A 57,671-nucleotide genomic window follows, 5' to 3' on the forward strand; every position below is an offset into this window, starting at 1 on the left:
TGGTGACAATCTATCACCTCACCTTGCTTGGAGTGGTGCACCCAAAGATACCAAAGCTTATGCTGTATTTGCATATGAGCCAGATGCCCCAACGGGAAGTGGCTGGTGGCACTGGCAACTTGTAAACCTACCAGCTAATACTGCTGAGTTAAAAACTGGTGTGGGAATATTAGATAATACGCTGTTGCCTCAAGGCGCGATACAGATCAATAACGATTTTGGCAGTAATGATTTTGGCGGTGCTTGCCCGCCAAAAGGACATGGCCCGCACCGCTATCAGTTCACAGTTTTCGCGTTAGCTAATCCGCTTAATGTGTCTGGAGATACCAAAAGTGCCGTTGTCGGCTATATGGTAAATACGAATGCGCTTGCCAAAGCAAGCATTGAAGTAACCTTTCAAAGAGATTAGGGCGTGTTGACCTTTGCTGTGTGTTTTGCAGCAGTGAGTTGGGTATTTAGGCCAGGCAGAGGCTGCGTGGCATAGTTATTCTATGTAAGTCAGCCGATAACGCCTAATAAATGGCCAACTCGCGCTGCTCTGAGAGTTCAACCAAAGGCTTCCACTACTTTGTCATTCGCCACTCACATAAACTATTAAGCTTCGTAGCTCATTTCGTGTATTGAAAGCCTTTGATTTGAACAAAATTCATACCTCAAAGATAAACACGCCCTAATTAAAGCCCATCACTTTAATTTAAATAACGACTCTAAAGGCATATCAAAAAACTTAGCTATTTTTAAAGCAATCACCACTGACGGTGTAAAACGACCAGTTTCAATGGTACTAATTGTTTTACGAGAGACTCCCACAGCATCAGCCAACTGCTGCTGTGAGAGTTTATTTAGCACCCTTACTGAATGAATATCATTCTCTAATTGTTCATTCATCTGATTTGTTTAGCCCATATAAAACAGGTAACGCATAGCATATAAACATCACCCCAACCACTAACGTCGCAAGTGCCTTAGCAGAAATGCTATCAGCAGGAAAACTCTCTGAAATTAAAGAGGATATATTTGAAAATAGAAAAGGTGAAAGAGTAAAAATCACACTATGGAAAGACCATTTAAACCCTAATAGATTCAGATGGTTTAGGTATTCATCTTCAAAGCTGGCGGTCCAAAAATTACGCTTCTTGATGCTAGACATCGTTGTAACCACTTTGCACATTAAATAGATGAAATACACTGACAAACCAAATTTTGCTACACCATAAACAAATGTTAACGCCTTAGATGATTGAAAATCTAAAAATGGCTCTAAGCTCGCTGAGCAAAAAAGTAGACCCATCACAAGCGCTAAGTAAGCGTGCCAAGTAATATATTGAAGTTCTCTTTCTGAGTTAGAAACTGCAACCTTTTCCATATTCAACTCCTTGTTGATATTTATAAAACACTCAAAATGTAACCCTAAGGTACACATTGATACCTTAAGGTGTCAAGAGTAAAGTATTAATCTACATCTTTTGCTGGCAACCGGGCACCAATAAACATGTCATTTCAATAAAAGATGACTTACTCATATACAAGATGCAGTTTTGCCATAAGTTTGAAAAATAAATTATTTACCATAACTTTTTTATAGTAATTTTTTAAAACTGATTAATACTTACAAGATAAGTAAGTTTGGATGTAAAAAGATGTTATTAAACCAACTTTCCGTCAAAGCAAGACTAATTTTACTTGTTGCGCTTCCTTGTATAGCCTTCCTCCTACTTGCTGCGGTAACGCTGGTGCTTACTGGTAACTTAGTTGCTGGCATTCAAAGTATAAATAACGATAGAGTGGTTCCGCTCAAACAAATTAAAGTTGTTTCTGATAACTATGCAGTAAGTATCGTTGATAACTTGCATAAATATAATGCAGGTTTAATGTCTAAAGCTGAACTGCTTAATTCTATAAACGATGCAGAAAACTTAGCTTCTTCGCAATGGACAGCATATCTTAAAACAGAGCTTACACCTGAAGAGTCGAGGCTTATAAGAAATAGTGAAGCTTTATTTGATAATGTAAAAACGAAAGTAGAAGAGTATAAGTCTCTACTTAGATCTGACAGAGCTTTAACAGAATCCCCCTCACAATTTGTTAAAGTACTTTACGCCACATTTGACCCTTTTAGTTCAAGCTTAAATGCGCTAATTGATCTTCAACTTGATACCTCGCAACAATTTGCAGACCAAGCTGCTGCAGACTATCAAAAAGAAAAAATGATATTAGTTACGGTCTGTATCATTCTTTTTGTAATCGTTATTTTCTTAGCGATTGCCATAAATCGCTCGATTACAATGCCACTCAATAACATAAACCAAATTATGGCAAACATTGCTGACAACACTGACTTAACCCTGCGTGTAGATGAAAATGGTGATGATGAATTTGCTCAAACTGCATCGAGTGTAAACACTATGCTTGCTCATTTTAATGCGCTAATTACTGATTTGCTGAATCTTGTGATTAATTTGCGTTCACAAACTGAGGGCCTATCTGACAACAGCATGTCGATTGCCAACAGTACTGAGCAACAAGAGCAGCAGACAACCATGTTAGCAACAGCCATTACTCAAATGAGTTCAGCGATTAAAGGCGTTGCAGATACCGCAGTAACCACATCACACAAAGCGAATGAATCAGACTCCCTTGCTCAAGCAGGATTACAAAGTGTTCAGGATAATATCCAAGCCATTAATCAATTACATGAATTGCTCAACCAAACTAAAAGCGATATCGACTTATTAAGTGGTAAAACTAACGAAATTAATAGCGTCGTGCAGATCATTCAAAGTGTTGCCGAACAAACAAATTTACTTGCGCTAAACGCCGCAATTGAGGCTGCTCGAGCGGGAGAGTCAGGTCGTGGCTTTGCCGTTGTGGCAGATGAGGTCAGACAGTTAGCGCACAATACGCAAAAAGCGACTGAGCAAATCAGTGAAATGATTGTATCACTGCAAGATGCGTCAAAGCGTACTGTAGAGAGTATGGAGCAAGCAGCCGATCAAACAGAAAAGAGCGTCTCTATTGCTGCTGGCTCTGCTGATTCAATACAAAGAATTACTTCAGCAATTTCTGAAATTGCAGATCTAAACATTGTTATATCGACCTCTACCGAGGAGCAAACGACCGTTGCGAATGAAGTTGCCGAAAACATTAATCAAATTACAACCAGTATCAAGAGCGTGGCGAATAGTGCCTCTGAAAATGCACAAACCAGTCAAAACCTAAAAAACATCTCAAATGAATTAGAAAAAGACATCAGTAAATTTAAGGTTTAGACACTGGTCTTTTTTAAGTGCTTGGCTTATAGGCAGCTATTTTCATTGCTGTTCATTCAGCATTGAAAATAGTCGGTTAGTCTCCAATTTATAGCCTATATTTGGCAATCATTTAAAATAGATCATTATCAGAATTATATTGGATAAATAACGTGATTAAAGCCATTCTTGTGTTTGTTTCAGTTATCGTATTTGTGTTGGGTGCGATTGTTTTAAGTAATAATTTTAGCAACTTACAACATGGCGATGCCTCTTTCGTATATGAAACTTCGAGTGTAGATAAGTCTATTGCAGAGCAAGTTCACCAATATTTGATTGCTCAGAAAGTCTATGACGGCTTACAAGGTGAAGTTTTGCTTTTGAAGAAAAACAAAGCAGGGGTATGGGTTGCTAAGTTTCCCGTTTATCAAGGTGGTGACGTTGCACCAGAAGTATTAAAAGACTTGCAAACACTGAGCTTGGGCATCAAGCAATCAGTTTTAAATAATGAGCCGCTAGAAATACACATCACCAACAGCGGATATCAATCCGTGCAATTTTTTAAGATCTAGCGCTTTATATTTAGCTCATTAAGAGTATTTAAGTCCTGTTATTTAAAGCCCTAAATCAACTCGCGTCCCAATGATTTCAAAGGGGCTAGAGTTGTTACTTCACAGAAATCAATTTAAGTTTTTTTTCTAACTTCGCAATGAGTGCAACGTCATTCTCTGCATCATCATTTAAACCAGCCAGCAAAGTCATAAAATACACGTCCATTAACACATCGGCATATGCCAATTTTTGCTCATCTCCAAACGCCAATTGATGTTTAAAAGCATTCAACTGTGGGTCAAGTGACTGACTTTGCCATAAAATTTCTTTGAATAAAACTTTACTAAACTCTCGTTGAGATAAGTAAAACGGATACAGTGCTGAGGCAAAATGCAGCAGCCTATCAATGGGTGTTGTTGAAGTGTCTGACTTAGCAGTTTCAGTTAATAAGTTATTTAATTGGGTTTCTAGACCTGATTTGAGTAAATCTAGTTTATTTGGAAAGTGACTAAAAACGGTACCCGTCGCAACGCCTGCCGCTGAAGAAATATCTCTAGTACTGGTTTTCTCATAGCCATTTTCAGTGAAAAGCTGCCATGCAGCCGATAAGATCCGCGATCTTGTTTTCTCTCGTTTTGACACCCTACCTCCTAAAATCACGCGACATTAAAACAAGTTTAAAAAAAAATGCCAAGATCTTATTGAAAAATGAGCGCGCTCAATACTATTATGAGCGCGCTCATTTTTTTTACTTGGAGATTACAATGGACTTATTTTTTCGCATTATTGGTGCCTGTATTTTTTTACCTTTCATTGGCTTTTATAGTTATGTACTAGGACCAATCCTGAAGCTTATCTTGTTACCCGGGGGGCTGTTGTTACTGCTACTGATTTTAGGTAAAGAGGATGGAGTTGAGCCTTTGATTGAAGCTTTAAAAACTAAAACGAAGGCAACAGAGAGTGTTGAAGTGTCATAACATTGAAACGCTTACATTTAACCTATGTCTTAATTATTTTTTGTTATCAAAGGAACCGAAAGAAAATGAAAATCACCTCATCAGGGTCATTTATGCTAGTAAGCGTCGCAGCACTTGCCCTTTTCACAGCCTTGTCTCATATGTCTTGTATTGTGTTAGGTCCAGAGTGTTATCGTGCACAAATGGCGCCTGAAGCTCTCATTGAACTCTCTAAATCTGCACCTTGGCGTGCAGCCTTAGAAACAACTTTGGTATCACTGCTGTTTGTTGCAACAGCCATTTTTTGTTTGTCTGGCGCAGGGGTGATCAGAAAAGTGCCAATGTTAAAACCAGCCATCATTACGATCTCAGTGATTTGCACGCTGAGAGGGTTCGCCACTTTGCCTTTGAGCGTACTCTTTCCTGAACAAGTGACAGCATTTTCTATTATTGCTGGTTTTCTATGGTTTTTAGCGGGCACATTTTGTATCACTGGCTATCGCTTAGTAAACCAAGAAAGTACAAAAGAGAAAGTTAGGTAAGGTATATTAATACGCTCTAAATATTTACTTTGTACAAAAAAAGCACTAGCTTGTACCTAAAAAGTAAAGGGAATTATCATGAAAAGAACTGTATTAAGCCTAATTTTTAGCTCTGTGTTATTTGGCTGTGGTGGGAGTGAAACACGAAACGCTCAAGAGAACGATGTACAAGAACCAGACAAACTCAAAGCGGTATCACCTTTTCCAAGCTCGCCACAGGCAAAGCCCACAATAGATTTTGACCAGCAATTAATGTCTGACATAGAAGACTTTGTTAAGGTCGCCTATTCCGTGAAATATTTTTACCCTTCAACCGAGAATCAAGATTCAAATTGGCCCTTGTTTATCGCGGAAAGTTTAGTCGATTTAAGTCAAACTGAACCAGCGCAAAGAACTGAACTGGGCATCGAACGGCTTCGCCAAATCGCACCTTATATCGCTTTTAATAGAGCACAATTACCTGAAATTAATGATCAGACCACCGTTTCTACTTGGAAACAAAATGCGCCAATAAATCAAAGTGTCTTCACTCGAACTTTGTTAACTGATGATTTCTCCTCTTTAAAAAATGATGAATACAGTGCGAGCGAACGGTTTGCAGAACTCAACTATGGAGCACAAACATTATACTTACCTTTGTATTTACCTACGGATAAGCAAATACAAGGTTATACCTATCAAGAGCCAGGTAAATGGCAAATAGACAACAACTTTGAACACCCTGAAATATGTATGACCACAGTCTCTGAAATGTGGGCAAGCATTGCACATTTTTGGCCTTACTTTCAGCAAATTGACGTTGACTGGGCACAAAGTTTAACGCCCCTTTTAACTGCCTGCACTGACGATGATGTACTAAGAAAGCAAAACAGCCTCTTTGCTGAGTTTTCAAAGTTAAACGATAATCATATTTCTATTGTCTTCCCAACACCTAAAGAATATAGATTCAAAAGTTACATCCCGTTTACCTACGAACTAGTAGAAGAAAAAGCCATTGTTACCCAGTTAGATTCAGCTCACCCAAACGGTATAGAAGTAGGTGATGAGGTGATTTCAGTCGATGGCATAGAAATAAACAATTACTTAGACAACAAATCGATTTATTCATTAAAGAATACATTGCACAGAAAAAACCTCAGTGCGAGGTTTGATGTTTATGCCAAGCACTTTAACCCTGTGAAATATGAAATTCGTAAACCGAACAATGATATACATAGCATTGAAGTGCTCCCCAAAGACTTAAATAAGCGCGAACCATTTGTTGGGATGCCCTATGTACCTAAGAGTGACCATATTTTTGAATATGTTGACGACAACATTTTAAAAATCAATGTCTATAACGTTCAAGAAGCTGATATTACTGAATTACGTAATGAGCTGAGTGGAGCCAAAGCAGTAATATTAGATATGAGAAGATACCCTACTAGCTGGCGGGGTTGGCAGGGCGTGTTAGCACTATTAATAAAAAACGACGCGACTAATGACACCATCGCTTATCACTGGCAAGGTAGTCCAAATCAACGAGACACTAAAAAGCAGGTGATCACGCAACGGATTTACCGTTCAGAAAATGCCTTTAATATACCTACTGTTGCGCTTTCATCGAGGCATAGTATCAGCCAAAACGAACACAGTTTTATCTTTGTTCAAAATGGTGGTTTGCCCATTTTAGGTGAAACAACTTCAGGAATTAATGGCAATATTTTAAGAATGAATATCTTTGAGGGAGCCGAGCAAGACAGCGGTACTTACTTTGTGTACACCAATATGGAAGCAAATCGCCGTGATGGTACGCCTTTAATTAACAGAGGAATAGAGCCCAATATTATCGTCCCAAGAAGCATTGACAGTGTATTAAATCAGGTTGATAACCAAGTGAATGCTGCCATTGATTATTTACAGCAGCAACTTGCAAACTAAAAGCATTGTTCATTATGAGGCTTAATTGACACACAATTAAGCCTCATTAAGCTTGTAAATCTATAAAAGTTAAAGCAAAAATTCTGACTCATACCGACCAGGTTTTACTCATTTAAAATGATGAACTACATTAAAATTGCTGATTTGCGCGTTCCTGTTTAATAAACGCTTAAAACAAGCCTCCTACCGAAACTAACTTGCAGCTAAATTTCGCCTTACATACTATCAAATAAGATATTCAGTTTTAGAAGAAGCCGTCAGTATGTTTAAAAAACTTGCTTTAATGCTCGCTCTTTCAGGAGTGAGTGCTCAATTAGTAGCAACAGAAGCCGCTCAAGGGCGCGAAATAGACACCTTACCCGACGTATTGTCTTTCAAAGAGCGTGTTGCACCAATCAATAACATGGTAAAAGATAGACTCGACAATTTGCTGCCAAAGCTGATGCAAGAAGCCGATCTTGATATGTGGCTGGTGATCAATCGCGAATACGGTGAAGACAAATTATTTTATACCTTGGTTCCACAACCCACTTTTGCTGCCCGACGCACCACACTGCTCGTTTTTTCAAAACAACCAGATGGCAGTGTCGAGCGGTTCAGTGTCAGTCGCTATCCAATCGGCGATTTATATCCAACGGTCTGGGAAGGCGGTAGCAAAGCGCAACAGTGGCAACGTTTAGCTGAAGTCATTGCTGAGCGAGATCCGAAACGTATCGGTATTAACATTAGTGAAGATTGGGCGCTTGCTGACGGCTTAAGCGTTGGTTTACATAATAAACTACTTGAGAATTTACCTAAGAAGTACCAAAAGCGTTTAGTCAGTGCAGAAGACTTAGTGATCCGTTGGCTTGAGACCCGCAGCGAAAAAGAACTACAAGTTTACCCTACTGCTGTTACTCTGGCTCGCGGCGTTATTGCTGAAGCTTTTTCTAATAAAGTCATTACGCCTGGGGTGACGACCACCGATGATGTCGCTTGGTATTTGAGAGAGAGTTTTGAAGCGCTTCAGCTCAGGCCGTGGTTCCAACCTTATGTGAATATTCAACGCCAAGGCGATAAAGTTGACAAAGACGCCCCGTTTTTAGGCGAATATAACCGTGTAATCTTACCGGGTGATATCATTCACACCGATGTAGGTATTTGCTATTTAAATCAATGTACCGACACGCAAGAGATGGGCTACGTCTTAAAATTAAATGAAACCGATGTGCCAGAAGGCTTAAAATCAGCCCTGAAGTTGGGCAATCATTGGCAAGATATTCTCACCCGTAATTTCAAAACAGGTTTAACGGGGAATCAGGTCTTAGCCAACACCATTAAGCAAAGTGAAGCTGAGAACATCATCAGCAGCACTTACACTCACCCGCTGGGTTTTGTCGGCCACGCACCGGGCCCAACCATTGGCATGTGGGATAATCAAGGCCCGACCCCAGTTCAAGGTGATTGGAAATTATATCCAAATACGGTGTATGCCATTGAAGGTAATGTGAAAATGCAGCTACCTGAATGGGATAATCAATGGATCCAAATCAAGCTAGAACAAGATGCGGTATTTGATGGTAAGGCTGTCTGGTACTTGGCTGGCCGCCAAACTAAGTGGCATTTGATTAGGTAACTGTAAATTCTAACTGACTGAGTTTGAGTCCATTTAATTAAATAGGGGGCATCCTGCCCCCTGGTTGTGTTAGCTAATTTTTTGCTTATGTTTATCAGAATAAATATCGAACCTTAAACGTCACACTGTCTTCAATAGGGTTTGTCCAAAGCGTGCTGGTGCGATTGCCGTAACTATTTTGTCCGATTGAATCGCGGTCATAACTGGCGCTATCAACACTGCCTCTTCGGTAAACGAAAAAAACATCTGAGAAGGGTCCCATACGATAACGCAATTTAAACTGAGCGGTTAAACGATTGTCTTCAAAACTTGTATCAAGTTCTTGTTTAAGCAGTTCGCCTTGCTCTTGTACTGCAAAAACTTGCTGAGTTTTGGCGTCTAAGAATGCGACTTGTATTGAACTAGACCACTCTAACTTCTCAGTGATAAGACCATTTACGATGATATTTGAAACAAAGTAATCTCTATCGTATTCGCTGATCACATTTTGCTGATTTGCCACCAGCCAACCTTCACCGGTTCTTAAATAGTTATTCCAATTTATGCTCCAATTCGCATGGGGCATCCAAGTTAAGTCAACCGCATATTGGGTTGATGTTGAGTCGAAGCCTTCTTTGTCATATTCAAAGCTAGCTGCCCAACTGAAGTCTCCTACATATGGGCTTTGGTAAAATAGCCTGACACCTTGTGACGAGGGCTGGGTAAATGCGGTCGTGTTAAAGCCGAGATTATCTTGCTCGCCTTGGGTTAAGTAATCAAAAGTTAAATTAAACTGCGCCCCTGTCGTTAACATAAATTGGCTAGAGTATGTTTGCCAAGCGGGTAAACTTTGTGACGCGCCATTACTTTCATGGCTGAGTTTTACCACATGCTTCACACGTGTGACCCAATCATTCGTGTAATTCACCGAATGTTCAAACTCAGACTGAGCATACTGCCAATCGTTTCTAACCAAATAACCCATATCACGGTTGTCGAACTGGTCGTTTAGTTTTAAGTAACGATTCGAGATTTTAGTATTGGGTGAAAACTGATAGCCTAAGTTTAAGCTCAGGCCGTTACCTGTTTGTGTGGTATTTATTTCAGCGTCTGTATCAATTTGGCTAAGTAGTAACGACCCTTGTAATGACCAAGTTGCACTTTGATACTGGCTATCCCAAGCCAATGTGCTAGCGCTTCTATCTAGGTATGGGCGCTTAACATGGGTGGTTAACAAGCCTGTTTGCCAATTATTTTGGCGATATTTCGCCCTTGCCACATAAAATGATTTGCCCGCATCACTGTCTAAATTCGATTCTTCAACAGCAAATGCACCTAGTTGCAATTGCTCTCCTTGATGAACAAATCGTACGGCTGCATCAATTGGGGTGATATTTTCACTGCCATCATCACTGCCAGCACCTATTCGGCGGGTATGTATCAGCTTGGTATTTTGCTCTGCCTGAACATTAAAAACGCTGATATCTTGAGTGAAAAACGGGCGTTTGTCAGTTCTTAGGGTTTCAACTGCACTGTAGTTAATATTTACGTCGTCACTGTCAACTTGACCGAAATCTGGATTCACTGACACGCTCAGCTTCTGATGGTGCGCAGGTTTATAAATTAAATCAAAGCCCACATCAGTTTGCCCCTTATCTCCTTGTCGGTCTGATAAATCATTTTGCTGGGTAATATAAGGGATAAACGCCAGTTGCTGCTGGTTTGGGATCTCAGCAGATACTTTTGGCATTGCTAAATAAAAGTCACTATTACTAATTGTTTGTTTTTGACTCGCGTAAATAAAATTATTAGCAATATCATAGAGCTGAATAGAGACTCCAACTTTTGATTGACCATTTTCATCCGCTGAATGGTGGAAGGATACAGTGTGCCAAGGAATAAACACCTCGGTTGACCAGTAATCGTCATGCTCAAAGTACTGGCTTTGCCAGTCTCCGTCCCAATCGTAGTCAGTTGTTAGTTGCGGCGTAAGTACCGCATCTTGCGTGCCGCCACCTAGGGTTGTTGCAAATAAATAACCACTACTACCATCACCGCCAAAGTCGAGATAAATACGATTGAACTCGCCTTGCATAAAGTTATCTTTGATATTGAATTGTTTTTTTCGCGTCTCAGCACTTTGATAATTAATAATGCCAACGTAAATACCTTTTTCATTACTGTAGACTTTGGCATTAACTTGCTTTTTTGTTTGCTCGAGCGTGGCAGGCACGACTTTGTAAAAAGTATTAAATGCTGTTGCTTGCTGCCATTGCGGTTCATCTAATTTGCCATCAAGTACGATTGCTTCAGCCATAACCGATGGCGCTATTGAGAATGAGGCCAATGCTATCGCTTTTGCTATGTGTGAAATTTTCATAACGACTTCCAACTGAATTTCAATGCACTCATTGCAACAAAACTTGCAATGAAAAAACCTGAAATTTTTCTGAATAACTCTCATGGAAGCCTTATAAACATTGACTTTTATCTTAATAAAGATAACTTTCGGTTATGAGAGTGATTTAAATAACTGCAGTAAGAGTTTTATGCCAGCTTCGTCACAGGGATATCAATTTGACACTTGGATGTTTTATCCAGAAACAGATGAACTTGTGTGTAGTGAAACCCAACACACACAAAAGTTAGAGCCTCAAGTCGCTCGATTACTTGAACTGTTCATTACCCAAGAAGGTACAACCTTATCGCAAGGCCTGTTAAATGATGAACTTTGGCCAGACACCATAGTTGAAGCGAATAGCCTTTATCAACTGCTCGCGAAGCTACGTAAGGTATTAAAAGACACACCAAGAACGCCTAAATATATAAAAACCATTCCAAAAAAAGGCTATGTGTTTATCGCTGAAGTAAGACTCAAATCAGTTGATACTTTGCCGAATACCCATAATTTTGAATTGGCTTCGCCTAGCCTCAACTCGGCTTCTTTTGTACGCGCTGACACACCGAAAAGAAAACCGCTCTATTTAACCTTGTTTATTGTATTTTTCATCGCATGCTTTAGTGCTATTGCTTTTTTTAACCAGACTCCTCAACCACTTACACCACCTGAGTACAAGGTTGAAGACATTAGTTATGAGCTGGGGTTAGAGTTTGATATTGCCGCGCATATAGAGCAAGACCTTATTGCGTATGTCAGTAAGTTTAATCAACTCGTTATTGCCAATAAGTTAGGAAATCACCTCTACGAGCATACTTTCAATACCAGAGTCGCACACCCAAGTTGGCACCCAGAAAAAGACCTTGTGGCATTTTGGCAGTACCTTGAAGATAAGTGTGTTTTAAAAATTATTAGCAGTAATGGCAAGCAGTTACACGAATCTGAAGCGATTTCATGTGACCGTATTGAAGCGCCAATCTGGCAGTCAGATGACGAGCTCACACTCGTTGTTCACCACTGGGGTAACAGCGATGGTTTTTTGTATCGTTTGAGCACACAACAATTCGTAAAGATACCCGTGCCACTGAACAAAGGTGAAAAGTTAATAAAAGCACTCAAGGCATGGGAAAACCAAACTTATTTTCTTGTAAAACAGGTAAATTACCATACAAAGCTGATTACTCTAGACGGAAATATACATCTGTCATGGCCCTACCCAATTTGGCTGGCAGCCTTTGATGTTAAGCAGCAAACAGTAATCACAAATGATGAAAGTAAGTACCATAACCTCATTGCGACACATTTGAACAATCAGCAATATAGTGTGATGCGCTCTACCCAAGGCATATTTTCTACTCTTTCTGTTGATAAACATGGAGATATTTTTGCAGCAGCTGAGAGCTGGCAGGTTAATATCAAAGATAATGATGACCTGCCGATTTTCTCAAGCTCAAGCATTGATTATTTGCCCGTCAGTAATTTGCTTGGAGAAACAGCGTTCATGTCCCGTCGCACTGGGGTGTGTGAAGTTTATTTACATGCTAATGATAAAATTCGGCAGCTCTCTTTTCACCAAGGTCATGAATATGTCGGCATATTAAATTGGTCACCCGATAATAGTCTGTTGTTGTCTAACCGTGATAACGACATTGTTTTATATGATAGAAACCGTACTACGAAACAGTTTGCATCAAACCTACCACTCACTTTGCAAAACGCGGGCTGGATAAATAACGAGCAAGTGTGGGGCTCTGATGGTGAGCAGGTTTATATCTTTGATCTAACCGGCCGCATTCTTAGACAAACCCAGTTAAAAAATGATTTTATTGGTTTTCATCACCAAACGCAGCAATGGTTGCTACTAAAAAATCAACAGCTAATAACATCGAATACTTTAGACAGCTTTAATAACTTTAAAGTATTAACAACACTTTCTAAGCAACAAGCGAATAACTTCCGAGATGCAAGATTTCAAAACCAATCTTTATACTGGCTAAGTCAGTGGTCGAAGCAGGATTATATCTGGCGATTTGATATGTTGGAGCCGAATACACCTAATTTAAAAAAATCAGGGTCTCTTATTTGGCATTATGATATAAAACCAGATGGGAGTTTACTCATTGCGAAGATGGAAAGTGTTGAAGGCGATATTAAAAAGTTCGCAATAGTAGAGTAATAAAAGCACAACGGAATCAGACTCAAATGATGTTATAAGATCATTGCATCTATCATGTTTAAACAGCTCATTGCTTTTGCGCTCTTTGTAGCAAGTACTTGCACTTTGAGTTGTGAACATGTTTTGCATGTTGAGAGTTAAGCGCCACAATCACTTCGCAACAAAAACCTGCAATAGCAAGGTGTCGATATCGAGCTTACTAAAGCTTTGTTGAATCAAGCTGGCTGCACCTGTAAATTGTACTAATTTCCTAAATAAGAGTATTAAAAATGCTCGAAATAGGTAATTTAGATATGATGATTAGTGAGATTAAAACCGCAGAGGGTCTGAATACATTCACTTTACTGGCCCACAGCGAATTGAACAGATTCTCATTGTAAGCGAAGCCAGTCCAACGGTCATATTGGGCTGCTTTGAGGATATTAAAAGTAAGCCATGAGTATTTGGTGTTCAAGAAGATGCTCTTTGTGACAATGTCTTTACTAAACTTTCATCTGCACTGAACAATCCCGATAAATATTTTTTCAAAATGCCAAATAATGACCTTAAAACCTTTCTATTGATGAAAGATAGAACCTTTCGATTTTTAGAAGAAAAGCTGAATATTGACCATGAGATTAGGCACTCACTCGCGCTTAATGATGTCTATATACAACCTCCTTTAATTACCAATAAAGTAACCGGCTACTTTGCGTTAAATATAGAATCTCTGAGTCATCAAACTATTAATAAACATAGAAAAGGCTTTTATTCAGTTAGAGTACTCTGGTGAATTTCAACAAATCTTAAGCAGCTATAAAAAACTGTAAAAACACGCTGTAATCATATTTATTCTTTCAGAAATAACAGACCACACCAAATGATAAAATTTACTGTTTTTTTCTTTTTATCTGATGAAAAAGAACTAAGATTTAAGTTATGAATTTTAGATTTTCATCGAACTGAAGGAGCGAAGTAGTTATGAGTATTTACGATACATTAGAGTATGCAGACTCAGATAGTTCAGTGAAAGAAATATATGACGATATATTTGAACACTTAGGTAATGCTGGGCTTGTCGATTATTTTAAAGTGCTTGGTAAATACAACCCGCACATTCTCTCTACAACTTGGACACTATTCAAAAATGTATTACTTATAGGTGAATTGCCTCGCGCACTCAAAGAATTAGTGTTTATAGCTATTTCGAACGAGCGTGAATGTGTCTATTGCACTTCTATCCACTGCGCTATGTGCAAATATTTAAATATTGACGACGAAACCATTAATCAAGTGCTACAAAAATCATCAGACTTAAGTCCTAAGCGAGTCAAAGTGGCCATAGATTTTGCTGTTAAAATGTCGAGTGATAATACTTCTGTTACTGAGCAAGATCATCTTTGTTTATTAGAGAACGGCTTAACCAAAAACCAAGTGTTTGAACTCATGTCTCTTGCAAGTGTTGTAAATTACTCTAATACATTAGCTCAGGGTATGATGCTAGTCGTTGACGAAGAGTTCGCTAACTTACTTAAAGATAACATAGTAATGTAATTATGAATGGCAGTGTAATTGACTCTTACCAACTATCTTCTCTAATTGAGCTTACAAGTAATCTAGCCGATGACAGTATGCATGCTGAACTCTCGTCTCAAAAGATCTTGCTCAACGCCGTTAACAAGCTGCTTTGGACATTAAACTTTGATTATTGTCTTATGATAGACAATGAAAAACACATAGACTGCCTGCATGGAGAAGAAAATAGGCATCTAAAAGAGACCATTGAGTCACTATCAATCAAAGAGCTTAAAAACAACACTGTAGTGCTCATAAACCAAGTTCAATATTACCTTATTTATCAAGTGCTACCGCTCGAACAAAACAAATCTAATACTTTGGTGTTTCTGCAGCAAGATCAAGCATTTAACTCTTCCTCTCTTATTATCATTGAGTTGTTTAGTGCCGCAGTCAAACGTTTACTCATTACAAAAGCTGAGGAACATAAGAGACTAAAACTAAAAAACGAAGCACAGGTGCTATTACGTTCAAATCAGCTTAAATCCGAGTTTTTAGCCAATATGTCACATGAGCTAAAAACACCGATGAATGGTATTTTGAATCTTGTGCAATTGCTACAAAACACACAGTTAGAGTCTCATCAACTTGAGATGCTTAATACCATATATGAAAGCACAGAAAATTTGCTCGGAGTTGTTACAGACGTCCTTGAATATAGCAAGCTAGAAACAAACAATATCAAGCTAATTTCCAGCCCATTTGTACTATCCAAGCTGATTGAAAGCATCACTATTGAGATTAAACCTGAGGTTAACCGAAAAGGTCTCACATTCACTGAGCAGTTAGACGTACAGTTACCAACACAGTTGATTGGTGACGCGTTGAGAATTAAGCAGCTCTTGCATAACTTATTGAATAATGCAGTTAAATTTACCAAAAGAGGCAGTGTGTCTATTACTCTATCAGGTAAAGCGTTAGAAAAGAACGACTATGAATTAACGATTGAAGTTGAAGATACTGGTATTGGCATGACTAAAGATGCACAAACCTGGCTGTTCGAGCCTTTTGTTCAAGGTGACGGGTCAACAACTCGAGAATATGGTGGCACCGGGCTGGGTCTCGCTATTTCTGCTAAATTAGCAAAAGCAATGAATGGTAAAATTCAAGTACATAGCGAGTTGGATAAAGGCACTAAGTTTACTGTCAGCTTACCTTTAAAAAAGGTCGCTCAAAAACAGCTTCCTCAATCGCCTGAAAAGACCTCCCATAACATCTTATCGGCCTCAGAGTTACAGCCTCATACCATCTTAATTGTTGAAGACAACTTAATTAATCAAAAGGTTGCAGGCCTATTACTTGAAAAGCTTGGTTATAAATATGATATTGCAGAAAACGGTCAAGTCGCACTAGGTAAGCTAGAGCAGAAACATTACAGCTTTATTTTTATGGATATACAAATGCCTGTAATGAACGGCCATGATGCAACGAAAGAAATTATAGCGAGATATAAAAATCAACGACCAAACATAGTTGCAATGACAGCAAACACATTTGATGAAGACAAAGAAAAATGTTTTGCCAGTGGTATGGATGACTTCATCGCAAAACCTATTTCAGAGCTGGAAATGGTTAGAGTTTTAAGTAAGTTTCCTGTTAAATAACGCTCTTCCATAGTTTGGTTGACAGTAATTAAATTCGTTCTATCAGTAATTATGTCATTGAAGACCTAGCCTCTTACGAATAAAAAAGCGCCCCCCATAATTCCATATGCAAGGCGCTTTAAAGCTTAGATTAGATTAAATTAAATTATTTAACTTCAGTTATTACAGTATCAATCAGGTGAACTACACCGTTTGAAGTGTAAATATCTGTGGTTGTCACATTCGCCCCTTCAATTTGTAGGCCTGATGTTGGCAATTTCACTGCCCACCATACGTTATTCAATGCATTACCCTTCATGTCTCCGGCCGCTTCATCTTGAATAAATGTGTATAAAGGACGACCTAAATAAGCAACTTGCATTGAGCCATCACCTCGTTCAACCAGCGATAAACCCGGTATATTTTTGATACCATCAGCTGTTGCAGTTACTGGCGGCCAGTTTGTTGCGCATGTATCGACGCACTGGCTCGACGCACTTTCTAAATCATTGTCGAATACATACAGTGTCATGTCAGGAGTTGTTGAACCAGCCCCTGTCACCAATGTACCTGTTGCTTTGCTGTATGTGACTACGTCACTGTCTGTGTTTGACACGCCAGCAAAATTAACCAAGTTAACTGATAACTTATTGCCTTGCAGGGTTTCTACCTCAGCGCCATTAGCAGCGAAAGCATTTAAGCTGTCGACAGAAGAAGCTAAAACATGCTGCTTAAGCACAGCACCTAGTGCATCTTTATCAGCAAGTAAAGCATTTAGCGTATCAGCTGGTATTTTTTTAAACGCATCATTCGTCGGTGCGAACACTGTAAAGTTAGCTTCAGGGTTACTGAGCGCATCGACCAAATTAGCAGCGCTTAATGCAGTAACAAGCGTTGATAAACTATCAGTATCGGAGGCTGTTTGCACCACATTTTTGCTTGGCTCATCCGCTGTTTTAGGCGGCATGATCACCTTGTCTAAAACATGAATAATACCGTTATCAGCCATCACGTTTGCTGCTGATATCGCTGAGTCGTTTATGAACAATGTTGAACCAGTTGTCGATAGAGCTGAATTGGCATCATTACCCATTTTAACTAAGCTTTCTTCACTATTCGCAATAGATACTGCCGCATCAGACATAACTTTTTGGTCTACTATTAAATGGTAGAGTAAAATACCTTTAAGCGTTTCGGTGTCAGATTGCAATGCGGTTAATGTATCTTGACCTAATGCAGCAAACGCAGCATCAGTAGGTGCAAAAACAGTAAAAGTTTTAGTTGGATCTGACACTTCACTGTCTAGTCCTGTAGCAACAAGTAAAGACAACAAGGTATCAAAACTACCATTTTCAGTCGCCACATCTGCAATTGTGCCATAGCTCTGAGGAAGTGTAATATCACCAACAATTACACTGTCAATGACGTGTATAGTGCCGTTTGTTGTTACTATATCTTTAGTAATGATTTTGGCACCGCCAAACATTAATGTGTTAGTTTCTTTGTTGATAGAAATGCCTAACTCGTTTCCTAGCACAGTCTTCACAGATTTGCCATTAAGTGACATGGCCGTGACCGAATCTGCGTTTATCGGTAAAACATGTTGTTTTAAAATATCTGAAAGTACATCAGGGTTAGCCAATAAAGTGTTTATTAATTTATCACCGATAGCTGCGAATGCCGTATCAGTTGGTGCAAATACAGTAAACGACCCTGACTCATCAGATAACACACTGTCTAAACCAGTACGCTCTAAAGCAGTTATTAAAGTAGTAAATTCACCATTAGCCTTTGCAGTATCAACAATATTTGCACCGGATTCAGTTGGCGCAGGAGGCATTAATACAGCGTCAATCACATGTATTACACCGTTGTCGGCCATTACATCTGTATCAGTTACTGTACTTGTGTTAATTAAAAGATCATCACCTGAAAGTGAAAGTGCTATATTCGCGCCGTTTACTGTTAATACGGTGCTACCCGCTGCAGATAGCGCATCTTCGGCCACAACTTTACTTCCCAGCACATGGTAAGTAAGAATGCTACTGAGCTTGTCTGGGTCCTGTGCTAATGCATCTAACGTTTCTTGACCTAGTGCAGCGAAAGCAGCATCAGTCGGTGCAAACACGGTATACATACTATCAGCGTTGTCTAGCGTGTCGTCTAGGTTTGTTGCCTCAAGTAATGAAACCAATGTGTTGAAATCACCGCTCGCTGCGGCTACGTCATAAACTGTGTTTGGCTCTTGTACTGGGGGCTGTATTTCTATTTTATTGTCATCGTCATTACAGCCTGCTAGCAACAATGAAATACTCAATGCTGCTCCAAGTTTGATTGATTTAACCACCTCTACATTCCTCTTGTGTTTAAAGTTCATACAGAGTTACGGAGAGTAATTTCTAAACGATCAAAATATTATTAAAAAAAATTTAATAAAAATAATACAAGTTTAATTTGAGTAGATTTAGTGATTTTAAAGGAATATAAAAGAAGATAAGCGCCATTAGTGAAATTTAGACGCTTTTCTATACCAAAATAAATTGGGTGTTAAAATTAATAAAGCTTGTTATCACCTAGTGGTACTTCGAGTTCGTTGTTAATTTTACTCGGCCCACCAACCATTTCATCGTACGCACTCAGCTGGCGCATAACCTGTAACTCAGCTTTAACATTTTTTAATTTCTTTTGTAAAGCGACGAAGTTATGACTTTTCAAACGCTGTCCTTTTTCGTCGGTCACCATGTATTCTTTACCATCAATGACTACACTTACGTTATATAAAGCCAAATCTAATGAATGATAAATAATTTTATCGACATAGAAATACTTTTCTAATTTACTAAGCTTCAAAGTAATAACCTCAATTCGCTCAAACTGTGGATTAATCAAAAAGTGATTACGCTCTGAACAACCACAAGGTTCACTATTAATTCTCAAAAGACAAAGAATGGACTTTTAACGTATTTATATGCTCACTTGTCTATTGTTTTGGTACTTTGTGTCAATGCGTTGTTACTATGTAACGTAGTAATATAATCGATAAAAAAGACAAAATGAAAAGGACAACAACAATGCCATCAGCCAAGTATACGCTTTGTGCATTAGCTGTTTTAACTGCTCAAGCACATGCCTCTAAAAGTGAAGAGTGGTTCTTACACAGCAGCATTTCACCAAACGGTAAGCAAATTGCTTTTTCTTATAAGGGTGACATTTATACTGTACCAGCTAAAGGCGGTACTGCTCGTCCCCTGACTTTGCACAGTGATTGGGATGGTCACCCTGTTTGGTCTAATGATGGCAAGCATATCGCATTTGCGAGCGATAGAAACGGTAACTTAGATGTGTATCTTATGCCATCATCGGGTGGCAAGGCTAAACGACTTACATATCATTCAGCCAATGATGTGCCTCAAGATTTCGCAAAAAATGATAAAGCAGTGCTTTTCACATCAGCACGCCAAGATTCTAAAGACTCTACGATTTTTCCTACTGCCCGCTTAACTGAAAGCTATACGGTGTCATTAAACGGCGGCACCCCTAAGATGCTATCAACCATTCCAGCATCTGAATTAAAGTTTTCACCTGATGGCAAGAAAGTACTTTATCGTGATGAAAAGGCTTACGAAAACGAATTTAGAAAGCATGATGTTTCTGCGTTTGCCCGTGATGTTTGGTTACAAGATTTAGTTTCAGGTGAGCATACCCAACTGACAACTTTTGCGGGCGGCGACCACAACCCGGTCTGGGCTGATAATAATACTTACTATTATACGTCTGAAGAAAAGTCGGGCGCATTTAACGTATGGCGCGCCGATTTAGATGGCGACAACAAAAAGCAAATCACTGATTTTGAGCAATTTCCTGTTCGCAGCTTATCTATCAGTGACAATGGTACATTAGCATTTGCACACCATGGCAGTATTTACACGTCAAAAGGTGACAAGCCTAAGCATGTAAAGATCAATATCGCCAATGACGTCCAAGAAGACGATATGATGCCAACCATGCTAGGTGGCAAAATCACAGAATACTCTGTTTCGCCAGATGGAAAAGAAGTGGCGTTTGTGGCGCGTGGAGAAGTGTTTGTTGCAAGCACAGAATTCGGTACGACTCGCGCAATCACCAATACGCCACAACAAGAGCGTTCTGTGTCATTTCATAAAGATGGCAGAACGCTTTTATATACTGCTGAGCGAGGCAACAGCTGGGGGTTATATGAAACATCGATTGCCGATGAGTCAGAGCCTTATTTCTTTGCCGCGACAAAATTAAAAGAAGAAGTAGTTCATCAAGTAGATACGGATAGCTTCCAACCTATTTACTCACCAGATGGTAAAAAAATTGCGTTTTTATCTGCTCGCGATGAAATTCAAGTTATCGATCGCGAATCTAAAAAAGTAAACGTTGCACTGGGTAAAGAGCATAACTACTCGTATGCAGATGGCGATATCACCTTTGCATGGGCACCAGATAGTTATTGGATGACTGCGGATTTCGCACCAAGAAGTCGACTGTTTGTGACAAATATCGGCGTTTTCCCATCAGATGGTTCACAGCAACCTCGCGATATCAGCTTATCCGGTTATAACGATACCTCACCTTCTTGGCATACCGATGGTGAAGCAGTGCTTTGGGCTAGTGCCCGTTATGGCCAACGTGATCATGGTAGTTGGGGCAGAGAATTCGACGTTATGGCCGCTTTCTTAACGCAAGACAGCTATGACCGTTTTAGATTCTCTAAAGAAGAGTATGCACTGCATAAAGAGCTTGAGAAAAACGCCTCAAAAGCAGAGAAGCAAGACGATAAGAACACTGAAGATAAAGCTGAAAAGCTTGAGATTGAGTGGGATAACATCGAACAACGCACAGCGCGTCTGACTGTTCATGCATCAGATCTTGGTCAAGCATATTTAACAAAAGACACCAAGGCACTTTACTACTTTGCGCGTTTTGAGAAAGGCTATGATCTATGGCGTCATTCAATTCGCGATAGAAAAACAGAGTTGGTTGCAAAACTAAATGCACGCAGAGCAAGCATGACGTTTAGCGAAGATGAAAAGAACATTGTTATTCTTGCCGATGGCACGCTACGTCAAGGTAAAGTAGGCAACAAAATTGCGCTTAAACCAATTTCGACCAAGCCTGTGATGCAACTACAAGCCGCCAAAGAACGTGAATTTATGTTCGATCACAGCTGGCGCATCATTGATGATAAATTCTATCGCGATGATTATCACGGTATCGATTGGGATCAAGTTGGCCAATCTTACCGTGCAAAAGTGGCATCGATAGGCCATGGCCGTGATTTTGCGAACCTATTTGCTGAAATGACAGGCGAATTAAATGCATCACATATTGGTTCATCTTACCGTCCTGCACGTAAGCCAACGGATGATGCAACTGGCCGCTTAGGCTTGTTTTTCAATGATGTAAACCCATTCATGGTTGAAGAAGTAATGGCTAAAGGTCCATTTGATAAAGCCAGCAGCAAAGTAAAACCGGGGGTAACGCTTAAAGCTGTAAACGGTATTGAATTGAGCGATTCACAAAACTTATTCAAATTGTTAAACCACACTGCAGGTCAGCGTGTACGTTTCACTTTTGCAGATTCTAATGGTGCGCTTTTTGATGAGGTCATCAAGCCAACAAATAGCCGTACTATTAATAACTTACTTTACGAACGCTGGGTGTTATCAAGAGAAGCTCTGGTAGAAGAGTTATCAGGCGGTCAACTTGGCTATGTGCATGTGCGTGGCATGAACGATCCTAGCTTCAGAGCCGTGTACTCTCGTCTTTTAGGTAAACATTTTGATAAGAAAGCCATTGTTGTTGACACTCGCTTTAATGGCGGCGGCTGGTTACACAATGATCTTGCAAAACTACTGAGTGGCGAAGAATACTTCACCATGCATGTTCGTGGCCGTCAGTACCATGGTGATCCCCTTGATCAATGGAACAAACCTTCTGTGTTGCTTATCAACGAAGGTAACTACAGTGATGCCCATGCGTTCTCATACACATATGATCAATTAGATTTAGGTGAAATGGTGGGTATGCCTGTGCCAGGCACAATGACAGCAGTTTGGTGGGAAATGGGGATTTCAGGCGACTTCCGCGCTGGTGTACCACAAGTGGGCATGAAAAACACCAAAGGTGAATATCTAGAAAATAACCAAACAATGCCAGATCATCTTGTTAAGAACGATCCTGAATCTGTAGAGAAAGGTCGTGATAAACAAATTGAAAAAGCAGTAGAAGTTTTGCTTAAAAAAGTAGACTAACTATAGTTTATATAGGCCTTAGACATCACTGCCTAAGGCCTTTTCTCTAAATAAAACTATTTAATTCAACACACATGCTATTACTCAGCAAACTCACATTTCAAGTAAATGAGATTTAGTCCCACACTTTAATTATTCATAACTGGTTCAGCTTTAATTCTTTAGTAATGTAAGTTTAGTTACTTGATTAAATTCAAAAGTTTGATTTTTATTTAGTCTAATAATAACACTTAAAACACAAGCTAATTTTTAAATAAACATCAATTCAGGAACACACATGCTTAGGACTGCTTTATTAGTATCATCTTTATTTGCACCACATTCATACGCAATACAATCTCCTTTTGATGAAATACTCGCATGCCATACTTCAAACTCAGCGCCAGGAATAGCTGTCAGGTTAGAGCAATCTGAAAAAGTGATTTACAGTGGTGTTGCTGGTCTTGCAAATATACAAAACAAACAGCAACTCAAATTTGATGACGTTTTTCAAATTGGCTCAGTATCAAAACAATTTACAGCTGCAGCTATTTTACAGCTTGCTGAACGCGATAAATTAAAATTGTCGAATACACTTGGAGACTTCATTAAAGGATTACCAAAAGACTATGCACAAGTCACCATTGAACGTTTACTTAGCCATACTTCCGGTTTACCAAACTATAATAATGACCCGAGAATTAGAAATATTTGGCACCAAGAAAGAAGTCTTGATGACATAATCAAAGAGATCACTAAGCAAACTCCGATTGCCAAATCAGGCGAGGTATTTAACTACTCAAACACAGGTTATGTCTTACTCGGCAAAGTCATAGAAGTGGTATCGGGCTTAACTTATGCCGACTATTTAAAAACACATATTTTTAACCCATTAAAAATGAATCGCTCATATGTTACTAAACAAGGTGAAGGAAACACTGGCATTACAGGCTATACAAGCCACAATGATTCACCTATCAAAGTAGACAGAAGTTGGATTTATGCCTCAGGTGCAATTACATCAACCCTTGAAGATATGAGTCGTTGGCATCAAGCGCTCGTGAATGGAAAAGTTATCTCTAAACATAATTATCAAAAAATGATAACTCCAACTGTTTTAAATAATGGAGAAACTTCGCCTTACGGATTTGGTCTTTATAATTACCCCATTAGCGGCAAAACGACCATTAACCACGAAGGCTGGATCCCAGGATTTATGACTTGGTCTATTTACCTCCCAGAGAATGATCTCTATGCAGTGGCATTTAGTAACAATGACGCTAAGCATCCGGGGCCATTAGTGCTAGATATGATTGCAAAACAATTAAACTTATCACCTTCGCCAATTACTTATACTAATACAGGTTTCGCTGAAGACTTAGTTGGAAAGTATCAATTTACTGAGCAACGCATCATGACTATCTCACAAGAAAATAGGCAGTTTTTTGCTCAAATAAATAACGAACCTAAGCAACGTCTAACCTTAAGAGCAGATAAAGCATTTTCATTTGAATGTACCGAAAACTACTATAAACTGAAGAAAATCAATGAAGCAATAACACTGACGCCCGTTAGCCTTTACCGAGGTGAAGGTCAGCCTTTGCGCAAAATACTTTAAGGACATCCAAATGAAAACCATAAAAATAACATTACTTGCAGTTTTATTGACTTGTCCATTCACTTCATTCGCAAACTCAGAGGCGGAAGTTGAAGCTGCAAAACTAATGAAAGTTATGGATATGGATAAAGTAATGAATGACTCTATGTCTAATATGGTAGACATTCAAATTCAGCAACAACCTACTCTGGCTCCTTTCAAATCCGTAATGATGAAGTTTTTCCAAAAACATATGAGTTGGGAAAGTTTAGAATTCGAGTTCATATATATTTATTCGCAAGCGTTTACTGCGCAAGAATTAAAAGAATTAACGGCTTTTTACGAAACACCGACAGGTAAAAAAACCATAGAGAAAATGCCTCAGCTTATGGCTCAAGGTGCGCAGATTGGCGCTGCACGTGTTCAGGAGAATATGCAAGAGTTGCAAGCTATGATAAAAGAAGAAGCCGAGAGACTGAAGCAACTATCAGAGCAACAAAATTAACCAACATACTGAGTGGTCATTAATGGGGTATCTGTAGGAAAGAAAACATAAGGAAAAATAAGGAAAACAATGAATAAAAAATTATTAGTGCATTACATAGCAATTGGCTTGACTGCAGCTATGCTTGTCTTCGGACTGGACGTCTACAATCAAGAAGTGACTCTTACTGTACAATATGGTTTAACTTACTGTATATCAGCGCTTGTTGGAACTGTTCTAGCAGCTTTGTATTTTAGTTTAGTTGGCCATAGGTTCTACAAACATCAATTCTTAGCAACTGTGCTCCCTTGCATACTATTTGCTCTATTGGCAATTAAGCTCGGTTCTTTAATCGCAGTACCGCTTCATGACATTACTATAATAATAACTTCATTATTAGTTATTTCTAGTTCGTTTGAGAAGCGAAAGAACTAATTCACGCAAGCAGAAACATGAGAAGGTGATTTACACCTTCTCAATACTCAATAACACTTCACCCACTTTAAAACCAAACTTAATTATCTCAGTGCGATTAATTAAATGGTTTTCATCCACCAAATACATCCAATCGTCGAGGGTAACAACCAAAGGGTCACCTTTATATTGAATTTCTAGGTCGTAACGCCAGTATAAAGCATTACCGCGGGCCTGACCGTTTGCTTGACCAATTACATCATTTGCAGTGCCCGTATATTCACCGTCAGCGGTTTTAGTTATTAACCAAGTACGCGTGTCTTTTTCACCATCATCATAAACAAACCACTCATCTAGTTTGCCTTTTAGCCGACCATTTTCTTGCTGCCAAGTGCCGTTCAGCTTCACGGTAAAGCTACGCTGAAATGCACCACTTCTATCGAGCACCACACCATGAGCTTTAAGCTCGCCCTGAAAAAAATCCTCTAACTTAAGCACAGGTGTTTTGTCGGCATAATCATCAATATGGTTACTTGAACATCCAACTATAAACATTAATCCTAAGATGAGTGTCAGCACTCTGATCATTTTGTCTCTCCAATAAGTTGCGTACGCAGTTTCGGCTCCGAGGTTTTATCACTAAGCCAAATCGCTAAAAATGCTTTGCCAAATTGCGGATCTGTCATACTGCCTATTTTGCTCGTTGCATCATAAAAATCTGACGCACCATCGTGGTGAACACGAATCGTCAGTTGGCTACCTTCTTTGATATCGGGCCAAATCTGCTCAAGTTGCGTTACCCAATCTGGAATAGCTTCATTTTCATAACCAATGTGAACCCATTGATCTAACGTGGCTTCTATCAAGTCTTCTTTGTCTATGTCTCTGAGGTAAGTGATTTTCAGCGCGATTGGTGAGGTGTCGGCTTGATAGCTGGGTGTTTGTCCGAACAATTCTGCTTTATACAGATCCCAAAACATCACAGACATTTGACCCTCACCGTATTTTGTGAGGTCTTGTACTGGTGAGGCAAAGCCGTTAAAAGAAAATAAAAAACAAATTAAAAAAATCACACGCATGACGTGTTCCTGTTGATTTAGTTTAACTTGTAATACGGTCTGTTATTTAAAAAGATCAGCAGTGGCATGATTAACGCCCAACCAAGTGCATAAATAAACAAAAATTGTGTCTGCGCAACGCCCATACCCAGCGCACCAAATTTAACCGCAGCAAAATAACTCAGCGGGCCAAAAATTCCACCTATTAAGGCGTTAATAAACACATTGAGTTTATTCATCCACTCAAAAGAATAGTTAAGACTAAGCACAAACATCAGCCAAAGCAGACATAACCAAGCCGGAAAGAAGCTCTCATTGAAGGTTAAAATACCCAACTTGAACATCAAAAAATCAAATGCAATACCAACAGAGGCAATCGGCAGTAGCTTGATGTCTCGGGATCGATCCTTAAATACTGCGAAATGCAGGGCAATTAAGGGTAATAAAAGCCAGCTTGCATATTCGGTTAACAAAGCACAGGTAAACCATACAAGCTGGAATAGGAAGAAGTTAATAACGGCAAATTTGTTCATCGGTATTGTTTCGATAATTAGGCTTACGAAGCACTAAATGATGAGTGCTTATCACACGCTCTAAAAAAGCGCCTTCACAGTACGCCAAATAGAAATGCCATAATCGTTTAAACTGCTCGTCGAAGCCAAACTCGGTAAGCGCTTGCCAATTTTTATCAAAGCCTTTACGCCAATCAGCCAGTGTTCTTGCATAGTGCAAACCAATATCTTGAATATTATCGAGCATCATATTGGTTTGCTCGGCGACATGTTTGCTCATGATCGCAATCGATGGTAAACACCCTCCTGGGAAGATATAGCGCTGAATAAAGTCAACGTTAGTACGGTAATGATCGTAACGAGAATCTAAAATGGTAATGGCTTGAACAAGCATTAAGCCGTCGTCTTTAAGCAAACTATTACACTTAGCGAAAAATTCCGCCATAAATTCATGACCAACGGCTTCAATCATTTCAATTGAAACTAACTTATCGTACTTACCTTCGAGTAAGCGGTAGTCTTTTTTAAGCAAAGTGATCTTATCTTCAAGTCCCTTTGCTTTCACTTTATCAACTGCAAATTCGTATTGCGCATCTGAAATTGTGGTTGTTGTCACCTGACAACCATAGTTTTCGGCAGCAAAAATTGCCAAGCCACCCCAACCAGTGCCAATTTCGATTAAATGGTCTGTCGGCTTTAAATCTAATTTGTCGCAGATTGTTTTAAGTTTGTTGAGCTGCGCTTCATGAAGCTCGGTTACTGTATCGCTATAAATGGCACTCGAATACATCATGGTGCTATCTAAAAAGCGGGTGTATAGATCATTTCCTAAGTCGTAATGCGCCAAGATGTTATTTTTTGAGCCGCTTTGGGTATTAGCATTTTTACGATGAAAGATCTTATTTTTCAGTTGGGTAAACCACGCGCCCTGCTTCTCGATTTCATCAAGCTGTTCTTGGCAACGGGCAAATACTTGGATAACTTCAGTTAAGTTTGGCGTCGTCCATTTTTTCGCGATGTAAGCTTCAGCTGCTGCAATGCTCCCCCCTTTTACGAAGTCGACATACATAGACGCATCCTGCACGATTATCTTGCCACATAGCTTAGCGTCCACATTACCTAAACGAGTTATCTGCCCAGCTTCTTCTATTTCTAAACTGGCTTTTTGTAATTTATCGAGTAACGAAATGACTAGGTTACGACATTTATTTTCAAACCAAGAAAGTTGCTCTAGATTCGTTGTTGCGGTGACATTGGTAGATGACTGTTCCATTATTAACCTCTAGTCTCAGGGTGCGCAATAAACGGGATACGTTTGGCAAACAATTTAGCAGCTTGCCAATAAATGCCAACGACTACTTTAACTGGCATCAGCGGCGCCGACAGCCATGCTTTGAACAAACTACTTTTTGTTATTTCACGCTTTTTCATCGCAAGCGTGGCATCAAATTGCTTATGCTCTTTATGATTTTCAATATGAACCAAGACCTGCTCTGCTGGCGGCTTTACGCGCCAATGATATTGCATATCTAAGTCCATAAAAGGCGACACATGAAAATCTTTTTTGGTTTTCATATCGCCTTGTAAATCGACCAAATAGTAATGCCGCTCAAGCCAAGGCGTGTTACTTACCTCAACCAACATGTAGCGACATTCACCGTCATTTTGATAACAAAAATAAAAGTTTGCTGGGCTAAAATAAAAACCGAAACATCGGCACTGGCCCATTAACGTGACTTTTTCGCCATCCCATTTCCCACCCAGATGGGAAACTTTACTTGCTATACGTTGTTTTAAATTGCCCGGTTCATTTTTTACATAATCAGCTTGAAAAAAACTCATAGGCGCAAATTTTTTCAAACTAAATACTGAATGAGTTGCTGCTAACGCTTCAACTTCATCTAAGTCTAGCGCGAGTTGCGTCATAGTGTAGTTAAACTCATGACTTTTCGGACTAAAACGTCTGTGTCTGACTTGGCCCTGATAAATCGCGCTATTCATAACTACAGCTCACACCCAAATCGTTTACATACATCTAGTGCTGAACGCACGCCATCTTCGTGAAAGCCGTTATACCAGTATGCACCACAGAAGTGGGTGCGATTTTTGCCGCAGATGTCAGAGCGACGCTGTTGCGCCGCCATACTTTGCTTGTTAAATACCGGATGGTGATAGGTGAATTCTCTTAATATTTTAGACTTATCTATGATGGCCGTTTGATTCAATGTCACACAGAAGGTGGTGTCACTTTGCAAACCCTGCAATATATTCATATTGTAGGTCACCGCGGCTGGGCGCATATTGGTATTGTCTAAGCGGTAGTTCCAGCTAGCCCAAGCAAGTGGACGCTTTGGCAACATATTGGTATCGGTATGAAGCACCACTTGGTTTTCACTATAAGGTATAGCACCAAGTACTTGCTGCTCTTGTTCGTTCGCATCTGCCAACAATGTAAGAGCTTGATCTGAATGGCATGCAAATACCACTTCATCGAAGAGCTCTTTACTGCCATCGGCAAGCTTTACAACTACATGATCGTCGTTACGCGTTACAGAACTTATTTTACTATTGAGGCAAATCTTATCTGCAAACTCACGTGTTAACGGCTTCACATATTCACGAGAGCCGCCTTTAATCACATGCCATTGCGGGCGGTCGCTGATGTTTAACAAACCATGGTTATAGAAAAACTGCACAAAAAAGCGCAGTTCGAAATCGCGCATTTCTTGCAAGCTGGTTGACCAAATAGCAGCGCCCATTGGCAAAATATAGTGCTGACTGAAATACTCTGAAAAATGCTGTTCGTCTAAAAAATTGCCCAGTGTTAAATGAGGGGCAATTTGTTGAGAATGTAACGCCTTACACGCCTTGTTAAAACGCAGAATTTCTCTAATTAGCCCCCAAAATTTGGGGTTTAAAATGTTGCGGCGCTGCGCAAATAACGAACTTAAATTATTGCCATTGTACTCTAAGCCCGATTGTACGTTGTGCACACTAAAACTCATTTCAGTGTCTTTATAGTCAACGTCAATTTGACTAAGCAGTTTTAAGAAGTTCGGATAGGTTTTGTTATTACAAACAATAAAACCGGTATCAATAGCGTACTCTTTACCATCGACCTCGACATCAACGGTGGCCGTGTGACCACCAATATAATCGTTCTTTTCAAATAACTTGATATCGTATTTTTTTGATAACAAGTAAGCGCAGGTTAAACCAGAAATACCACTACCTATGATGGCAACTTTCTTCATGTTTTTATCATCCTTTTAGCGAGCGGACGCCAGAGTCTAAAGGGTAAAAGAGATAAGACTTTAAGCGTCCACGTAAAGCCTTTAGGAAAATGAATATCGAATGTACTTTTGCTCATGCCTTTGAAGATGGCTTTAGCCGCATCATCGGCTTCAATAATGCCAGGCATATCAAAGTCGTTTTTGTCTGTAAGCGGTGTTTTTACAAACCCTGGGTGAATAACACTAATTCCAATCTCTTGTGGCTCTAGGTCTACGCTGAGCGTTTTAGCCAAATATGTAATACCCGCTTTTGATACGCCATAGGCTTCAGCGCGCGTCAGTGGCACATAGGCGGCACTTGAACTCATCAAACCAACCTGACCACCAAACTTCATTTGCTTTAACCAAGCTTCTAAGCAATAACCTACGGAAATTAAATTGGTTTGAATGACTCTTTCAAATAACGCGCCATCGAACTGTTTAGGATTATCTATATACTCACAAGTGCCTGCATTGAGAATTAAATGGTCAATGGCTAAGTCTTTTGGCAACGCACTTTTAAGTGCGTTTTTGTCATTTAAGTCAAAAATACAAGGTGTGATGTTTGCTGATTTCTCACTTAATGCATCTAATTTTGCTTGATTCCTTCCACATGCATATACCGCGAACCCTTGCTGTGCATATTCAAGCGCTAGAGCTTCGCCAATACCTGAAGAGGCACCTGTGATGACGACTACATTAGATTGGGTAGTCATGCTGCAGTCCTGCGCTTGATTAAGTTAATCACAGTGCCAAACACTGGCAAGTGCTGATAGATCATTTCACCTGCATCAAAATAATCGCGGTGGTACACAACTTTGCCATTTTCGAATTCAAGGTAAGTGTTACCGTTCACTTTAAGTGGCTGACCCTGTTTTATTTTTTTATGTGAAAAAGTCATCACCCAATACACACTGGCTTTGTTGTCTTGCTCAAATGAGGTGTGAATATCGAATTGGCCTTGGTTCAGGTTTTCATACATGTTAGCAAAATAGTCGGTAAGCGCAGGCAAACCTTCTATTCTGTGAAGCGGATCTTCAAACACAATATGGTCACCGTACACTTCACCGAGTAGTTCGAGGTTCGACTTGTCTAATTGGTTATACAGCTTCAAAAAATCTGATATCAAGGCATTATTCGACATACTTAAGATAACTCACTCTTGTAATATTCTAGTGCCTGATTTCTTGCTTCTTTTAAATCAACAATCGCATCGAGATACACATCACTTTGACCTGTTGCAGCCAAATAAGCTTGCGGTGCGTGAATATGTTTGGTCGGCACATTTTCTAATTCTGGTAGATACTTACGGATAAAATCTCCGCCGGGATCAAACTTCTCACTCTGTGTGAGTGGGTTAAAGATCCTAAAATACGGCTGTGCATCACACCCTGTACCCGCAGCCCATTGCCAACCACCATTATTAGCAGCCAAATCACCATCGATAAGATGCTGCATAAAAAACGCTTCACCTTTGCGCCAATCCACCAGCAAATGCTTTGTTAAAAAGCTGGCGACTATCATACGTAAACGATTGTGCATCCAACCGGTTTGTTGAAGCTGTTTCATTGCAGCATCAACAATTGGAAATCCAGTTTGGGCATTACACCAAAGCTCAAATTTTGCTTGATGATCTGGCCAAGTGAAGCCGTGGAACTTCTCTTGAAAATCTTTGTTTTTACTTAAATTTGGGAACGCATCTAAAAGATGACGATAAAACTCTCGCCAGATCAACTCATTCAACCAGCTAAATTGTGGCGCTTTCATATCTTCAAGCACATTTGGCATGTGATTAATCAGCTCAATGAAAACTCGTTTTGGACTAATAGCACCGATGGCTAGGTAAGGCGATAAACCACTGGTTGCTTTTAAATCAGGTCTGTCTCTGTATAGCTCATAGTCATCATGTTTTTCAGCTAAAAATCGCGGTAATACTTGTCTTAGCGCTGTATCTGCCAACGGCCACTTCGACGAGTCAACTTTTGGGTAATCAAAGCTAAATTTATGCTCATCGAAATCAACATCAACCGCCACCTTGTTACCTAAGTAGTTCTGAACAAACCCACTTTGCTTAACTGCTTGTAGCCAAGCCTTTTTGAACGGCGTGTAGACCTTGAACATTTCGCCCTGCTTATTGCGCACAGAGCCTTTTGGCAACATCACATCGGCTTCGAATAGGTTAAGCTCAATACATGCTGCTACTTGCTTATCTCTGTCAACTTCGTCTATCTCTAACTGGCTATTTGCGAAAACTCGTGTGATTTGATGCTCAGAACAAAAGTTCAACAACTGTTCGACTTGACTATTAAAATCACTGCCGTTTATCACAGTCAGCTCAATACCTTGGGCGTTAAGCTGTTGCTCAAACCATGCCAAGTGACGTGCCATAAAGTCGACCTGAATAGGCGCAACATTATGTCGCTGCCAAGTACGAGGAGTAGAAATGAAAATTGCCTGTTTGCATCCTTGCGATAGGGCTTGAATTAATGCGGGGTTGTCGTCGAGTCTAAAGTCTTTCCTTATCCAATAAAGGGCACTCATTATAGGCTATACCTTAGTTTTAAATCTGCAGGGTATGGATTTAAGTACGCTTGCTTTGACAAATACTCGTTCGGGTAATCTCGTAAATAATGATTAATCAAAGTCAAAGGTACAAGAAGTGGTACTAGGCCTTGACGATATGCCATGACTTGATCGGTTAACTCTTCTTTCTTTGTTTTATCGAGTACTTTTTTGAAGTAACCTTGTAAGTGCTGCAAAGTATTCGTATGGTTACGACGTGAGGCTGGCTTTTTCAATGCAGACATCAACATCGAAATGTATTGCTCGGCAAGCTCTTCTAAAGGCGCTTTCGATTGCCCTAGCATGTTGCCGATTTTGCGGTACATTTCGAGGTTATGACTCATCACCAAATATTTGTTTTTGCTATGGAACTCGATCAATTTGTGTTTGGTTAAACCCGACGCCACCAGCTCTTGCCATTTTTTGTAAGTGAATACGCGCATAACAAAATTTTCACGTAAAACGGCATCGTTTAAGCGGCCATTTTCCTCACAAGGTAAGTTTGGGTGTGCGTCTAGAATTTGCTTAGCGAACAAGCCGACACCATTGTGCTCACAGCCTTTACCATGCTCGTAATAAACTTTAACACGTTCCATACCGCAGCTAGGGCTGCCTTTCATAAAAACAAAACCACTCAAATGGTCGATGCGAGATGCCACTTTTTGGCCAAATTCGGTCATTTTCTCTGTGACATCCATTGAGCCATCAGGACGCGAAACCGCAATCACATCATCATATTTAATTTGTCTAATGGTCGGTCTTGGAATAGGCAAACCGACCGCCACTTCAGGGCAGAACTTTTCATATTCAACATGTTTGCCTAACTGATTCATACAGAAATCAGATTTTTTATGACTCTTGTCAAAACGGACCTGATCGCCCGTTAGACAGGCACTAATACCAATTTTTATTGGCGAAGAAAATTCAGGATTAAACTCATTCATAGCTGTCTCCTAGTAAATAAACTTACCTATTGGATTAAGCAATTTGCTAAGTCCTTGAGTAAAGTGAAGCGAGTCACTAGATACAGTTAAGCACAAACACCCTTCTTTAGTAAAAGGCGTATGCGTGTTTTTACCATCGAGCCAAATGAAATCACCACGTTTGTAAGTGCCCATTTCATCTTCGAAGCTACCATCAACAAGTAAGGTAATCTCAAAGCCGTTATGTGTATGATTAGGCACAGAGCCTTCAGCGTCTATGTGTAACAAACTCATACGTAAATCGCCGTCTTCCAGCTCGATGCGTGAACGTGACAATTTACCTAAGTTCATCCAGTTAGAACGCTCTAAGTTACATAGAACCTGAGGTAAGCAATATGGCGTATCTGCTACTTTAACTTCTTGAGGCTCAGGTTCAACAAATTCATCGATACTGGTATCTTCTGTTACGTCATCAATAAAAGCATCAAAGTCGAACTGTATTTCTGATTCATCAAAAGCAAACGCATCTTTGCCGAAACAGTTGTCGGCTGCTTTTGCTGTCAACTCTGTGATTTGTTGCTGACATTTAGGACACATTTCTAAGTGCGCAGCAATCATGACGCTCACTGAAGCAGGTAATTCTCCAGCCACATAGCTCTCGAGCAGTTCTAATTTAGGGTGGTGCTTAATCATAGTCTGCTCCAATGTGTTGTTTGAGTTTAGTCAGTGCGAGTCTTAAACGTGATTTCACAGTACCAAGTGGAATGTTAAGCTGCTTTGATAATTGCTCTTGAGAAAGCTCTTGAAAATAAACACCGTGAACAACTTGCTTCTGATTTTCAGGCAACTTGTTAAGGTATTGCGCTAGTTGCTTGTCCATTAAGTGATCGGCAAACATGTGGTCATCACTGTTTTGTGCTTCCGCTAAAGGCCAGATCTCTTCACTGATTGTGTCTTCTTGGTTAGATTGGATTTTACGAAGCATATCGAAACTGATGTTACGCATAACCGTGTAAATCCAAGTTGTAGCTGCACCTTTCTCTACGTTGTAGAGATGAGCTTTTCGCCACACATTGGTCATAGTTTCTTGTAATAGCTCGTTCGCCATTACAGGGTTATTGAATTGTTTGCGCCCAAAACCAATGATTTTTGGAGAAAACCATTTGAATAAGTTAGCAAAGGCACGTCTATCACGCTCTTGAGCCACGCTGATTAACCAAGATGACAACAACTTGCCGTCGATTTCAGCAGGCATAGTTTGAGACTGTTTTGTTGTGCTCATCGAAGGATGGGAATTCCTATTATCTGTGCTCACCATGACTAAACCCATTAATTGCATTTCGTATTACATACGTTAAGAAACAGATTTGGATCACTTAGATTGATTAGTTTTATTAATTGTAGGACACTCTACAAATTTAACCTAACATTATGGTGTGTAAGAAGTTTTGAGCTTTATCAAAACTGTATTGATCAACAAACACTTCCTTTTGCTCCATAGACAATGGAAGCAGTTCTAAATAACGCGCACAAACCCAGTTTGGATTATCAAATTGCGGCGATGGGTAAAGGCTTTGAATGTCTGGGTGTAAAGAGAATATCTCTTCTAGTTTATCGGCTAACGCAATGTGATTTTCACTTAAACTTACTTGCTCCCAATGCGGGATGGGAGCACATTTAGCAAAACGTAAATTGTCTTCGTCGAAAAAAATATCACTGAGCTTTACAAGCGATTTTGCTTTTACATCAATATGTAGCATGCCTTTTTCTTCAAAGAAATCGACTATATCAACCCAAGCCGCCCATTCAGATACTTCAAACTCTGCATCTGGCTTGTAAATGGTGAGTGCAAAGCCTTGCTCTTTAGTTGCAATAGATACCAGTTTTTTATATCTCGGCTCGAAAATACGAAGGCGTGTTACTCCTTCAGGAAGCAAAAATACAGGAAGCGGAAAAACGGGTAATTGCATAAATAAGACCTAAAAACTCTACATGGCATTTTTTACGTCACAGCGTATAAAAAAGATCGATTAAGTTTTCACATCTTTTTATTTGTTCGGTTGTTTTGCGTTTTAATCAGTTCGAATCTATAGATAGAAAACATATCAGATATCGATAAGGGATTATTCATGTCAATCCATCAACTCATCTATCTCAGCAAAGCGAGTCGACAGCTAGACAGCGTAGACTTTTTAAAACTTTTAAAAGTAGCGCGCGAAAACAATATCAATCTTCGTGTAACGGGCAGTCTGTTTTATAACGGCGGCTGGTTTTTACAAGTTTTAGAAGGTGACTTACCCATTATTCAAGACTTGTATAGAAAAATTGAAAATGACGACCGGCATATGCAAGCCAAGGTACTTTATCTCGAACCCGCCACCAGTCGTACTTTTTCTCGCTGGACCATGAATATGATCAACCTTGATGAGGAACATGACAGTAAATATCACGTTTTACGGGATTTGCTCGATGCAGCTGTCAGAGGCAGTATTATTGATGGTTTAAGTGCTCCAGTGAAGCTATTGAAAGTCTTTTCTGACGATAATCTTTTTGGTATCCGTTAGTATCTATATGTCAAACCAACACTGAGCAATTGCGCCTGTTTTATCTTCGCGGTTGCTTAGCGTTAGTTTTGCACCTTGTTGCTCTATCATGTTTCTACACAAATTAAGTCCTATCCCTTTACCTTGCGCTTTGGTGGTGTAAAACGGCACAAACAAATTATCAGTATTTTGAATGCCCGACCCCGAATCTTTTACTTCAATCACAATTTGCTTGCCTTGCTCATAAGCATTTAACTCAATAAGTTGTTGCGATTTACTCGCTTCAATGGCGTTTTTCACTAAATTAACCAAGACTTGTTCAAGCAATACTTTATCTGCAAATACATAAACCGCATCGCATTTAATCTTAATAGGATAATCAAACAAATTACCCACTGACTGAAATAACGGTGCGAGCTCGCATTGCACAATATGAACATCGAATTGTTTGCTTAAATTCGCATAGCGATTTACAAATTGCATTAAGCCGTCACTGCGCTCAACAATAACTTGTAAAGCAGGGTCTAATTTAGCAAAGTCATCATTGCCTTTAAGCATATCTTGTAATGTTTGCGCTAACGACTTAATGGGTGACAACGAATTATTGATTTCATGGCTCAATACGCGGGTCATTTTCTGCCAAGCTAATTGCTCTGTGTGATACACCACCTGCTCAATATTAGTTAGTACCAACAATTCATAGCTTTGCTCTTGCATGGTGAATTGGCTATGACGTAACTGCCATTTTGCAATAAGGGACTCATCACTTAATTGCCATTTATTTGCGGATAACGTGAAGCCCAAATCATCGGCGTTTGTATGCCTGAGAGTCTGCCACGGTTGCTTGCGCCAATTAGAAAAAGCTTCATTGGCATGGTGTAATTTATGCTCTTTATTTAAAACTACAATAGGAGTAGCAAGCTGCTCAATGAGCCTAAGTACTAGCACCGCTTGTTGGTCATATTGCGATTTTCTGCTCTGTAAGTCTGCCGACATGCTGGTGATTTCATCAGCTAAGAGTTTAACTGCGCCTTGATTAAATTTAGGGTTGGCGCGCAGTGAATAGTCTTCATTTCTTATCGCTTCAAGGACAGCTGAAAAACGGTAATAAGGGTTGAGCAAAGCATGCCTTACATACCAACATAGCAGCGCAAACGGGCAAATTAATAATACCAATACAGTGCAAACCACTAAGGTACTGGCTGAGCTATACCAAAGCATAAAGCCCGTTAACCCCGATAAAACCAGCAAACAACTGCCAATAAACAGTGTCAGGATGCTTTCGATGGAGCGTAACTCTAGTCGCTCTGTGATTTTGTTTATGAGTTTGAACATGTGCTGGCTCATTATTTTTTTTTTTAGTAATTTACTTAGTCGACATACCAAACTTTTCTAACCGGCGGTAAATGGCACTTTTACTTATGCCGAGTAATTCGCCTGCTTGTTCTACATTATTGTGAGTTTGCGCCAATGCCATTTTGAGGAGCTTTTTCTCAGCATCTTCGAGGGTCATTAAGGGAATGTAACTTTTTGAAGATGTATTCTTCGATGAATTGTGCAGTACTTTAAACTCAAGATCCTGCTCGTTTATACAGTCACCTTCAGCCATTAAAACTGCTCTTGCCATCATATGACTGAGCTCTCGTACGTTACCCGGCCATGCATAATCAAGCAAAGCCTGTTCGGCTAATTTGCTTAAGGGTAAAGGAGTAAGTTGATATTGTTTGGCATGTAATTCAATAAAGTGCTTTGCCAACACAATGATGTCTTCGGGACGCTTATTTAGAGGAGGAATGGTGAGCTCGATGGTGTTCAATCTAAAATATAAATCGGTTCTAAATTCACCACTTGCAAGCATGGCCTCAAAGTCGGCATTAGATGCCGCGATAATGCGACAACTCGCCTGTTGGGTCAGTGTATCACCAACTCGCTCAAATTGTTTGGACTCGAGCACCCGCAGCAGTTTAGCTTGTTGAGTCGGCCCCATTGTCGCGACTTCATCTAAAAACAATGTACCATTATTGGCAAGCTCAAAGCGCCCCGCTCTATCTTGTTTGGCATCGGTAAATGCGCCTTTTTTGTGGCCAAATAACTCGCTTTCAAACAAGCTTTCAGGAATAGCACCCATGTTTACCGAGACAAACTCACCGGTGCGTGCTGAGTGAGCGTGCAAATATTCTGCGATACAGCTTTTACCTGTACCATTTTCACCGCGCAAAAATATCGTCGCATCAGTTTTAGCAACACGCTCTAACTGCGCTTTTAATTTTTGCATCTGTGGGCTATGCCACAAAATAGAATTTGTATTGTTGTCTAATGAAGTATCGCTTTTGCCTAACGGTCCTGGTTCATGTTGTTGAGAAATTGTTTTCTGATGATCAATCTGTGCTAAAGCGAGGTGCTTTTTTACCATCATCACAACGGCATGATTATCCCAAGGTTTAGCAAAAAAATCTCTCGCGCCCAGTTGCATAGCTTCAACAGCCAAAGAGACACTCGACCAAGCGGTCATCGCCAGAATGGGAGGACAGTTCGTTTTTTGTTGTGTACGAAGGAATGCCAACCCCTCTTCGCCCGATGTGGTATCAAACTCAAAGTTCATATCGAGCAGAATTAAGTCAATATGATGAGAGTGTAAGAACTCGCTGGCAACAGCAGGACTCTCAGCTTCAAACACCTCATAACCATGATTGTTTAGCAAAAAACGTAGGCTGAGCCTTACATCGGCCCTGTCTTCTACAATCAAAATATGCTGTTTTGCTGCTGGCATGCCCTTGCTGCTCCTTGGATGTTATTTAGTTACAAGCTGTACGCTTAAAGCTGTGAAACGAGTTTAACCTAGCCTTTATTAAGAAGACTAGGTTAATGCTCAGCGAAGTTTCAGAAAACCCTTAAGGTTATTCATTACGCAGCGCTTTTAGAGGATCTGAGCTCACTACAGAACGTACCGGTAAGTAGCAGGCTAATACAGAAATCGCCACCATAATAGGAATGGCAAGTAATAGCACTGAAATTTCCCCAGTTATTTGCATCGCAAGGAGTCGCGTGCCAATTAAATAGCCTATTCCCGCTAGTACGCCACCTAAAAGCACACCAAATACAACTGGCTGCATACTTTGCTTTAATACCATTTTGATAACTTGCCCAGTATGCGCACCAAGTGATAGGTGAATGCCCAGCTCGTAACGACGCATTTGCACGCTGTAACTTAGTACGCCATAAATACCCGCAGCAGCCAGACTTAGCGCTAATACAATTAAACTCATTGTTAAAATCGCAATTAGTTTAGAAGCTCTAAGTCGAGTCGTTAACATATTCTCTAGCGTTTCAAAATAAGCAATGCTCAGTTGCGGGTTAACCTCTTTTAAGGCTTCGAGTAATTGTGCTCTATCGACTTGGCTATTGCTTTTGAAAGTGAAAGCAAAACGAGCACCGGCTTCAAACGGTAAATAATAACGCTCTTCTGCATAGCTATCACGGTTATCCGGCACATAAACATTATCAACTACACCCACAATGGTGAGTGGCTCATTCGGTGCTGCTTGCAATGTTTTACCTATTGCAGATTCTGACTTAAACAAACGCTCTGCGAGTGCTTTACTAATAATAATTTCCTGCGGTGTATTTTCTGGATCTTGTAATGAACTAAAGCTACGCCCTTCAAGCATCGGCATACCGAGTAAAGAAAAACTATTTTCGTCAAAGAAACCGACACTGACAATACCTAGCATTTCATTACTTTCATCGTATAAATAATTTTCCCAACCCATTTGCAAAGGTGAAGCGCGCGTCAGAGCAACACCTTCAACTTGCGGTAACGATTTAAGCTGGCTTTTGACTTGTTGCGCAACATCATGAAAACCTTCATTCAAGTTACCCGTATCGACGCGAAGATAATTTACATTATTGGCATTGAACCCGACATCTTTAACCAATTTATTAATCGCAGGGGATAACACTGTGCTTGCACCAAGTAATAAAGCAGTGGCTAACCCAACTTGTAAGGCAACCAGTACATTTCTGGTGAGACTAGATATCTGTGCTCCCGTACCTTTACCACTGCTTTGCAATGTTTGATTAAGCTGTTTGTAAGGCACCTGCTGACTGGCGAGCTTCGCCATGACGATACTAATAAATACACTCACTACAACACTTGCCGAAATTGTCACTAGGTCGAGAGTTAGATGCTGCATTCGCGGGAACATATACTGTAAATCGCTTGCTAACCAAACCTTAGACCAGCCGGCAATAAGCAAGCCAAAAATACAGGCAAGCATAGATAACAACAGCGCTTCGCTGAACATGCCTAAAAAGATATGGTGTGTTTTCGCCCCCAATGCCGCTTGAATGGCCATCACGCGTTTTTTTTGCACCGCGCGAGATAAAAATAAATTACAAATGTTAGTGACCGCAATGAATAACAAGGTGATCACGCCTGCCAATAGCAACAATGCCATTTCGCCACTATCTGCGACTATTTTCTGTTTTATGGGTACGAAGCGTGCTCCAATTGCGGTATTAGCAGCGACATCATCACGACTTTGATACAACTCGTTAATTTGCTCACTAAGTGCGCTATTTGCTTGCTCAATTGATACACCATTTTTGAGAATTGCTACACCATTTACTCCACCGGTAATACTTCCCCAGCTACTAGTGCGGCTAATTTCTTGGTCAAAGCTAAACCAAGCATGCATAGAAAAATTACCAAATACTTCTGGCGCATTAAAATGACTCGCTGTTACACCTATGATCTGATATTTATCATTAGCGATAGTTGTATAAGTACCAATCACCTGTGGATCTGCTCCAAAGTGCGTTTGCCAAGCCTCGAAACTCAATACCACCACTCTTTGCTTATCATTAATGGTTTCTTGTTGATTAAAAGCACGACCTAAATGCATAGGCACGTCCAGCATCGTAAAATACTCAGGTGTTACACGAACACCATCAAGATAAGGTGTATCGGGCAGATCTCTTAGTTTTGCACTATACAAACTCATAAGAGCCATTTGCTCGATATATTGCTCGTCTTTATAAATATGATACTGCGCCGATAAAATCTGAAAGCCGTATTGCGTCTCGCCATTGATTGTTTCGCTTTGGTCGGTAACGACGAGCTTATCAGCATTCGGGTATGGTAAAGGCTTAGTCAGTACCAAATAATTGATATTCAGCACCACCGCAAGTGCAGCTAATGTCACTGCAAGGGTAGAGATAACCGTTAGGCTAAACCCCGGTAATCGCAATAAACTGCTGACTGCGAGTTTAAATTCTTCTTTGATGATACTCATACCGCCAGCTCCATTTTAAACTCATCGGCCATCACGCCATCAAGTAGGTGCAGTTTGCGTTTTGCCATATCTGCATATCTTGGGTCGTGGGTTACCATACAAATGGTGGTGCCTTGTCGGTTTAATTCAGCTAGCATCATCATGACCGCATCACCGTTTTTAGAATCTAGGTTACCGGTTGGTTCATCAACGAGTAAAATTGCCGGGTCGTTTACTAAGGCTCTGGCAATCGCAACACGCTGCTGTTGACCGCCTGACAACTGATTCGGTTTATGACCAGCTCGATGCGTCATTTCAACTTTAGCCAAGCAAGCGTTCACTTTTTGTTTAATTTCTTCTTGCGATAAAGGATGTTCACGATAGCGTAATGGCAGTGCTATGTTGTCGAAAACTGATAATTCATCAATTAAATTAAACGACTGAAATACAAAGCCAATATGCTCATTGCGCATACTTGCTCTTTGATTAACACTGAGATTACTGACATCGTGCCCGGCTAACATATATTCACCGTCTGACGAGGTGTCTAATAATCCCAATATCGATAACAGGGTTGATTTACCACAGCCAGACGGGCCTGAAATCGATACGTAATCACCTTCATTGATTTCTAGGTCAACGCCACGTAATGCATGGGTTTCCATCTCGCTGGTAACAAACTTTTTCGTGATATTGGTTAGCTTTATTTTGTTATTACTCATGATCTTTCCTTTTTATATCGCGATTGCCTGACTTACTTCACAATGGCAATGTGGGTATGTGCTTGCCAGCGAGTCATATCACTTAGGATAAACTGCTCGTGAGGCTCTGCGCCAGCAAGGATTTGAATTTGCTCGTCTGTTGCCGCACCAAACTGAATTGGAGTAGCGATGGCTGAGCCTTTATCGGTTAACTTAAATAAGATGGAATTTGAAAAAGCTTTTACGTTGACGGGTTTTTTAATAAACAGAGCGTTTTCTAATTGACCCACAGCAATTGTGCCTTCGATGTTTAACTCTGGCCGTGCATTGTCGGTTAACGCGCCTTTTAGTGCCACTTCAACCTGAATATTGCCGTTGTTGATCACCGGATCAATACGTATCACTTCCCCTGAGATCTCACCACGACGAGTATTGATGCTTACCGCTTGCGCCAGTTGAATAGACTGCATTTTTGACTGTGGCACGTTCAGCAAAGCATAAAGGTCAGTGGTACTGCCCACTAGAGCCAATTGTTCCCCTAAATTCACCGCTTGCCCGAGCTCCACACTTAGTGATTGCACCACACCATGAATACCCGCTTTAACCGTTAGGCTGTCGAGTTGTTGTTGTACTAAATCTAATGCTTCTTGTTGTGCCGAAATATTAGAATCGGCAATTTTTAAATTGGCTGCGTGCAGGGCTTCAAGCTGGGTAATGCGAGCAGTTTCAATCTCTAAACGTCGAGTTAACTGTCTGACTTGTAATTTAGTACGTTGATAGTCGATATTAGAGACAATACCTTTGCTGACCAATTGACTCTGTGCATTCGCTTCGAGTTCGGCACTTTCGAGATCTGCTTGGATGCGAGCTAATTCTGCTTGTTGAGCAAGTAATTCGCGTTTTTGGTTAATATCCGTTTGAATACGCTGGTTTTGACTGTCGATGTAAGCACGCTTTGCATCGCGCACCGATTGGGTAATATTCGGATCTGAAAGCTTTAAAATAACACTATCGGGAGTTACCTCAGCACCCGGTTTTAAAATAATTTCATCAACCGTTGCCTGACTTTTGGCAGTGAGTAAACGCGGCTTTTTCGACTTTAAACGGCCAAAACCTGACACTTCTAAATTTAATGAACCTTGCTCGACCTTCGCCGACCAAATCTCGTTTGCTTTAATTTGCTGTGCATGACTTGGTTGCAAAAATAGCCAAACACAGGCCGCGAGTAGCAAGCACACAAACGCTAAAATGCTTAGATGCCGTTTGGTGTTTTTTTTGGGCTTTACGACCACATCCATAACTTGATCTCATACTGTTTTTAATCTTTAGTACAGTAGTTAAATCAAGTGCCATGCCAAAACATAAGAGCATGAAAAATATAGATTTTAAGAAACCATTATGCAAATATAGAAATATTATTTTCGAAACCGAAAAACAATTTATCGAAATCGAAACGGACTCGATAAAATTTCATAGTGTTCAGACCCTAATGGAAGAAAATGAGAGAAAAGAACGAATCAGCAAGGACTTTATACCAATACGCAGTGATACTTAATCATTTTTAGGGATTAAAACTGACGCTAGCATCGTTAAAAACTTCTCATTTAGAACAACTAAATCGCAAAATTTTAGCCTTGCCTACATGGATGAAGGTACCTCAGCGATAGCAGGATGCGTGAGCGGTGCTATCGATAAGTTTTCCTTGCCTCAAAATAGATCACTTAATTAAGATAATTGGTATTGTTCGCTAAAAAATGCCATAAAAGAGTTGAATATGTCAGCTATTTTTAATGGATAACAGCCGACATATTCACCAAACAATGTACCTAAAACAACACTCCTTCGGATTTACAACCCTTTATATTCTTTCCTTCGAGCTTTTAATATTTGATACTTACAGAACACTTGGTCATCACAGTCAGTCTCTGGCACACTGTAATACCACTTTTTGAAAATTGGTTGATACTTATCAATTACTTCTTGTTGAAGAGTTAACGGTAGCTCAGGTAGGTATACGTCTCTTGTTTTATCTATTTGACTATGTATTGCCCTACCCAGTACAAAGCGTTCCTTGTGGTAATTGTAATCCGCTGATTTGTATTCTCTGGAATCCGGCTGAAATTGCATTCGCTTAATTTTGTGGACTTCTGCACGCTCTGCTATTACTTGCATCATGTCTTCAAATGGCTTAACTGTAATTGTGAGCTTGTGAGGGTCATCAGCGTCAATCGGGCCCAAACCTACGCTTAAAGTTTGTATATGATAATTTGGATGACGAACTACAAAGTGCACCATAGCGTATGCATTAGGTTGTAATAAGTCTAAACGCTCTCTTGGAAAAGTGACCACTTTACCGGCATATGCCAACTTTAAATAATCATATCCCCTTTCATGACCACTTCCACCATGTCCACCTGGTTCAGCGTATCCAGTATCAATTAAAAAGGGGAACTGAGGAATTGAACCATCTTCCGTCTTAATGGTTATTTCAACAGGTCCACGGTAACCATGGGCCTCGTCAAATAAAAAAGTGCAGCCCGTTAAGGACACCGAAATAAACAACAAAGCAAGCGCAAAAACTCGCTTTGATGAAAGAAAAACAAACTCTCTAAACTGCAAAACAATCCCTTTTTATTAGATTTATTATTAATACTTGAATGTTAACTTGCATCAAGACACTTTCAAACAGCGCTTTTCAAAAAATGGTAAACATCATAAAACCCAAATGCTAAATGTATATCTAATATTCAAGATTTAATCGACCTCGAATGTGTAACACTCCTTCGGATTTACAACCCTTCATATTCTTTCCTTCGAGGTTCTAATATTTGATACTTACAGAACACTTGGTCATCACAGTCAGTCTCTGGCACACTGTAGTACCACTTTTTGAAAATTGGTTGATACTTATCAATTACTTCTTGTTGAAGAGTTAACGGTAGCTCAGGTAGGTATACGTCTCTTGTTTTATCTATTTGACGATGTATTGCCCTACCTAGTACAAAGCGCTCTTGTTGATAAGTGAAGTCTGCTGATTTGTATTCTCTGGAATCGGGTTGAAATTGCATTCGCTTAATTTTGAAGGCTTCAGCACGCTCTGCTATCACTTGCATCATGTCTTCAAATGGCTTAACTGTAATTGTGAGCTTGTGAGGGTCATCAGCGTCAATCGGGCCCAAACCTACACTTAAAGTTTGTATATGATAATTTGGATGACGGACTACAAAGTGAACCATAGCGTATGCATTAGGTTGTAATAAGTCTAAACGCTCTCTTGGAAAAGTGACCACTTTACCGGCATATGCCAACTTTAAATAATCATATCCCCTTTCATGACCGCTTCCACCATGTCCACCTGGTTCAGCGTATCCAGTATCAATTAAAAAGGGGAACTGAGGAATTGAACCATCTTCCGTCACAATGGTTATTTCAACAGGTCCGCGGTAACCATGGGCCTCGTCAAATAAAAAAGTGCAGCCCGTTAAGGACACGGAAATAAACAACAAAGCAAGCGCAAAAACTCGCTTTGATGAAAGAAAAACAAACTCTCTAAACTGCAAAACAATCCCTTTTTATTAGATTTATTATTAATACTTGAATGTTAACTTGCATCAAGACACTTTCAAACAGCACTTTTCAAAAAATGGTAAACATCATAAAACCCAAATGCTAAATGCATATCTAATATTCAAGATTTAATCGAACTTGGAGTGAAAAAATCGGTAACATAACCAATATGTTGCTGTAATGAGTCTATTTTAAAGTCGCTTCAATGGTGAACTTGAATATGATTTAAAATGTTCTAGAGCTTAGGAGTTAAGAGCGAGTGCGAAGATAAACTTAGCAACCAAAGCTCAAATTAGATATTCACCATTCGTTTTTCTGATGAACAAAATAAAGACGCGTTTTTTAATAACGATGAACACCAACTAGCAAAACAGCAGTTTTTGAAACTTCTGTCAATCAGGTTGCTAGCTACCACAAAATAGCTAGCAATCCGACTGTATGCCTCGAGCTAAGCTATGTTACTTGTCGTAATTTGGCAGCTTCTAAACTATTGTGAATTGCCGATTCTAACAACAACGTTTCACTGCCAGGCCCGACAGTTAGTAACTTAGCCCCGGTGGTGGGCTTGCCGCGGTAAGGCCTGACATAAACTTCACCATCCGGACAACGTTCAAAATAAGTATAACCGGGCTCTGTGCCTAAAACTGTACAACCCTTAATTCGGATCACGCTGCTTGGGATCGCATCACAGATTTCTTTAATACAAATAGGGTCTGGTAAGTTAGGTAAATCAACTGAACACGAAGACCAATGTGACTTATGATGTGCAAGCTTTTCTGCACTATTACTCGATGGTAACAGCTCAGGAAGTTTATTAATTTCTAGTTCTTCACAAAGCATGATCTCTGCAGTTGGATTAATCGCTCGAATATCGCTTTTAACTTGAACTAAACGTGCTTTACTTACAGAGTCAGTATGTGACAGTGTGATCAACGACGAGATTTGTATTTGATTCGCTTCAAGTTCATTATGGACATCTCGCAATTGCCAATTTTTAACATCAACTACAGAAATTTGCACAGGAGGCATAAAACGCGCTTCGATGCCCACACCAAGAAATCCCATTAAGGCACACGCATCAGTTGTGCCATTCGCTTCTATGAGTGTAATACCATTTACTCGCTCAGGAATTCGGTTAACCGACTCTCTCAGCTCGCCAATACCACTGCAACAAATACAGCTGCCATTCAATGCTTTTAAACTTTTCTCATCAAGCATATCCAAAAACTGCTGCGCATCTAAATTGGCATTTTCGTAATCATTTAAAACGACAAAAGGCGACCAATTCGCTTGGCTATATTCAGTGACCAAACGTTTCAATAACGTGGTTTTACCTGCCCCAAGAAAACCAACAACAACAATAATAGGTTCCACTTTCTATCCTCTCATTTGTAAGTCAACTCGACTTTAAACACGCCCCAAAAACGTGATACTATCACAAAAGAAATTTAGATTACCCTTTTATTCTAATTTTCATAAATTCCATCTTAATTGACACAATTAAAAAGAAGATAAAACCTAATAAATCCATATTCCCTCCATAATGAATTCATAATTACTTGATAAAAAATACCTTCTGCAATATTGCAGAGTCATAACAACAATAAAACTTAGATGCGTCATGATCGGCTCCTACAGGATGTTGAGTCGATTATTTTTTATCACTATGTCCTGCTCACGTTCATTTCACCTTCAATAAACTTTATAGCTTTCATAAACATAATTCTCTCAGTTACTATGTCAGTGAAGTTTATACCTCCTCCTATTAGTCAAGTGATTTTATTTGAGGCGAGGTATGAATGTGACTACAAGGAATATCAATGCGTCAAAGTTTAAGAAATAAATTCATCTCTGTGTGTGAGCAAAAGATAGCGAAAAAGGGAGAGACCGTCGGTGTGTCGTTTTACGCTTTTTTCGCTAATAAAAACGATGACCCAGAACAACTGATGGAAGCCGCTACTTGGTGGATACACACTCATCAATTAGATCACTTCGAAAAAGCTGTCAAAATTAAAGAAATGGTTGAGCAAGGGTTGTAGGGATATAACAATGAATAAAACTACCTTAGACTCTTTATCGCCTCGAGCCTGCTCTCAGTAATAAAGCATCTTAAATAACCATTATGACAAAAAGCAGGCTTTCGCCTGCTTTTATAAAGTTAAAAATGCGGGTTATCTCGCTCTTTATTGAAGTTCAACCCAAAATACACCGACGTCTTTTTTCACGACCTTTACTTGGCTGCCTTTGCTTAAAGGTTTTTTACTCTTAACTAACCACTCTATGCCTGAATAAGCATATTTATAGCCGTTATGCTCATCAACGTCCTGCTCTAAGGTGAAAATAAGCTCTGCAAAGTCACTGTGCACATCAGTTGACTCACGACTTTCTTGTAACCTTTTAAGTGGCTTCCAAAGTAATGCTGCCAAGCCTGCAGTAATAATGGCATTCACCCAAAGAGCGGTTATCCAACTTGCATCGAGTAACCCTGCATACATCAAGGCACCACTGAACACCAATGAAAGGCCTACAAAGAACAGTACAAAAGTGGCAAAGCCAAGCACTGCTACTTCAACAATCAGTGCTATGACACCTAATATAAGGAGTGTTTGCGCAATATTGTCTGTCAAAAATTCCATAGGCTAGCCTTTTTGTTTTTGATTTAATGAGTTGATAATCGACATACCTTGCGCAACCAAAGAGCTTGCATCAGTGCCGCTGTCTGGTAAAAGCACAACAGATGACTCTTTAGCAATCGCTTCTTTGGCACTGATCGCCTTGGTTGCTAAATCGAGCTGAATGGCTTTTTGACCTTGCTCTGTATTTGCCGCTTCACCGACTTTACGAAGTGCATCCGCTTGCGCTTCAGCGACGGCTAGAATTGCTTTTGCTTCACCTTCGGCCTGTAAAATTTGCTCAGCTTTATCTGCTTCAGCTGCAAGAACTTGTGCTTGCTTTTTACCTTCGGCAACATTAATGGCCGCTTGTCTATCACCTTCAGATTCTAGAATTTGCGCACGTTTCACACGTTCTGCTTTCATTTGTGCTTCCATCGCTTCCATTACAGAATTAGGTGGCACAATGTCTTTAATCTCATAACGTAATACCTGAATACCCCATGGCTCTGATGCTGAGTTAATCGCAGCAACAATATTGGTATTTAGTAAATCACGTTCTTCAAAAGTTTTGTCTAGCTCCATTTTACCCAGTTCACTACGCATTGTAGTTTGCGCTAATTGGGTAACCGCAAAAATATAGTCATCAACGCCATAAGTCGCTTTATATGGATCTAGCACTCTGAAATATAAAACACCATCAACAATTAATGAGATATTGTCTTTGGTAATGGCTGACTGAGAAGGCACATCGACCGCCTGCTCTTTTAAACTTCTATCCGCAGCGACACGATCAATAAAAGGGACAATAAAGTTTAAACCCGCTTCTTTGGTTGATTGATATTTACCAAAACGCTCAACCATCCAAGCTCGATTTTGAGGTACAAACTTGATGCTACTTTTTAAGACAATAATCACAAAAAGCAGTAGAAAGAATTCGACTTGAAATACAAATTCTACAATTTGGCTAACTGGATCCATGTTTTCTCCTTCTTATTATTCAATGTTCAGATTATCACCTAGTTTCTAAATTCTCCACTTTAATCTTATTTAGCTATGCCCTGATGACTCTTTGTGGAAAGGCGTTATTAAGCGCATTATTTCAGCATTTAATTTGCCAACTTCTATTGGTTTACTCACATAACCATTCATACCAGCTTGTAAGCACTTTTCTTTGTCTCCGTTCATTGCGTTCGCGGTTAAAGCAATAATTGGAATAGATTTAAATTTGTTATATTTAAGGTTTTCTCGGATCTCTTTTGTTGCTTGATAACCATCAATAATGGGCATTTGGCAATCCATTAAAATCAGATCAAAGTTACCACTTTCCGAATTTTCAAGAATAGTTAGAGCCTCTTGCCCTGAATTCGCTATTTCGAATTCTATTTGCCAATTACTCAACATTTTTGTAGCAACGACTTGATTGACCTTGTTGTCTTCGGCAAGCAATATTTTTAATCCTGCCAAGCTTTTTGCTCTACCTTCATTTTCAACCACCAATGTTGTCGTTGGTATTTGCTCAACTTTCTTTGTAAATAGCTGCATTAAGTCATAACAAGTAAAAGGATGGTAGAAAACCGCACACCCTGATCCTTTAACCAGTTGGCTATTTGGTAATTTACTATTCACATCACAAATTATACTTACTTGCTGAGCTTGTCTTTGCGCACTTTCAAGTAAATATGTACTTTCTAACCCCGTATCAGAGCAATTCACTAAGTCTAAAATGATTAAGTCATAGCGTGATTGGGAAATAAATTTTGAATCCAAAATATCTAACTTTAAGCCTCGCGATTCAAATTGACTTAACAGAATTGATGAAAATGTTGTATTGGGGCTAAATAACCCGATTAAATTTGGTACATTTAACGACTGTTCTTCCGCGATAATACTTTCATCAAGTCCAGCTTGGATTGAAAACGCAAATTCAGTGCCTTTATCTGGCGAGCTCTTTCTTAGTTCAACATCCCCTCCCATTAAATTACACAGTCTTTTTACTATCACTAAACCAAGCCCTGTACCGCCATAAAGCCTTGTGGTCGAAGCATCACACTGACTAAATGCATTGAACAGTTTTAATTGAGCTTGACTGTCGATTCCGATACCTGTGTCAATGACTTTACCGTTTATTAAAACCCGACCATCATGTTGCAATTGAGAGCTCAAGATCAACTTTACATGTCCCTGATGAGTAAACTTAATTGCGTTACTCAATAAGTTATTGAGTATTTGCCGAACTCTGACTGGATCTAATAGTAAATTATGATGTGTGACTTGGTGACAATCGACAAATAACATAACCGGTTTGTTACTCAGCGCTATAGCAAATGATTTGGCGACACTGTCTAATAACGCAAGTAGCTCAACAGGTTCATTATTGATTTCTAGCTTACCTGATTCAATTTTTGAAAAGTCTAAAATATCATTAATCACACCAAGCAGTGAGTTTGCACTTGCATAAGCGAGTTCAGTATATTGATCTTGTTGTTTTGACAATGTGGTATTTTGCAAAAGCTCCAAACACCCTATCACCCCATTTATGGGCGTTCTGATCTCATGACTCATGTTTGCCAAGAATTCAGATTTAAGTTTTGAATGTTTCTCCGCTCGTGCTTTTTCAATTTTCAATGCTTCATTGGCGGTGATAAGTTGTTTTTGAACTGATTTATTTTTGTTATTTCTTATTTCACCCGTCATTATCGCAAAGGCGAAATTAAACAATAGCTGACTCATAAACAAAGCAATAATAAACCACTGGGCTTTCATAGAGTCATCTTGCTGAAGATTAGTCACCCCTTGCCAATTCATATCGATGATCTTATTGAGTGACACTGCAAATAAAATCACGACACTAAGTAGTATCAAAAAGCTGGAGACCTTAAAACGTCCTTGGCTATAACGATATGAACACCATAAAACCCAACTCAGAAAAATCAAAACAGTCGTTACTCCAAGCGTAAATCTAAGTGGGTAACTGGGGTAAATAAAGGTAAAAAAAAGATGCAGTACGACGTAACAAGTTATAAAGGTTGCGAGTTCAACTTTTGGAACATTTTGCTCACAAGCTCGGTAAGTACCCTGTAAAATAAACAAAAATGACGTTTGTACCACAAAATTAGGGAGCACATATTTAAGGGTTTCTGGTAAAACACTTTGGCTGTTAAATAACAATAAGCCTGTCAACAGGAAACAAGATGATATGGCCCAATAACGCACCGCTGTGATATCTCTGTTTGCCAGCCACAGAAAAACCAACGAAACAGCAGAAGTAAATACACCGACACCACTCATTAATAATAACGTGACAGTTGATAATTGCATGGCATCTCTTGGTAGGTGACAAAATAAAATGATAACCCACTTCAAAGTGGTAAATATGTGTGTTTTTAGCAACACAGTTAATATAAAAAACTAGTCGCCAACCACCAAAATGTAAAGCTAAACACATGCAATAAAACCCTTAACAGAGTTGAACTTATCTTTTATATTGAAGGGGCTTTGCTTTGATGGGGTCCTTAAATGGCTGCGCAAATATGCCTGAATATCTAAATATTATTCTTCTCACCAGCTTAGCCGGATTATGCATCCCTATTGGCGGTTTAATTGCCAGTATTGAATCTATTCGCCCTTATTGGCTAGAAAAAGAGCTGAGACATTTTCTTATCGCATTTGGCGGTGGCATTTTATTGGGTGCAGTAACAACCGTATTAGTGCCTGAAGGCATGCATAATTTACCAAATCAGTTTATTGCAATTGCGATTTTGTTATTAGGGGCACTGAGTTTTTTCTTTATAGAGCGACAACTGGGACTCAAACGCCGTAAATCGCCTCAATTAATGGGTATGACATTAGATTTTGTGCCCGAAGCAATTGCATTAGGTGGTCTAGTCGCCACTGGCTCATCTTCTGCCCTAATGCTCGCTCTGCTTATAGGTTTACAAAATTTACCTGAGGGTTTTAATGCTTTTCGCGAATTAAAAGAACAAAATAAGAGTACTAAAACCACTTTGATGATTATGTTCTTACTGGTGCCATTAGGCCCTTTAGCTGGATTGTTTGGGTATTATGTATTAGCGGGACATGAAGCCATGTTAGGCGCTATTATGCTCTTTGCATCTGGCGGGATCTTATACTTAATATTCCAAGATATAGCACCGCAGTCTAAGCTCAAGAAACATTGGGGGCCACCACTTGGAGCTGTGTTTGGCTATGGCTTGGTACTATTCAGTAATATGCTGATCGGTCATGGCTGAACAGCATTGAGGAATTGTGTCTGTTCCAGTTTAACTCACCCATTTATTACGGCGGAAATAAATCACTTGTGCCACCACTAAAACAAACAACATATCACTGAATATATACAAGACAATCGGGCTATCTGCACCTGATACCCCACGACGAAATTACCCAGTAAAATCACATAAAAAGCTTCACATTAAAAAATGGCCGTAGAATAAATAACATTCAATGGACTTTTCTCTCAAAGGCCTTGTGATGAGGTCTATTCTATTAAAACGATTTATCTAGTGACTTTCAATTCACCATCGATATGAATATCTCTTTGTGGGAAGGCAATCACGATATCAGCGTCTTTAAATGCTTTATCTAAGGCAAAACGAATATCACTCGAAACAAGTCTCAGCCCCCCTTCTACAGTTGAGTTGATCCAAAAATAAGACTCAAAGACCAATGCATTATCACCAAAATCTATGAAAAAAACCGAAGGCTCGGGATCATCCAACACTTTGTCATGGGCTTTCGTAGCAGCTAACATTAGCTTCGCGACTAGCTCACAATCAGAACCATAAGCCACGCCTACTCTCACCGTACCACGCACTAATCTGTCTCTTAACGTCCAGTTTACCACCGTGTTTTCGAGCAGTTTGCTGTTTGGGATAAGCATATACACACCATCAACACGGCGAATTCGCGTTGAGCGGGTATTTATTTCTTCAACTATGCCCTTAACACCCTCAACCTCTAAGAAGTCGCCAATTCGAATGGGTTTTTCACCAATTAAAATCCAGCCACTGATGAAGTTATTAATGATATTTTGCGCACCAAAACCAAAACCGATGGCAATCGCCCCTGATAAAAACGCAAATGCGGTGATAGGTACATTAAGCATTGATAGGGTTGTCAAGAAGATAATCGCCATAGACACAATGACGATGATTTTTCGTGTTAGTTGAATAATATTAGGGTCACGCTTTTTTTGACTTAAGCGCTTTTCAACAGATTTAACTATAGTTCGTACTAACCAAAAGCATACTGTTAACCATAAAGGAATAACCAGGACTTCACCTACAGTGAGAGGATCATCATTGAATATAAAAATTGCATGATTCAAAAACGCACTTAATTTCAAGAGCATGGCTTATCCTTTTTCGAGTCAGTATCACTTATTGACTATTCTGCCTTGATTAATAGCCGTAGAGGTATACCGGATTAATCGTCTTTATACTGTGTAATTAAACTGTTTGGCATATAGCTTGAACTAATTATAGTTAAATATAGTTAACTCAAAAATAAACCAATGAAATAATTGGTTTTTTAATTACAGAGCTAATTATCGGGATAAAAAAAACACTAAAATAGTGCACGATTGCACCACAATGAGGCAACTATGAATTACACTGAAGTCAATTTTGATGGGTTAGTTGGACCAACACATAATTATGCCGGACTGTCATATGGCAACGTGGCATCTAAGTCGAATGCCAATAAAGTCGCAAATCCAAAAAAAGCTGCGCTACAGGGTTTAGAAAAAATGCATACGCTTAGCCAGATGGGGTTACATCAAGGTGTATTAGCGCCCAATGCTCGACCTGACTTAATCACATTAAGAAGCCTTGGCTTTTCAGGCTCAGATGCCAATGTCATCTCTCAGGCTTCAAAATCAGCACCGCAATTTTTAAAAGCATGCTATTCGGCATCTTCTATGTGGACAGCCAATGCGGCAACCATTTCACCAAGTGCTGATAGTGGTGACGGCAAAGTGCATTTCACCCCAGCGAACTTAAACAACAAAATTCACCGCGCTATTGAAGCAAAAACCACCAGCAAAATTTTAAAAGCCACTTTTGCAGATGAATCTGTGTTTACGCATCATGCACCTTTACCACAACACCCCCTGTTTGGAGATGAAGGCGCCGCAAACTACACCCGTTTAGCCGATAGTTATGGTCATTCAGGGTTGGCGCTTTTTGTATATGGCGAAGATATGAATAGCAAAGTAAAACCACAGGTTTTCCCAGCAAGACAAACTCGTCAAGCCAGTGAAGCAATTGCCCGAAGTCATCAACTAGATCCAGCGCAAACGCTCTACATTCAGCAGAACCCTGCAGTGATAGATCAAGGTGTATTCCACAATGACGTGATCGCCATTGGCAATGAGAATGTATTTTTATTTCATGAACAAGCATTCTATCAACAGAAAAAAGTCATTGCGCAAATCAGACAGAATTACACAGGCTCACGCCCGCTACATTTAATCGAAGTCTCTGACGCTGATTTGAGTGTTGATGAAGCTGTTCAAAGCTATATCTTCAACAGCCAACTAGTAAGCTTGCCAAATGGCGGAATGGCATTAATTGCTCCGAGCGAATGCCAAACAATCGATACTGTAGAACGCTATTTGGCGGCACTTTGTCAAGCAAGTAACCCGATTAGCGAAGTCATTTATATGGACTTAAAACAAAGCATGCAAAATGGCGGAGGACCTGCTTGCTTAAGGTTAAGAGTTGCATTATCACAACAAGAATTAAATGCAGTTAACTCTCATTGTTTAATGACTGATACGCTGCACAACACATTAACTAAGTGGGTAAATAAACATTATCGCGACCGTCTGGTAGAAGCTGATTTGGCAGATCCAAGTTTAATGCAGGAGTCTCAACAAGCATTAGATGAGCTTACACAAATTATGAACTTAGGCTCGGTATACGACTTTCAACTGTAGCCTAATTAATTTAAAAGCCAGAAACGGTTCTGGCTTTTACACTTCTAAGCTAATTGTGTTTTTGCTGATAAACGCTTCTTTGGCCTTCTTCTTTTTAGCCATAAGTAGCAACCTGTAATAGCAAAGATAAGCGGCGTTAAGCCAATCACACACCAAATAATTCGGCTAGGTAGACCAGCAAAATAGCCAAAGTGAAGCTTACGAAAGCTATCAACAGCGACTAAAAAAAACGGCGCTTCACGAATATCATAATTTGGCATACGCTCACCTGTTTGCTTATTAAAAGTCACCGTAGAGGCATATTCGCTAGTGACAAAACTGGTGTTATTTACTTCTCCAAAGAATGTAATTTGAAATTCAGGCTCATATGGAAAAAGTAAATAAGTTGGCCTAAATCCGCCCATTTGCTGAGTTGACTCTGCCACCATATCATCGAGTGAAAGTTGGTGATTGTAGAGTCGTTCAGTGATCACATATTGATTTTCTTCACCGTGTTCGAGTTCATGATGAATGATCTCAGAAATATTCCAATACACCCCTGTGAAACCAATAATTAATAGAACGGGTGCTGACCAAATACCAACTAATTTATGAATATCGCTAAATAATGCAATGCGCTTTACCTTCAGTCTCAGAGTAAAAAACTTTTTCCAAAACTGACGATAAATTACCAGCCCGGAGATGCCCATAAATAGCAATATGAGTGATGCTACACCTGTGATCCAGAGCCCTGTATCACCAATCAAAAATTTATAGTGCAAATCAAGCAGCCAGTCTGTTAAGTAATGATTGACCGCAACAGGCTCAGAGCGCACATCCCCTTGGTATTGATCAAGATAAACTTTAAACCATTCACTCGTACCGTGCTTGAGCACATAAATACGATCTGCTGTTATGCCATCATCAAAGACTTCCCAACTGCCAATTTCATAGCCCTTAAGCTGGCTGTTTAACTCGGCTCTTAATTCGTCGTAGCTTAGTCTGCTCCCTATTTCGCCCTCTACTACCGCAAGTTCAGGCATTAACCAATGATCAAGTTCTTCTTTAAAAACTAAAATACTGCCTGTTAAAGAAATAATGATAAGTGGAATGGCCACAACTAATCCAAGATAGCGATGCCATAAATGAAGTGTTTTTTTCATTTTGATTGCCCCTCATATGGTCATAAACCACAAAAGGCCGCATAAGCGGCCTTAAATTTTTTATAAACTTACAATGACCAATTTAAAGTCAATGCATAGTTACGAGGTGCACCATAGAAGCCTTGTGCCCAATACAGTGAGTTAATGTACTTCTCATCAAATACATTATTGGCATTGAAGGTCAGGTTAACTTGTTCGTTGATGTCGTAGCTTGCCATAAAATTCACAATCGCATAGGCGTCTTGCTTAGTGACAACTAAAGGTTGAGGGCTTTGTATACGGCTGATCTCATCTTGCCAACGCATGTTCATACCAAAACTTAACCCTTCAATGGCTTCAACATCATGTTTAACCGCTAGCTTAAATACCTGCTTTGGTGTGTAATCTTTAACAAGTTGTGCTTCTACATTGCCAGCATTAAACGTGTCAGACACATCAATATCTGTATTGGTATAACCTAGGTTAGCGCTGAAGCCATAGCCAAGCTCACCACTTAGCTCGATTTCATAGCCTTTCGATTGAATACCCGGCGCCGCTTTGTGAACTGTTTTATCTGGTGTCGAGTTTGCCACATCTGCAACAGCAATGTTCACTTGCTCTGCGTTGAAGAAGGCTACATTTAGCATAAGTCTGGCGTCAAATAGCTCAGCTTTTACACCCAATTCTTGAGTATCACCTTCAATTGGCGCTAACTGTAATCCATTAATATCCTTTTCAGTTTGTGGCGCAAAGGTTTCGCTGTGAGAAGAATACACATTAATATCGTCATTCACTGAATAAACTAAGCCAACATGGCCCGTTGTATCGCTCTCTTCACGACCCTTATCATTACCATATGATAACCCTTGTGTTTCCCAGTTTGTGTACCTAAGACCACCAAGTAGCTTTAAATCATCAGTTAAAGAAAAACGCGCAGATACATATTGAGAGCTTTGTTCACTATGCACATCAGAACCAGGGGCCGCAGGGTTTACATCAACCAAAGTTGGCACCGGCGCAACACCATTCCACTCATTCATGTTAGGCATTGGCGGGAAACCATTACCGGTTTGATAATCATATAAAGAGCGGTCAAAGTAATACATATCGGCTTCGCTAGCCCCAAAAGCCACGAGATGCTCTTGACCAAATAGCTCAAAGTTACCGCGCGCATACACATCAAATAAGTTGACTCGGTCGCGTAGTTGATAATCGCTGGCATAACCTGTAAGACCTAAGCCTGTTTCTGAATCTGGCGTGCCATAAACATAAAATAAATTTGAGTCTT

51 protein-coding genes (2 of these 51 running past the window's edge) are annotated in these 57,671 nt (G+C 39.7%); 18 read left to right on the forward strand and 33 right to left on the reverse strand.

All coding sequences use genetic code 11. The annotated features are described in order from the left end of the window. Positions 1 to 409: the 3' portion of a YbhB/YbcL family Raf kinase inhibitor-like protein gene (locus ABMY35_RS14070; RefSeq protein WP_349286780.1), read on the forward strand. It extends 149 nt beyond the left edge of the window; only the last 409 of its 558 coding nucleotides appear in the window; its start codon lies beyond the left edge, outside the window; its stop codon occupies positions 407 to 409. A gap of 275 nt (positions 410 to 684) precedes the next feature. Here ABMY35_RS14070 and ABMY35_RS14075 read toward each other — a convergent pair whose 3' ends face one another. Together ABMY35_RS14075 and ABMY35_RS14080 are read right to left on the reverse strand one after the other, a co-directional pair. Beyond that, on the reverse strand, positions 685 to 888 hold the full coding sequence (locus ABMY35_RS14075; protein ID WP_138481774.1) for a helix-turn-helix transcriptional regulator: 204 nt from the start codon (positions 886 to 888) through the stop codon (positions 685 to 687). Beyond that, positions 881 to 1,366, reverse strand: a complete 486-nt coding sequence (locus tag ABMY35_RS14080; RefSeq protein ID WP_349286781.1) for a hypothetical protein — start codon at positions 1,364 to 1,366, stop codon at positions 881 to 883. The genes ABMY35_RS14075 and ABMY35_RS14080 overlap by 8 nt, the downstream gene beginning before the upstream one ends. Positions 1,367 to 1,640: 274 nt before the next feature. On the opposite strand from ABMY35_RS14080, the gene ABMY35_RS14085 reads away from it, so the two are divergent. Together ABMY35_RS14085 and ABMY35_RS14090 are read left to right on the forward strand one after the other, a co-directional pair. Beyond that, a complete protein-coding gene (locus ABMY35_RS14085; RefSeq protein ID WP_349286782.1) occupies positions 1,641 to 3,269 on the forward strand; it encodes a methyl-accepting chemotaxis protein in 1,629 nt (542 codons plus the stop codon). Between the two features lie 152 nt (positions 3,270 to 3,421). Beyond that, positions 3,422 to 3,820, forward strand: a complete 399-nt coding sequence (locus tag ABMY35_RS14090) for a hypothetical protein (RefSeq protein ID WP_349286783.1) — start codon at positions 3,422 to 3,424, stop codon at positions 3,818 to 3,820. Between the two features lie 94 nt (positions 3,821 to 3,914). On the opposite strand, the gene ABMY35_RS14095 is transcribed toward ABMY35_RS14090, so the two are convergent. After that, positions 3,915 to 4,442, reverse strand: coding sequence for a TetR/AcrR family transcriptional regulator (locus ABMY35_RS14095; RefSeq protein ID WP_349286784.1), 528 nt, complete (start codon positions 4,440 to 4,442; stop codon positions 3,915 to 3,917). Positions 4,443 to 4,564: 122 nt separating this feature from the next. On the opposite strand from ABMY35_RS14095, the gene ABMY35_RS14100 reads away from it, so the two are divergent. The 4 genes from ABMY35_RS14100 to ABMY35_RS14115 all read left to right on the forward strand — a co-directional run bounded on the left by ABMY35_RS14100 (position 4,565) and on the right by ABMY35_RS14115 (position 8,833). Then, positions 4,565 to 4,777 carry a hypothetical protein gene (locus tag ABMY35_RS14100; protein WP_138481765.1) on the forward strand — a complete coding sequence of 71 codons (213 nt, stop codon included), beginning with the start codon at positions 4,565 to 4,567 and terminating at the stop codon, positions 4,775 to 4,777. A 65-nt stretch (positions 4,778 to 4,842) separates the two neighbouring features. Then, positions 4,843 to 5,298 (forward strand): hypothetical protein, encoded by a 456-nt coding sequence (locus tag ABMY35_RS14105; protein ID WP_349286785.1) that lies wholly within the window; start codon positions 4,843 to 4,845, stop codon positions 5,296 to 5,298. Positions 5,299 to 5,376: 78 nt separating this feature from the next. After that, positions 5,377 to 7,218: a S41 family peptidase gene (locus ABMY35_RS14110; protein WP_349286786.1), complete on the forward strand. Its 1,842-nt coding sequence runs from the start codon at positions 5,377 to 5,379 to the stop codon at positions 7,216 to 7,218. A 262-nt stretch (positions 7,219 to 7,480) separates the two neighbouring features. After that, positions 7,481 to 8,833: a M24 family metallopeptidase gene (locus ABMY35_RS14115; RefSeq protein WP_349286787.1), complete on the forward strand. Its 1,353-nt coding sequence runs from the start codon at positions 7,481 to 7,483 to the stop codon at positions 8,831 to 8,833. 94 nt (positions 8,834 to 8,927) lie between these two features. Here ABMY35_RS14115 and ABMY35_RS14120 read toward each other — a convergent pair whose 3' ends face one another. Then, positions 8,928 to 11,192, reverse strand: a complete 2,265-nt coding sequence (locus ABMY35_RS14120) for a DUF5916 domain-containing protein (protein ID WP_349286788.1) — start codon at positions 11,190 to 11,192, stop codon at positions 8,928 to 8,930. A 169-nt stretch (positions 11,193 to 11,361) separates the two neighbouring features. Between ABMY35_RS14120 and ABMY35_RS14125 the strand changes: the two genes are divergently transcribed. From ABMY35_RS14125 to ABMY35_RS14135, 3 genes are all read left to right on the forward strand, one after another. Continuing rightward, positions 11,362 to 13,386 (forward strand): winged helix-turn-helix domain-containing protein, encoded by a 2,025-nt coding sequence (locus tag ABMY35_RS14125; protein ID WP_349286789.1) that lies wholly within the window; start codon positions 11,362 to 11,364, stop codon positions 13,384 to 13,386. A gap of 960 nt (positions 13,387 to 14,346) precedes the next feature. Continuing rightward, a complete protein-coding gene (locus tag ABMY35_RS14130; RefSeq protein WP_349286790.1) occupies positions 14,347 to 14,919 on the forward strand; it encodes a carboxymuconolactone decarboxylase family protein in 573 nt (190 codons plus the stop codon). A gap of 2 nt (positions 14,920 to 14,921) precedes the next feature. Next, the gene (locus ABMY35_RS14135; RefSeq protein WP_349286791.1) at positions 14,922 to 16,544 is read left to right on the forward strand and encodes an ATP-binding protein; all 1,623 of its coding nucleotides are present in this window, start codon (positions 14,922 to 14,924) and stop codon (positions 16,542 to 16,544) included. Between the two features lie 145 nt (positions 16,545 to 16,689). Here the strand turns inward: ABMY35_RS14135 and ABMY35_RS14140 are convergent, their stop codons facing one another. Both ABMY35_RS14140 and ABMY35_RS14145 read right to left on the reverse strand, forming a co-directional pair. Further along, entirely contained in the window at positions 16,690 to 18,870 is a 2,181-nt protein-coding gene (locus ABMY35_RS14140) for a fasciclin domain-containing protein (RefSeq protein WP_349286792.1), read from the reverse strand. A 206-nt stretch (positions 18,871 to 19,076) separates the two neighbouring features. Then, positions 19,077 to 19,373, reverse strand: a complete 297-nt coding sequence (locus ABMY35_RS14145; protein ID WP_349286793.1) for a DUF6482 family protein — start codon at positions 19,371 to 19,373, stop codon at positions 19,077 to 19,079. A 221-nt stretch (positions 19,374 to 19,594) separates the two neighbouring features. On the opposite strand from ABMY35_RS14145, the gene ABMY35_RS14150 reads away from it, so the two are divergent. The 4 genes from ABMY35_RS14150 to ABMY35_RS14165 all read left to right on the forward strand — a co-directional run bounded on the left by ABMY35_RS14150 (position 19,595) and on the right by ABMY35_RS14165 (position 25,299). Continuing rightward, entirely contained in the window at positions 19,595 to 22,804 is a 3,210-nt protein-coding gene (locus ABMY35_RS14150) for a S41 family peptidase (RefSeq protein WP_349286794.1), read from the forward strand. 277 nt (positions 22,805 to 23,081) lie between these two features. Beyond that, the gene (locus ABMY35_RS14155) at positions 23,082 to 24,401 is read left to right on the forward strand and encodes a serine hydrolase domain-containing protein (protein WP_349286795.1); all 1,320 of its coding nucleotides are present in this window, start codon (positions 23,082 to 23,084) and stop codon (positions 24,399 to 24,401) included. 10 nt (positions 24,402 to 24,411) lie between these two features. Then, on the forward strand, positions 24,412 to 24,885 hold the full coding sequence (locus ABMY35_RS14160; RefSeq protein ID WP_349286796.1) for a DUF2059 domain-containing protein: 474 nt from the start codon (positions 24,412 to 24,414) through the stop codon (positions 24,883 to 24,885). A gap of 69 nt (positions 24,886 to 24,954) precedes the next feature. Continuing rightward, positions 24,955 to 25,299, forward strand: a complete 345-nt coding sequence (locus ABMY35_RS14165; protein ID WP_349286797.1) for a hypothetical protein — start codon at positions 24,955 to 24,957, stop codon at positions 25,297 to 25,299. Between the two features lie 30 nt (positions 25,300 to 25,329). Here ABMY35_RS14165 and ABMY35_RS14170 read toward each other — a convergent pair whose 3' ends face one another. From ABMY35_RS14170 to ABMY35_RS14230, 13 genes are all read right to left on the reverse strand, one after another. After that, positions 25,330 to 25,866: a DUF3833 domain-containing protein gene (locus tag ABMY35_RS14170; RefSeq protein ID WP_349286798.1), complete on the reverse strand. Its 537-nt coding sequence runs from the start codon at positions 25,864 to 25,866 to the stop codon at positions 25,330 to 25,332. Next, positions 25,863 to 26,357 carry a chalcone isomerase family protein gene (locus tag ABMY35_RS14175; RefSeq protein ID WP_349286799.1) on the reverse strand — a complete coding sequence of 165 codons (495 nt, stop codon included), beginning with the start codon at positions 26,355 to 26,357 and terminating at the stop codon, positions 25,863 to 25,865. The genes ABMY35_RS14170 and ABMY35_RS14175 overlap by 4 nt, the downstream gene beginning before the upstream one ends. A gap of 17 nt (positions 26,358 to 26,374) precedes the next feature. After that, the gene (locus ABMY35_RS14180) at positions 26,375 to 26,869 is read right to left on the reverse strand and encodes a DUF2878 domain-containing protein (protein ID WP_349286800.1); all 495 of its coding nucleotides are present in this window, start codon (positions 26,867 to 26,869) and stop codon (positions 26,375 to 26,377) included. Further along, on the reverse strand, positions 26,847 to 28,121 hold the full coding sequence (locus tag ABMY35_RS14185) for a cyclopropane-fatty-acyl-phospholipid synthase family protein (RefSeq protein ID WP_349286801.1): 1,275 nt from the start codon (positions 28,119 to 28,121) through the stop codon (positions 26,847 to 26,849). The genes ABMY35_RS14180 and ABMY35_RS14185 overlap by 23 nt, the downstream gene beginning before the upstream one ends. 2 nt (positions 28,122 to 28,123) lie before the next feature. Next, complete coding sequence (locus ABMY35_RS14190; protein WP_349286802.1) at positions 28,124 to 28,849, reverse strand: DUF1365 domain-containing protein; 726 nt, start codon at positions 28,847 to 28,849, stop codon at positions 28,124 to 28,126. 2 nt (positions 28,850 to 28,851) lie between these two features. Next, positions 28,852 to 30,102, reverse strand: a complete 1,251-nt coding sequence (locus ABMY35_RS14195; protein WP_349286803.1) for an FAD-dependent oxidoreductase — start codon at positions 30,100 to 30,102, stop codon at positions 28,852 to 28,854. Further along, positions 30,099 to 30,836: an SDR family NAD(P)-dependent oxidoreductase gene (locus tag ABMY35_RS14200; protein WP_349286804.1), complete on the reverse strand. Its 738-nt coding sequence runs from the start codon at positions 30,834 to 30,836 to the stop codon at positions 30,099 to 30,101. Before ABMY35_RS14200 ends, ABMY35_RS14195 begins: the two co-directional genes overlap by 4 nt. After that, the gene (locus ABMY35_RS14205; RefSeq protein WP_349286805.1) at positions 30,833 to 31,264 is read right to left on the reverse strand and encodes a nuclear transport factor 2 family protein; all 432 of its coding nucleotides are present in this window, start codon (positions 31,262 to 31,264) and stop codon (positions 30,833 to 30,835) included. The genes ABMY35_RS14200 and ABMY35_RS14205 overlap by 4 nt, the downstream gene beginning before the upstream one ends. Positions 31,265 to 31,266: 2 nt before the next feature. Further along, positions 31,267 to 32,661: a deoxyribodipyrimidine photo-lyase gene (gene phrB / locus ABMY35_RS14210; RefSeq protein WP_349286806.1), complete on the reverse strand. Its 1,395-nt coding sequence runs from the start codon at positions 32,659 to 32,661 to the stop codon at positions 31,267 to 31,269. After that, positions 32,661 to 33,626 (reverse strand): DUF1722 domain-containing protein, encoded by a 966-nt coding sequence (locus ABMY35_RS14215; protein ID WP_349286807.1) that lies wholly within the window; start codon positions 33,624 to 33,626, stop codon positions 32,661 to 32,663. Before ABMY35_RS14215 ends, phrB begins: the two co-directional genes overlap by 1 nt. Positions 33,627 to 33,635: 9 nt before the next feature. After that, positions 33,636 to 34,298, reverse strand: coding sequence for a ChrR family anti-sigma-E factor (locus tag ABMY35_RS14220; protein ID WP_349286808.1), 663 nt, complete (start codon positions 34,296 to 34,298; stop codon positions 33,636 to 33,638). Beyond that, positions 34,291 to 34,860, reverse strand: a complete 570-nt coding sequence (locus ABMY35_RS14225) for a sigma-70 family RNA polymerase sigma factor (RefSeq protein WP_349286908.1) — start codon at positions 34,858 to 34,860, stop codon at positions 34,291 to 34,293. Before ABMY35_RS14225 ends, ABMY35_RS14220 begins: the two co-directional genes overlap by 8 nt. A gap of 163 nt (positions 34,861 to 35,023) precedes the next feature. Next, positions 35,024 to 35,575, reverse strand: coding sequence for a hypothetical protein (locus ABMY35_RS14230; protein WP_349286809.1), 552 nt, complete (start codon positions 35,573 to 35,575; stop codon positions 35,024 to 35,026). Between the two features lie 159 nt (positions 35,576 to 35,734). Here ABMY35_RS14230 and ABMY35_RS14235 point away from each other — a divergent pair, with 159 nt between their 5' ends. Continuing rightward, positions 35,735 to 36,169: a BLUF domain-containing protein gene (locus ABMY35_RS14235; RefSeq protein WP_349286810.1), complete on the forward strand. Its 435-nt coding sequence runs from the start codon at positions 35,735 to 35,737 to the stop codon at positions 36,167 to 36,169. Between the two features lie 3 nt (positions 36,170 to 36,172). On the opposite strand, the gene ABMY35_RS14240 is transcribed toward ABMY35_RS14235, so the two are convergent. The 8 genes from ABMY35_RS14240 to ABMY35_RS14275 form a co-directional block, all read right to left on the reverse strand. After that, complete coding sequence (locus ABMY35_RS14240) at positions 36,173 to 37,483, reverse strand: HAMP domain-containing sensor histidine kinase (RefSeq protein ID WP_349286811.1); 1,311 nt, start codon at positions 37,481 to 37,483, stop codon at positions 36,173 to 36,175. A 31-nt stretch (positions 37,484 to 37,514) separates the two neighbouring features. Then, a complete protein-coding gene (locus ABMY35_RS14245) occupies positions 37,515 to 38,918 on the reverse strand; it encodes a sigma-54 dependent transcriptional regulator (RefSeq protein WP_349286812.1) in 1,404 nt (467 codons plus the stop codon). Between the two features lie 127 nt (positions 38,919 to 39,045). After that, on the reverse strand, positions 39,046 to 41,442 hold the full coding sequence (locus ABMY35_RS14250; protein WP_349286813.1) for an ABC transporter permease: 2,397 nt from the start codon (positions 41,440 to 41,442) through the stop codon (positions 39,046 to 39,048). Next, positions 41,439 to 42,143, reverse strand: coding sequence for an ABC transporter ATP-binding protein (locus ABMY35_RS14255; RefSeq protein ID WP_349286814.1), 705 nt, complete (start codon positions 42,141 to 42,143; stop codon positions 41,439 to 41,441). Before ABMY35_RS14255 ends, ABMY35_RS14250 begins: the two co-directional genes overlap by 4 nt. A gap of 32 nt (positions 42,144 to 42,175) precedes the next feature. Then, positions 42,176 to 43,420 (reverse strand): HlyD family efflux transporter periplasmic adaptor subunit, encoded by a 1,245-nt coding sequence (locus ABMY35_RS14260; RefSeq protein WP_349286815.1) that lies wholly within the window; start codon positions 43,418 to 43,420, stop codon positions 42,176 to 42,178. A 550-nt stretch (positions 43,421 to 43,970) separates the two neighbouring features. Continuing rightward, positions 43,971 to 44,741: a hypothetical protein gene (locus ABMY35_RS14265; RefSeq protein ID WP_349286816.1), complete on the reverse strand. Its 771-nt coding sequence runs from the start codon at positions 44,739 to 44,741 to the stop codon at positions 43,971 to 43,973. Between the two features lie 170 nt (positions 44,742 to 44,911). Further along, complete coding sequence (locus ABMY35_RS14270) at positions 44,912 to 45,682, reverse strand: hypothetical protein (protein ID WP_349286817.1); 771 nt, start codon at positions 45,680 to 45,682, stop codon at positions 44,912 to 44,914. Between the two features lie 460 nt (positions 45,683 to 46,142). Continuing rightward, on the reverse strand, positions 46,143 to 47,063 hold the full coding sequence (locus ABMY35_RS14275; protein WP_349286818.1) for a GTP-binding protein: 921 nt from the start codon (positions 47,061 to 47,063) through the stop codon (positions 46,143 to 46,145). Positions 47,064 to 47,509: 446 nt separating this feature from the next. Between ABMY35_RS14275 and ABMY35_RS14280 the strand changes: the two genes are divergently transcribed. Next, positions 47,510 to 47,728, forward strand: a complete 219-nt coding sequence (locus ABMY35_RS14280) for a DUF6500 family protein (RefSeq protein WP_349286819.1) — start codon at positions 47,510 to 47,512, stop codon at positions 47,726 to 47,728. Between the two features lie 144 nt (positions 47,729 to 47,872). Here ABMY35_RS14280 and ABMY35_RS14285 read toward each other — a convergent pair whose 3' ends face one another. The 3 genes from ABMY35_RS14285 to ABMY35_RS14295 all read right to left on the reverse strand — a co-directional run bounded on the left by ABMY35_RS14285 (position 47,873) and on the right by ABMY35_RS14295 (position 51,622). After that, positions 47,873 to 48,325: an NfeD family protein gene (locus ABMY35_RS14285; RefSeq protein ID WP_349286820.1), complete on the reverse strand. Its 453-nt coding sequence runs from the start codon at positions 48,323 to 48,325 to the stop codon at positions 47,873 to 47,875. A 3-nt stretch (positions 48,326 to 48,328) separates the two neighbouring features. Then, complete coding sequence (locus ABMY35_RS14290; RefSeq protein WP_349286821.1) at positions 48,329 to 49,282, reverse strand: slipin family protein; 954 nt, start codon at positions 49,280 to 49,282, stop codon at positions 48,329 to 48,331. A 69-nt stretch (positions 49,283 to 49,351) separates the two neighbouring features. Then, complete coding sequence (locus ABMY35_RS14295) at positions 49,352 to 51,622, reverse strand: response regulator (protein WP_349286822.1); 2,271 nt, start codon at positions 51,620 to 51,622, stop codon at positions 49,352 to 49,354. Positions 51,623 to 51,807: 185 nt separating this feature from the next. Between ABMY35_RS14295 and ABMY35_RS14300 the strand changes: the two genes are divergently transcribed. Beyond that, the gene (locus ABMY35_RS14300; protein WP_349286909.1) at positions 51,808 to 52,554 is read left to right on the forward strand and encodes a divalent cation transporter; all 747 of its coding nucleotides are present in this window, start codon (positions 51,808 to 51,810) and stop codon (positions 52,552 to 52,554) included. 266 nt (positions 52,555 to 52,820) lie between these two features. Here ABMY35_RS14300 and ABMY35_RS14305 read toward each other — a convergent pair whose 3' ends face one another. Continuing rightward, on the reverse strand, positions 52,821 to 53,675 hold the full coding sequence (locus tag ABMY35_RS14305) for a mechanosensitive ion channel domain-containing protein (RefSeq protein WP_349286823.1): 855 nt from the start codon (positions 53,673 to 53,675) through the stop codon (positions 52,821 to 52,823). 252 nt (positions 53,676 to 53,927) lie between these two features. Here ABMY35_RS14305 and astB point away from each other — a divergent pair, with 252 nt between their 5' ends. Next, positions 53,928 to 55,262 (forward strand): N-succinylarginine dihydrolase, encoded by a 1,335-nt coding sequence (gene astB / locus ABMY35_RS14310; protein ID WP_349286824.1) that lies wholly within the window; start codon positions 53,928 to 53,930, stop codon positions 55,260 to 55,262. A gap of 44 nt (positions 55,263 to 55,306) precedes the next feature. Here astB and ABMY35_RS14315 read toward each other — a convergent pair whose 3' ends face one another. After that, complete coding sequence (locus ABMY35_RS14315) at positions 55,307 to 56,404, reverse strand: PepSY-associated TM helix domain-containing protein (RefSeq protein ID WP_349286825.1); 1,098 nt, start codon at positions 56,402 to 56,404, stop codon at positions 55,307 to 55,309. A 68-nt stretch (positions 56,405 to 56,472) separates the two neighbouring features. Further along, a protein-coding gene (locus tag ABMY35_RS14320; RefSeq protein ID WP_349286826.1) for a TonB-dependent siderophore receptor crosses the window boundary here: on the reverse strand, positions 56,473 to 57,671 show its 3' portion. Its footprint extends 943 nt past the window's final position; only the last 1,199 of its 2,142 coding nucleotides appear in the window; its start codon lies off the right edge, out of view; the stop codon is at positions 56,473 to 56,475.

The sequence above is a fragment of the Pseudoalteromonas sp. BZB3 genome, assembly GCF_040104455.1.
Classification (GTDB): Bacteria; Pseudomonadota; Gammaproteobacteria; order Enterobacterales; family Alteromonadaceae; genus Pseudoalteromonas.

What these genes read in the sequence shown, in the direction of transcription:
- ABMY35_RS14165 (WP_349286797.1), top strand. Translation starts at nt 24,955, where the DNA reads ATGAATAAAAAATTATTAGTGCATTACATAGCAATTGGCTTGACTGCA.
- ABMY35_RS14080 (WP_349286781.1), bottom strand. Translation starts at nt 1,366, where the DNA reads ATGGAAAAGGTTGCAGTTTCTAACTCAGAAAGAGAACTTCAATATATT.
- ABMY35_RS14175 (WP_349286799.1), bottom strand. Translation starts at nt 26,357, where the DNA reads ATGCGTGTGATTTTTTTAATTTGTTTTTTATTTTCTTTTAACGGCTTT.
- ABMY35_RS14135 (WP_349286791.1), top strand. Translation starts at nt 14,922, where the DNA reads ATGAATGGCAGTGTAATTGACTCTTACCAACTATCTTCTCTAATTGAG.
- ABMY35_RS14180 (WP_349286800.1), bottom strand. Translation starts at nt 26,869, where the DNA reads ATGAACAAATTTGCCGTTATTAACTTCTTCCTATTCCAGCTTGTATGG.
- ABMY35_RS14300 (WP_349286909.1), top strand. Translation starts at nt 51,808, where the DNA reads ATGGGGTCCTTAAATGGCTGCGCAAATATGCCTGAATATCTAAATATT.
- ABMY35_RS14225 (WP_349286908.1), bottom strand. Translation starts at nt 34,860, where the DNA reads ATGCCTGCTGAAATCGACGGCAAGTTGTTGTCATCTTGGTTAATCAGC.
- ABMY35_RS14260 (WP_349286815.1), bottom strand. Translation starts at nt 43,420, where the DNA reads ATGGATGTGGTCGTAAAGCCCAAAAAAAACACCAAACGGCATCTAAGC.
- ABMY35_RS14085 (WP_349286782.1), top strand. Translation starts at nt 1,641, where the DNA reads ATGTTATTAAACCAACTTTCCGTCAAAGCAAGACTAATTTTACTTGTT.
- ABMY35_RS14160 (WP_349286796.1), top strand. Translation starts at nt 24,412, where the DNA reads ATGAAAACCATAAAAATAACATTACTTGCAGTTTTATTGACTTGTCCA.
- ABMY35_RS14170 (WP_349286798.1), bottom strand. Translation starts at nt 25,866, where the DNA reads ATGATCAGAGTGCTGACACTCATCTTAGGATTAATGTTTATAGTTGGA.
- ABMY35_RS14100 (WP_138481765.1), top strand. Translation starts at nt 4,565, where the DNA reads ATGGACTTATTTTTTCGCATTATTGGTGCCTGTATTTTTTTACCTTTC.
- ABMY35_RS14155 (WP_349286795.1), top strand. Translation starts at nt 23,082, where the DNA reads ATGCTTAGGACTGCTTTATTAGTATCATCTTTATTTGCACCACATTCA.
- ABMY35_RS14280 (WP_349286819.1), top strand. Translation starts at nt 47,510, where the DNA reads ATGCGTCAAAGTTTAAGAAATAAATTCATCTCTGTGTGTGAGCAAAAG.
- ABMY35_RS14120 (WP_349286788.1), bottom strand. Translation starts at nt 11,192, where the DNA reads ATGAAAATTTCACACATAGCAAAAGCGATAGCATTGGCCTCATTCTCA.
- ABMY35_RS14190 (WP_349286802.1), bottom strand. Translation starts at nt 28,849, where the DNA reads ATGAATAGCGCGATTTATCAGGGCCAAGTCAGACACAGACGTTTTAGT.
- ABMY35_RS14075 (WP_138481774.1), bottom strand. Translation starts at nt 888, where the DNA reads ATGAATGAACAATTAGAGAATGATATTCATTCAGTAAGGGTGCTAAAT.
- ABMY35_RS14105 (WP_349286785.1), top strand. Translation starts at nt 4,843, where the DNA reads ATGAAAATCACCTCATCAGGGTCATTTATGCTAGTAAGCGTCGCAGCA.
- ABMY35_RS14150 (WP_349286794.1), top strand. Translation starts at nt 19,595, where the DNA reads ATGCCATCAGCCAAGTATACGCTTTGTGCATTAGCTGTTTTAACTGCT.
- ABMY35_RS14200 (WP_349286804.1), bottom strand. Translation starts at nt 30,836, where the DNA reads ATGACTACCCAATCTAATGTAGTCGTCATCACAGGTGCCTCTTCAGGT.
- ABMY35_RS14195 (WP_349286803.1), bottom strand. Translation starts at nt 30,102, where the DNA reads ATGAAGAAAGTTGCCATCATAGGTAGTGGTATTTCTGGTTTAACCTGC.
- ABMY35_RS14290 (WP_349286821.1), bottom strand. Translation starts at nt 49,282, where the DNA reads ATGGATCCAGTTAGCCAAATTGTAGAATTTGTATTTCAAGTCGAATTC.
- ABMY35_RS14130 (WP_349286790.1), top strand. Translation starts at nt 14,347, where the DNA reads ATGAGTATTTACGATACATTAGAGTATGCAGACTCAGATAGTTCAGTG.
- ABMY35_RS14250 (WP_349286813.1), bottom strand. Translation starts at nt 41,442, where the DNA reads ATGAGTATCATCAAAGAAGAATTTAAACTCGCAGTCAGCAGTTTATTG.
- ABMY35_RS14245 (WP_349286812.1), bottom strand. Translation starts at nt 38,918, where the DNA reads ATGCCAGCAGCAAAACAGCATATTTTGATTGTAGAAGACAGGGCCGAT.
- ABMY35_RS14235 (WP_349286810.1), top strand. Translation starts at nt 35,735, where the DNA reads ATGTCAATCCATCAACTCATCTATCTCAGCAAAGCGAGTCGACAGCTA.
- ABMY35_RS14240 (WP_349286811.1), bottom strand. Translation starts at nt 37,483, where the DNA reads ATGTTCAAACTCATAAACAAAATCACAGAGCGACTAGAGTTACGCTCC.
- astB (WP_349286824.1), top strand. Translation starts at nt 53,928, where the DNA reads ATGAATTACACTGAAGTCAATTTTGATGGGTTAGTTGGACCAACACAT.
- ABMY35_RS14230 (WP_349286809.1), bottom strand. Translation starts at nt 35,575, where the DNA reads ATGCAATTACCCGTTTTTCCGCTTCCTGTATTTTTGCTTCCTGAAGGA.
- phrB (WP_349286806.1), bottom strand. Translation starts at nt 32,661, where the DNA reads ATGAGTGCCCTTTATTGGATAAGGAAAGACTTTAGACTCGACGACAAC.
- ABMY35_RS14255 (WP_349286814.1), bottom strand. Translation starts at nt 42,143, where the DNA reads ATGAGTAATAACAAAATAAAGCTAACCAATATCACGAAAAAGTTTGTT.
- ABMY35_RS14110 (WP_349286786.1), top strand. Translation starts at nt 5,377, where the DNA reads ATGAAAAGAACTGTATTAAGCCTAATTTTTAGCTCTGTGTTATTTGGC.
- ABMY35_RS14220 (WP_349286808.1), bottom strand. Translation starts at nt 34,298, where the DNA reads ATGATTAAGCACCACCCTAAATTAGAACTGCTCGAGAGCTATGTGGCT.
- ABMY35_RS14315 (WP_349286825.1), bottom strand. Translation starts at nt 56,404, where the DNA reads ATGAAAAAAACACTTCATTTATGGCATCGCTATCTTGGATTAGTTGTG.
- ABMY35_RS14305 (WP_349286823.1), bottom strand. Translation starts at nt 53,675, where the DNA reads ATGCTCTTGAAATTAAGTGCGTTTTTGAATCATGCAATTTTTATATTC.
- ABMY35_RS14205 (WP_349286805.1), bottom strand. Translation starts at nt 31,264, where the DNA reads ATGTCGAATAATGCCTTGATATCAGATTTTTTGAAGCTGTATAACCAA.
- ABMY35_RS14295 (WP_349286822.1), bottom strand. Translation starts at nt 51,622, where the DNA reads ATGCAATTATCAACTGTCACGTTATTATTAATGAGTGGTGTCGGTGTA.
- ABMY35_RS14125 (WP_349286789.1), top strand. Translation starts at nt 11,362, where the DNA reads ATGCCAGCTTCGTCACAGGGATATCAATTTGACACTTGGATGTTTTAT.
- ABMY35_RS14185 (WP_349286801.1), bottom strand. Translation starts at nt 28,121, where the DNA reads ATGGAACAGTCATCTACCAATGTCACCGCAACAACGAATCTAGAGCAA.
- ABMY35_RS14115 (WP_349286787.1), top strand. Translation starts at nt 7,481, where the DNA reads ATGTTTAAAAAACTTGCTTTAATGCTCGCTCTTTCAGGAGTGAGTGCT.
- ABMY35_RS14285 (WP_349286820.1), bottom strand. Translation starts at nt 48,325, where the DNA reads ATGGAATTTTTGACAGACAATATTGCGCAAACACTCCTTATATTAGGT.
- ABMY35_RS14215 (WP_349286807.1), bottom strand. Translation starts at nt 33,626, where the DNA reads ATGAATGAGTTTAATCCTGAATTTTCTTCGCCAATAAAAATTGGTATT.